Genomic DNA, 45,930 nt, shown 5'->3' on the forward strand with positions numbered 1-45,930 from the left:
TTTTTGCTGGGGGTTGGGGGGTCTTGTTTTGTTTATTAGCCGTAGTCCGTGGTGGTTTGTGGGGGGGGGGGTATTTTTGTCCCGGCCCCGTCTCCTCTAATAAAATGTCACACCTCACCAAGGAGCTCATCGTGTCCAACACCCCACACGACACCGCCCGGCCCTGGCGCGGCATCATGGTCGCCACCACGATCCCGCTGCGCCCGGACCTCTCCGTCGACTACGACGCGTACGCCGAGCACGTCCGCTGGCTGATCGAGTCCGGCTGCGACGGCGTCGTCCCCAACGGCTCGCTGGGCGAGTACCAGACGCTCACCGCCGAGGAGCGCGCCCGCGTCGTCGAGGTGGCCGTCGAGGCGGCCGGCGACGGCTCCCGGGTGATGCCCGGCGTGGCCGCCTACGGCAGCGCCGAGTCCCGCCGCTGGGCCGAGCAGGCCGCCGAGGCCGGCGCCGGCTCCGTGCTCCTGCTGCCGCCGAACGCCTTCCGGGCCGACCACGCGTCCGTCCGGGCGCACTACGCCGACGTGGCCAAGGCCGGACTGCCCGTCGTCGCGTACAACAACCCGATCGACACCAAGGTCGACCTCGTCCCCGCGCTGCTCGCCCAACTGCACGGCGAGGGCTCGATCGTCGCGGTCAAGGAGTTCAGCGGCGACGTCCGCCGGGCCTACGAGATCGCCGAGCTGGCCCCCGGGCTGGACCTGCTGATCGGCGCCGACGACGTGCTGCTGGAGCTGGCGCTGGCCGGCGCGGTCGGCTGGATCGCCGGCTACCCGAACGCCCTGCCGGAGGCCAGCGTCGCACTGTACCGGGCCGCCGTGGCGCACGAGCTGGACACCGCGCTGCCGCTGTACAAGTCGCTGCACTCGCTGCTGCGCTGGGACTCCAAGACCGAGTTCGTCCAGGCCATCAAGCTGTCCATGGACATCGCCGGGCGCCCCGGCGGCCCCGTCCGCCCGCCGCGCCAGCCGCTGACCCCGGACATCGAGGCGGCCGTTCGCGCGGCCACCGAGAAGGCGCTGGCCGAGGGCCTGGCCTAACCGGGAGACTTCGTCACCAGGGCCGGCTGAGGGGGCAGCCGGCCCGGCCCCACCCACCCGATCCGGCGTACGGTCACCACCTCCGTACGCCCACTCCGACGGGAGTCGTCAGAGCCATGCGCAGCCGTCACGTGTTCCACGCCGTCGACTCGCACACCGAGGGCATGCCGACCCGGGTCATCACCGGCGGCTTCGGCGTCATCCCCGGCGCCACCATGGCCGAGCGCCGGGTGCACTTCCAGCAGCACCTGGACCACTTCCGCACCCTGCTGATGTACGAGCCGCGCGGCCACGCCGCGATGAGCGGCGCCATCCTTCAGCCGCCGACCCGGCCCGACGCCGACTTCGGCGTGCTCTACATCGAGGTCTCCGGCCTGCTGCCGATGTGCGGCCACGGCACCATCGGCGTCGCCACCGTGCTGGTCGAGACCGGCATGGTGCCGGTGGTCGAGCCGGTCACCACGGTGCGGCTGGACACGCCCGCCGGACTGGTGATCGCCGAGGTGCGGGTCGAGGACGGCGCCGCCACCGCGGTGACCATCCGCAACGTGCCGTCCTACTCGGCCGCGCTGGACGCCAAGATCGAGGTGCCCGGGTACGGCACGATCGGCTACGACCTGGCGTACGGCGGCAACTTCTACGCCATCCTGCCGCTCGCCGAGTTCGGGCTGCCCTTCGAGCGCGAGCGCAAGCAGGACATCCTGGAGGCCGGACTGGCCCTGATGGCCGCCATCAACGCGAGCCCCGACCGCCCGGTGCACCCGGAGGACCCGTCCATCCACGGCTGCCACCACGTCCAGCTGCTCGCCCCCGGCTCCACCGCCGAACACTCCCGGCACGCGATGGCCATCCACCCCGGCTGGTTCGACCGCTCGCCCTGCGGCACTGGCACCTCGGCCCGGATGGCGCAGCTGCACGCGCGCGGCGAACTGCCGCTGGGGCGCGACTTCCGCAACGACTCCTTCATCGGGACGACCTTCATCGGGCGCCTGGTCGAGGAGACCGAGGTGGCCGGGCGGCCCGCCGTGGTGCCCACCGTCACCGGGCGGGCCTGGGTCACCGGCACCGCCCAGTACTTCCTCGACCCGCGGGACCCGTTCCCGGCCGGGTTCCTGCTGTAGAGCTGTCTGAAGCGGTTTGAAGCTGTCTGAAGCCGTTTGAAAGAGGAGCCGGCCTCGGGGGAGGGGCCCGCTCAGACGTCCGCTGAACCACCTTCGAAGGGCTGCTGGTCGTGACCATCACCTCGTACAACCCCGCCGACCCCGCGGACCTCGTCGTCGCCGTCGAGGAACCCGGCGCCGAAGCCGTCCGGGCCGCCGTCGCCCGGGCCCGGGCCGCCCAGCCCGGCTGGCTCGCGGCCGGCGCGGGCGCCCGGTCCGCGGCGCTCGGCCGGATCGCCGAAGCGGTCGAGGCACACGCGGACGAACTGGCCGGGCTGATCGTGCGCGAGGTCGGCAAGCCGCTCGCCGAGGCACGCGGCGAAGTCGCCCGCACCGCGGCGATCTGGCGCTACTACGCGCAGGCGCCGTTCGCGCCGTCCGGGGCGGTGCACGAGACCGCCGCCGGGCCCGGGCTGCTGCTCACCCGGCGCCGCCCGTACGGCGTCGCCGGGCTGATCGCGCCGTGGAACTTCCCGCTGGCGATCCCCACCTGGAAGGCCGCGCCGGCGCTGGCGGTCGGCAACACCGCAGTGCTCAAGCCGGCGCCCGAGGCGACCGCCTGCGCGCTGCGGCTGGCCGAACTGGCCGCCGGGGCCGGGCTGCCGGAGGACGTGTTCACCGTGCTGCCGGGCGGCGCCGAGGAGGGCGCGGCGCTGGTCGACACGGCCGACGTGGTCTCCTTCACCGGCTCGACCGGCGTCGGCCGGGCCGTGGTGCGGGCCGCCACCGAGCGTGGCGTGCCGGTGCAGGCCGAACTCGGCGGGCTGAACGCCGCGCTGGTGCTGCCGGATGCCGACCTCGCGCAGGCCGCCGCCCACCTCGCCGCCGCCATCGCCGGGTACGCGGGGCAGAAGTGCACCGCCACCAGCCGGGTGATCGCGGTCGGCGCCGCGTACGAGCCGCTGCGCGACGCCCTGGTCAAGGCGCTGGAACTGGTCGACGACACGGCCTGCGGGCCGGTCATCAACGCCGCCGCCCGGGACCGGCTGACGGTCGCCGTCGACTCGGCCGTCGCCGCCGGGGCCACCCTGCTCACCGGCGGCCGGGCACCCGAGCGGGACGGCTGGTACCTCGAACCGGCCCTGCTCACCGACGTGCCGGCCGAACACCCGCTGGCCCGCGAGGAGTTCTTCGGCCCGATCGCGCTGCTGCACGCCGCGGCCGACCTCGACGAGGCGATCGCGCTCGCCAACGACACCCCGCACAGCCTCTCCACCTCCGTGCACACCCGCAGCCTGGACGTGGCGCTCGCCGCCGCCGACCGGCTGGACGCGGGCATGATCCGGGTCAACGCGCCGTCCAGCGGCGTCGACTTCCACCTGCCGTTCGGCGGCGCCAAGGGCGCCGCCCACGGCGAGCGGGAACAGGGCCAGGCGGCGCTGGACTTCTACACCGTCAGCCGCACGGTCAGCCTGCTGCCGGGCGGGGGCGCGTGATGCTCGTCCGCACCGTCGACTACCACGCGGCCGGTGAGCCGTTCCGGATCGTGCTGGACGGCGTGCCCGCGATCCCCGGCGACAGCGTCGCCGAACGGCGGGCCATCGCACTCGGCGCCGGCGGCAGCGCGACCGCGCCCCGGCCGAGCGCGCTGGACGACGCCCGGCAGCTGCTCAGCCGCGAACCGCGCGGCCACGCCGGGATGTACGGCGGGTTCCTGGTGCCGCCGGACGACGACGAGGCGCACTTCGGGGTGCTGTTCTGGCACAAGGACGGCTACTCGACGGCCTGCGGGCACGGCACCATCGCGCTCGGCGCCTGGGCGGTGGACTCCGGGCGGGTCGCGGCCCCCGCCGACGGCGTGGCCCGGGTGCGGATCGACGTGCCGTCCGGCCGGGTCACCGCGCTGGTGCACCGGGCCGGCGGGCGGACCACCGGCGTCACCTTCCGCAACGTGCCCACCCGGGTCGCCGCCCTGAAGTTGCCGCTGGCCACTTCGCGGGGCACCGTGGAGGTCGCGGTGGCGCACGCGGGCGCCTGCTACGCCTCGGTGCCGGCGGCCGCCCTCGGCCTCGCGGTCGAGCCCGCGCAGCTGCCCGAACTCACCGCCGCCGGGCGGGAGATCAGGGAGCTGCTGGCCGGCGCGGCGGCGGTGGCGCACCCGAGCGACCCGCTGCTGTCGGGCGTGTACGGGGTCATCCTGTTCGACGAACTCGTCTCGGAGGACGGCGTGTTGAACCAACGGAACGTCACCGTCTTCGCGGACGGGCAGATCGACCGCTCGCCCTGCGGCTCCGGGACCTCCGCCCGGCTCGCCGTCCTCGCCGCCGAGGGCCGGCTCGCGCCGGGGGAGGAACTGCGGCACGAGTCCGTCATCGGGACGGTCTTCACCGGCCGCGTCCTGCCCGGCGGCGACCCGCTGGACGGCGGCGTCGTCACCGAGGTCACCGGCAGCGCCCACCGCACTGGCGAGCACGCGTTCGTCCTGGAACCGGACGACGACCTGGGGGCGGGGTTCCTGCTGTGACCGCTCCTGCGAACCCGCCTGCGGACCCTGCTGCGCCGCCTCATGCGTCGTCTCATGTGCCGCCTCTTGTGCCGCCCGGTACGGCGGCTGAGCCGCTCCAGTACGCCGTGCCGGGCGTTGGCGGGGTCGGGCCCGCGGCCGCGGTGGCGGCGATCGAGCGGGTGCTGCTCGACGGGTTCGACCCGGAGCCGGCACCGGCCCGCTCGGCCGTCCCCGTCCCGGCCGGCGAACTGCTGATGATGCCGGCCGCCGCCGGCCCGTACGCCGGGGTGAAGATCGCCGGGGTCGCGCCCGCCAACCCCGGCCGGGGCCTGCCCCGGATCACCGGCAGCTACCTGCTGCTCGACGGGCCCACCCTGCAGCCGCTCGCCCTGCTCGACGGCGCCGCGCTCACCGCGCTGCGCACACCCGCCGTCACCGCCGTCGCGCTGCGCCGGCTGGCCGCGCCGGACGCCGAACACCTGGTGCTGTTCGGCTCCGGGCCGCAGGCGTACGGGCACCTGGACGCGCTGCTGGCCGTCCGGCCGCTGACCAGGCTCACCGTGGTGGCGCGGGACGCCGGACGGGCCGGGGCCCTCGCCGCGTACGGGCGCGGCCTCGGGCTGGCGGCCGGGGTCGGCGGGCCGGAGGCCGTCGCCGAAGCGGACCTGGTGGTCTGCTGCACCACCGCGCGCACGCCGCTGTTCGACGGCGCCTTGGTGCCCGAGCACGCCGCCGTCGCGGCCGTCGGCTCGCACGAGCCCGACGCGCGGGAGGTGGACGAGGTGCTGGTCGGGCGGGCCGAACTATACGTGGAGGCGCGGACGGTGGCGGCGCGCGAGGCCGGCGACCTGATCATGGCGGGGGTGGCCGGCCGGCAGCTGTGGAACCTGGCCGAGCTGGTGCGCGGCGACGCGCTGGTGCCGGCGGGGCGGCCGCGGTTCTTCAAGAGCGTCGGCATGGCGTGGGAGGACCTGGCGGTCGCGGCGGAGGTGTACCGGCGGGGGTAGGTGCCGGGCGCTCCCGGCTGCCAGGGTCGGCGCGGCCGGAGGGCAGGTGTCCGAATCACGAAATGTTGCGCACTCAACGTAACGTGACATTGTACGCTGGTGTTCTGCACCCACCCGGAGGAACACCATGGCCGACCTCAAACCCCGCACCCTGATCTCCGTACAGGAGCGGCTTCGCGACCAGGTCGCCCACGCGCTCCGGGCGGCCCTGATCTCCGGCGAACTGCGCCCCGGCGTCGTCTACTCCGCACCCGCGCTCGCCGCCGACTTCGGCGTCTCCGCCACCCCCGTCCGCGAGGCCATGCTCGACCTCGCCCGCGAAGGCCTCGTCGAGGCCGTCCGCAACAAGGGCTTCCGGGTCACCGAGCTCACCGAGCGTGACCTCGACGACTACACCGAGATCCGCGCCCTGATCGAGGTCCCCACCGTCGGCCGGGTGACGCGCACGGCGACCAAGGAGCAACTGGAGCGGCTGCGCCCGCAGGCCGAGGAGATCGTCGCGGCCGCGCGCAAGCACGACCTCATCGGATACCTGGAGGCCGACCGGCAGTTCCACCTCGACCTGCTGGGGCTGGCCGGCAACGCCCGGCTGGTCGACGTCGTCAGCGACCTGCGGAAGCGCTCGCGGCTGTACGGCCTCAACCGGCTCGACGAGCGCGGCGAGCTGACCTCCTCGGCGGAGGAGCACCTGGAACTGCTCGACCTCATGCTGGCCGGCGACGCCGAGGCGGCCGAGGCCTGCATGACCCGCCACCTCAGCCACGTCCGCTCGCTGTGGGCGGGGCAGGACGAGGCGGCGGAGGAGGCCCGCCCGGCGCTGAAGCTGCGGGCGCGGTAGGGGCAGCCGGGGCTAAACCGCCCGTTCGGGTGAAGACTGGGGATCGGGCGGCGGAATGCGTTCGCGCCCTACGATGATGTTCTCGACATCGGCAGCCAGGAGGAAATCCATGTCCGCCGCAGCAGTGGAAGAGCCCATCGAGCAGCCGACGCTGCTCGAAGTCGCCGAGCTGATCTCCAACCAGTTCGCCGGGCACCGGGTCGAGATCGTCGGGAGCCAGATCACCGTGACGCCGCCTCCGAATGCTTCGCACGGCAAGTCGCTGAGTCGCCTCATGCGTGCGCTGTTCGCCGCCGGCCTCGACGGGGATGAGGTCGACGTCATTCAGGGCGTTGGCATCTGGCTGCCGGATGGGCCGTCGGACTACGCCGTTCCCGACCTGGCGATCGTCGATGCCGACATCGATGACCACTTGATCGAGTACAACTGTTACGACCCGGCGGTCTTCCGGCTCGTGTTGGAGGTCACGTCGTCCAACATCAGCGACGACCTGAAGCGGAAGCCCTTCGTCTATGCCGCCGCTGGAGTACCCGTCTACGTGATCGTGGACCGGACGAACCAGCGGGTCATGGTGCTCACTGACCCACAGGAGGGCGAGTACCGCGTGCACGCCGTCCACCATCCGGGGCAGTCGTTCACCCTGCCGGAGTCGATCGGGGCGTCGGTGACGCTGTCGGTGGACGACGTGCTGGCGGCGAAGAAGTAGCTCAGGCCGCTGCCGGCACTGTCAGGCGGCCGTCGTGGACTTCGGCGATCTGGTCGACGGCCGTCAGGTGGGTGCGGTCGTGGGTGACCAGGACGGTGGCGGTGGCGCGGCGGTGGGTGAGGTCGGTGATGAGGTCGAGGACGGCGGCGCCGCGTTCGTGGTCGAGGGCGCTGGTGGGTTCGTCGATCAGCAGGACGGTGGGGTCGTTCATCAGCGCGCGGGCGATGTTGACGCGCTGGCGCTGACCGCCGGAGAGCTGGTGCGGGCGGCGGGCGGCCTGGTCGCGCAGGCCGACGGCGGCCAGCAGGTCCAGGGCCCGGGGGAGGGCGGTGCGCGGGGAGCGGCCGTCCAGGTGGGCCATCACCTGGAGCTGTTCGACGGCGGTGAGCGAGGGCAGCAGGTTGGCCTGCTGGAAGACGATGCCGATCCGGGTGCGGCGCAGCGCGGTGAGTTCGGCGCGGCCGAGGCCGGTGGTGTCGGTGCCGTCCACCACGACCTGGCCGGTGTCCGGGGTGATCAGGGTGGCGGCGACCGCCAGCAGGCTGGACTTGCCGGAGCCGGACGGGCCGACGACGGCCGTGATCGAGCCCTTGGGGACGGTCAGCGACACGTCGTCCAGCGCCGTGAGCCGGCCGTCGCCGTCCGGGTAGGTGAGGGTGATGCGGTCGAGGGTCAGGCTCATCGGGCACTCCCCAGGGCGGTCAGCGGGTCGACGGAGGTGATCCGGCGGATGGACAGGGCGGCGCCGACCGCGCCGAGCGCGATCATGACGGCGGCGGGCAGCAGCAGGGTCGGGGCGTCGAGGACGAAGGGGACGGCGGAGCCGATCAGCGCGCCGGCGCCCAGGGCGAGCGCGGTGCCGGCGGCGGTGCCGAGCACCAGCAGCAGGACGGCCTGGCCGAGGGCGTCGCGCAGCAGGTAGCGGGTGGAGGCGCCGAGGGCCTTGAGCACCGCGACGTCGCCGCTGCGCTGGATCGTCCAGACGGTGAAGAAGGCGCCGATCACCAGGGCCGAGATGGCGAACAGGAAGCCGCGCATCAGCTGGAGCGAGCCGTTCTCGGAGGTGTAGGAGCCGATCGCGGCGAGGGCGTCGTCGCGGGTGCGGGTCTCGGTGCCGTGGCGGGCGTCGGCGCCGTGCAGGTCGGCGCCCTTGGCGGTGGTGAGCACGATGACGGTCGCGTGGCCGGCGCCGCCGGGGACGGCCTGCTGCCAGTCGGTGAGGCTGGTCCAGATCACCGGGGTGTGGCTGTACGCGGCGTCGCCGTCGACGGCCGCGACCCGGAGGCGGTGGCCGGCCAGGGTGAGGTCGGCGCCGGGGGCGAGGTCGCCCAGGTTCTTGGCGGCGGTCTTCGACAGGACGGCCTGGCCGGGGGCGATCCGGGCACCCTGCGGGGCCAGCGCGGAGCCGTCCGGGACGCCGAAGGCGGACAGCGCCGTGGTGCGGGTGCCGGCGGCGGCCTTGGTGGTGGTGATGCCCAGCGGCTGGGCGGAGGTGACGCCCGGCTCGGCCGCCCAGGCCTGCCACTGCTCGGGGGTGACCTGGGAGTCGGTGAAGGACAGCTTCTGCCCGTCGGCGGGCTCACCGAACACCAGGTGGTCGGCGGGCAGGCCGGTGATCGCGGAGATGTTCTGCCGGCCGAGTCCGGCGGTCAGTCCGGACAGCAGACCGACCAGTACGGTGATCAGCACGATGACGGTCCCCATCAGGGCGAACCGCCCCTTGGCGAACCCCAGATCCCTCCAGGCGACGAACACGGTGGGCCTTCCTGCTGAACGAGTGTTTCCGACGCTTCCACCGTCCCGGAGAAGGGGCCCCGCGGGCATCGCACCGCGGATTGCATCCTCGGCATCAAAGGGCAGAAGCGGAGTTCAACCTTTTGATTGATGCCGGGGCCCGATCCGGAACCTAGGCTGGACGGATGGCGACCGAACGATCCCGCACCACCCCCGTCGCCCGCGTCCTCCAGGTCTGCCTGCACCTGCTCGTGGCGGGCCTGCTCGCCCTGGCCGTCGCCCGCGCCGCCGTCGGCCGGGACGGCGACCCGCTGCCCGTCGCCGCCGCGGCCACCGCGATGGCCGCCGTGTACGCCGTGGGCCCCCGGCTGGCCGCCGTCCGCCGCTCGCGCCGGGCCGCCGCGCTGTGGCTGGCGCTGCTCGGGGTCACCTGGGTGGGCGTGCTGATCGCCACCCAGGACGGGGTGTGGCTGGCGTTCCCGCTGTACTTCCTGGAACTGCACCTGCTCGGGCGGCGCGGCGGCCTCACCGCCGTCGGGCTGACCGCCGCCACCGCCATCGCCGCCTGGTCCTGGCACCAGCACACCTTCAGCCTGCCCGCCGCGATCGGCCCCGCGCTCGGCGCGGCCGTCGCCACCGCCACCGTGCTCGGCTACCAGGCGCTGTACCGGGAGAGCGAGGAGCGCCGCCGGCTGATCGACGAACTCACCGCCGCCCGCGCCGACGCCGCGGCCGCCCACCACACCGCCGGGGTGCTCGCCGAACGCGAGCGCCTCGCCCGGGAGATCCACGACACCCTCGCGCAGAGCCTCAGCTCCATCCAGCTGCTGCTGCGGGCCGCCCAGCGGGCCCTGCCGGAACGCACCGAGGCCGCCTCCGGGTACGTCGAGCAGGCCCGGCAGGCCGCCCAGGACAACCTGGACGAGGCCCGGCGGTTCGTCCGCGCGCTCACCCCGCCCGCGCTCGACGGCGACCCGCTGCCGGTCGCGCTGGAACGGCTGTGCGCCACCACGGCGGCGCACAGCGGCCTGCCGGTGAAACTGCACGTCTCCGGGGACCCGGTACGGCTGCCGGTGCCGCAGGAGGTCGCGCTGCTGCGGATCGCGCAGTCCGCGCTCGGCAACACCGTCCGGCACGCGCACGCCTCGCACGCCGAGGTGACGCTCAGCTACATGGAGGGCGAGGTGGCGCTGGACGTGTTCGACGACGGGGCCGGATTCGACCCGGTGGCGGTCGCCGGGCGCAGCGGAGGGGACGGCGGGTTCGGGCTGCCGTCGATGCGGGCCCGGGCGCGGGCGCTCGGCGGCACCTTCACGGTGGAGTCGGCGCCCGGCGGGGGCACGGCGCTCGCGGTGCAGCTGCCGGTGACGGAGGGCGGGGCGTGAACGGGCGGAACGAGGGAGAGCGGACCGTGAACGAGCGCAGTGACGGCGGGCGCGGGAGCGGCACGGTGATCCGGCTGCTGCTGGCGGACGACCACCCGGTGGTGCGGGCCGGGCTGCGGGCCGTCCTGGAGGGCGAGCCGGACTTCACCATCGTTGCCGAGGCCGCGACCGCCGAACGGGCCGTCGAACTGGCCGCGGCGGGCGGGATCGACGTGGTGCTGATGGACCTCCAGTTCGGGCCCGGCTCGGCCATGAACGGCGCCCAGGGGACCGCCGCGATCACCGCCCGGCCGGGCGCGCCCCGGGTCCTCGTCGTCACCACCTACGAAACCGACGCCGACACCCTGCCCGCGCTGGAGGCCGGCGCCACCGGCTACCTGCTCAAGGACGCCCCGCCGGAGGAACTGGCCCAAGCCGTCCGGGCGGCCGCCGCGGGCCGCTCGGCGCTGGCGCCGAGCGTCGCCGACCGGTTGCTGGAACGGATGCGGACGCCGTCGGCGGCGCTCAGCGCGCGGGAGACCGAGGTGCTGGGGCTGGTCGCGGACGGGCTGACCAACCAGCAGATCAGCCAGCGGCTGCACCTGAGCCAGGCCACGGTGAAGTCCCATCTGGTGCACGTCTACACCAAGTTGGCGGTGGACTCGCGGACGGCGGCGGTGCGGGCGGCGCGCGGGCGGGGGCTGATCCGCTGAGCGTAGGGTGGGCCGGGTTCGAACCGTATCCCGGAGTGGAGGACCCCGATGGCCGTCCGTCTCGATGAACTTTCCGTGCCGGTGATCGGCGCGCCGATGGCGGGCGGGGCGTCCACCCCGGAGCTGGTGGCGGCGGTGAACCGGGCCGGCGGGCTGGGGTTCCTCGCCGCCGGGTACCGGAGCGCCGCCGCGATGGCCGAACAGGTCGCGCTGGTCAGGGAGTTGACCGGTGGGCCGTTCGGCGTGAACCTGTTCGTCCCGGCCCCGCCCGGCGATCCGGCGGCCGTCGCCGCCTACCGGGAGCGGCTGCGGCCCGAGGCCGAACGGTGGGGCGTGGCGCTGCCCGAGGAGATCGGGCCGGACCGGGACGACTGGGAGGCCAAGCTCGCCGTGCTGCTGGCGGACCCGGTCCCGGTGGTCTCGTACACCTTCGGCCTGCCGACGCCGCAGGAGGCGGCGGCGGTCCGCGCGGCCGGGTCGTTCCAGGTCGGCACCGTCACCACGCCCGCGGAGGCGCGGGCGGCGGAGGCGGTCGGGATGGACGCGCTGTGCGTGCAGGGCCCGGAGGCCGGCGGGCACCGCGCCACCCACCGGATCGGGGACGAGCCCGGCGACGTCCCGCTGCTGGAGCTGCTGCCCGCCGTCCGGGCGGTGACGGCGCTGCCGCTGATCGCGGCCGGCGGGCTGGGCGACGGACCGGCGGTGGCGGCGGCGCTGCGGGCCGGGGCGGCGGCGGTGCAGCTGGGGACGGCCCTGCTGCGCGCCGACGAGTCCGGGACCTCGGCCGCGCACCGGGCGGCGCTCACCGAACTCCCGGAGACGGCCGTCACCCGGGCCTTCACCGGCCGCCCGGCCCGCGGCCTGCGCAACGCCTTCATCGACCGCCACGGCCCGTACGCCCCGCCCGCCTACCCCGAGGTGCACCACCTCACCCAGCCGCTGCGCGCCGCCGCGACCCGCCGCGCCGACCTCCAGTCCATGCACCTCTGGGCCGGCACCGCCCACCACCTCGCCCGCACGGGCCCGGCGGCGGACCTGATCGCGGAGCTGTGGCGGTCCGCGCGGGGGTAGTGCGCCCGGCGCGCGCGAGGTCGGGGCGTGTTGTCCCTCGCAGGGGTGGATTAGGCCGGAAAGCGCGCGGTAACGTATAAGGGACAACTTAATTTTGCCCCATGTGGGAGATCACACTCGTTGGTCCAGTGAACGACTGGTTCCTGGACATCTGCGTCAAGGATCCGGACACCGCCAACCAGATTGCTGACGCGGTCACGCTGCTCGCCCGGAGAGGGCCGCTGCTCAGGCGCCCGATGGTCGACAGGATCCAGGGGAGCAAACTGCACAACCTCAAGGAACTCAGGCCTGGCTCGGCCGGGCAGTCCGAGATTCGGATGCTCTTCGTCTTCGACGCCGAGCGGGAGGCGATCATCCTGGTCGCCGGCGACAAGAACGGGGAGTGGTCCCGTTGGTACGACGTCAACATCCCGCTGGCAGAAGCCCGCTATGAGCAGTACGTCAACGAGAAGGACTAGGGAGCGCGCGCATGAAAGGCCGTAGTTGGACCGAGGTGTGGGCCGAGGCGCAGCGTCTCAACCCCGCGTTGGCGACGCCGGAGGCGGAGGCTGAGCGGGCGCGGATCCGGCAGGAGACGCTGGCGCGGATCCGTGGGTATGAGCTGGCCGAGCTGCGGAAGGCGGCCGGGCTGACGCAGAAGGAGGTGGCCGCGCTGATGGGGGTGAGTCAGGCGCGGGTGTCGCAGATCGAGCACGGGCAGGTGGACAGCCTGGACAACCTGAGGGCGTACGCCGCCGCGATCGGCGGGGAGGTCGAGGTGGCCGTCCGGCAGGGGGAGCGGACGATCAAGGTGGCTTGATCGTCCGCCCGGTTCGAACGGTTCAGTCCAGCAGGCTCGCCATCCAGGATTCGATGGCGGGGGCGGTGCGGGGGAGGGCGTGGGACATGAGGTGGGCGCCGTCGGGGGTGATGACGAGGTCGTCCTCGATGCGGATGCCGAGGCCGCGGAGTTCGAGGGGGAGGGTTTCGTCGTCGGGCTGGAGGTAGAGGCCGGGTTCGACGGTGAGGACCATGCCGGCTTCCAGGGTGCCGTCGAGGTAGCGGTCGGCGCGGGCCCTGGCGCAGTCGTGGTAGTCGAGGCCGAGCATGTGGCCGCTGCCGCAGAGGGTGTAGCGGCGGTGGAGGCCGTTGTCCTCGGCGAGGGACTGTTCGGCGGGGATGCGCAGGACGCCCCAGTCGGCGAGGCCTTCGGCGATGACCCGCATGGCGGCGTTGTGGAAGTCGCGGAAGCGGGCGCCGGGCCGTAGCGCGGCGATGCCGGCGCTCTGGGCGGCGAGGACGAGGTCGTAGGCCTGCCGTTGGACGGGGGTGAAGGTGCCGCTGAGCGGGAGGGTGCGGGTGATGTCGGCGGCGTAGAGGGTGTCGGTTTCGACGCCGGCGTCCAGCAGGAGCAGGGAGTTCGGGTCGAGGGCGCCGTCGTTGCGGATCCAGTGCAGGACGCAGGCGTGGGCGCCGGAGGCGGCGATGGTGGTGTAGCTGGTGCCGTTGCCTTCGGCGCGGGCGCGCAGGTCGAAGACGCCCTCGATCCAGCGTTCGCCGCGGGGGTGGCGCAGGGCGGTGGGCAGGGCGCGGACGACGTCCTGGAAGCCGGTGACGGTGTGGTCGACGGCGAGTTGTAGCTGGTCGATCTCCCAGGTGTCCTTGACCAGGCGCAACTCGGCGAGGACGGCGTCGAGTTCGCCGTCCCGTGCGGTGTGGGCGCCGGGGCGTCCGGTGCTTTCGTCGACGAGGGGGTCGGTGCCGGCGAGGACGCGGGTGGGCGGCTGGGGGCCGGTGAGGAGTTTGTCGAGGTCGTCGAGGTGTTCGGTGCGCAGTCCGGTGAGCGCGGCGGCTTCGGCGAGGTCGGGGCGGCGGCCGACCCAGAACTCGCCGTAGCGGCGGTCGCGGTAGAACTCGGCGCCGTTGGCGTGCCCCCCGCGGGGGGAGCGGGGGCGCAGGTACAGGACCGGCTCGTGGCCGTGGGGGCCGGTCGGTTCGAGGACGAGGACGTGGTCGGCCTGGTCCTCGCCGGTGAGGCCGGTGAGCCAGGCGTAGGCGCTGTGCGGGCGGAAGCGGTGGTCGAGGTCGTTGCAGCGGACCTTGAGCCGGCCGGCGGGGACGATCAGCCGTTCGCCGGGGAAGGCGGCGGAGAGGCGGGCGTGGCGGCCGGGGAGGCGGTCGTGGCCGGGGGCGCGCTGGTCGGCGGGGAGGGGGGTGGCGGCCCAGCGGGTGCCCATGAAGGCGTCGAGGGCGGGGGAGACGGGGAGGTCGTGGCTCCCGGTGTTGAGGCCGGTCTGGCGGTGGGTCACCGGTGAACTCCTAGGAGGGGCGGGGGTGGTGTGGCCCGGACACAGCTCGGTAACGGGAGGCGTCACCTCTTGTGCAGTGCAATTTCACATTACTATGTTACGGGTCACACCGCGGAGCGGCCAGACCTCGAAGGTCGCCTCCCGGTCGGGTCCCGGATCACCTCCCGGGGCGGACCACGGGCTTCACGGCAGGCCCCCCACAGCGGAGTTGCACATGACCAGGCGCACCCACGCCGCCCTCGCGGCGGCCCTCGCGGCGACCCTCACCCTCGGCCTCGGGGCCTGCAAGAACGACAAGAGCGACAGCGGCGCCGACGCGGCGGCGGGCAGCACCAAGGGCCCGGGGGCGGCGTCCGGTTCGATCGTCGGTGGCACCCCGGTCAAGGGCGGCACCCTCACCGTCCTGTCCAACCAGGACTTCGCCCACCTCGACCCGGCCCGCAACTGGACCATGCCGAACATGGACTTCGGCATCCGGCTGCTCTACCGCACCCTGGTCACCTTCAAGGCCGAGCCGGGCGCCGCCGGCAGCGAGCTCGTCCCCGACCTCGCCACCGACCTCGGCCGCTCCTCCGACGGCGGGAAGACCTGGACCTTCACCCTCAAGGACGGCGTCAAGTACGAGGACGGGACGCCGATCAAGTCCGCCGACGTCAAGTACAACGTCGAGCGCTCCTTCGCCCCGGACCTCACCGGCGGCCCCGACTACGCCCAGCAGTACCTGGCCGGCGGCGAGAACTACAAGGGCCCGCTGAACGGCGAGCACCTGGCCAGCATCGAGACCCCGGACGAGAAGACCGTCGTCTTCCACCTGAAGCGCCCGGTCGCCGAGTTCTCCTCCACCGCGACGCTGCCGACCTTCGCCCCGGTGCCGCAAGCCCAGGACAAGGGCACCCAGTACGACCTGCGCCCGTTCTCCTCCGGCCCGTACAAGATCGAGACCTACGACCGCGGCAAGCAGCTGACGCTGGTCCGCAACACCAACTGGGACCAGTCCACCGACCCCGTCCGCAAGGCCTACCCGGACAAGATCGTCGTCGTCGAGGGGCTCAAGGCCGGTCAGATCGACGACCGGATCATCGCGAGCGAGGGCGAGGACGCCTCCACGATCGAGTGGGCGACGCTGCGCCCGGAGTCCATCTCCAAGGTGCTGCCGAAGCCGGACGTGAAAAGCCGGCTGATCGCCGAGCAGCAGGGCTGCACCGACATGCTCTACCCCAACACCTCCAAGGCGCCGTTCGACGACCCCAAGGTGCGCGAGGCCCTGATGTACGCGGTGGACCGGGACGCCCAGGTCACGGCGTTCGGCGGCCCGGCGACGGCCGACGTGGCCACCTCCTACCTGCCGCCCGCGCTGACCGGCGGCACCAAGCAGGACACCCTGAAGATCGCCCCGACCGGCGACCCGGAGAAGGCCAAGCAACTGCTCAAGGACGCCGGCAAGACCGACCTCAAGGTCTCGCTGACCGTCTCCTCCGGTGACAAGACCCGGGCCGAGGCGCTCCAGCAGTCGCTGGCCAAGGTCGGCATCCAGGTCACCATCACCACCGCCGACCCGTCGGTCTACTACGACACCATCGGCGACACCAAGAACGCGCCCGACCTCGCCATCCTCGGCTGGTGCCCGGACTACCCGTCGGGTGCCACCTTCCTGCCCCAGGTCTTCGACGGCCGCACCATCAAGGAGAAGGGCAACCAGGGCAACGTCGAGCAGTTCCGCGACCAGGCCACCTCGGACCGGATCGACCAGATCAACGCGATGAGCGACGTCACCGAGGCCAACAAGGCCTGGATGCAGCTCAGCGACGACCTGCTGAAGAAGGCGCCCACCGTGCCGCTGCTCTGGCTGCGCCGCCCGCTGCTGGCCGGCACCAACGTGGCCGGCGCCTTCGGCCACCCGGTCTGGACCGGCCAGTGGGACTTCGCCACCATCGGCCTCAAGGACCCCTCGAAGAGCAAGGGCTGAGGGGCCGTCCGCGATGAGCACACGCACTGAGCCCGCCGCCGCGCCGGTTGCGGCGGCGGGCCCCGCGAAGGCCGCCGGCCGCGGGCCGTGGCGGCTGGTCTGGGACCAGCTGTGGGCCAGGGGCTCGGCCCGCTTCGGCCTGATCACGGTCGCCCTCCTGGTCCTGCTGACCGCCCTGGCCGGACCGCTGAGCGCGCTCGGCGGCTGGACCCCCGACGAGTTCGACAAACGCGCGATCGACCCCTACCTCGGCGGCCTGCCGATCGGCGACTTCGGCGGGATCGGCACCCGGCACTGGCTGGGCGTCGAACCCGCGACCGGGCGCGACCTGTTCGCCCGGGTCCTGCACGGCGGCCAGACCTCGCTGCTGATCGCGTTCACCGCCACCGTGCTGGTCGTGGTCGCCGGCACCCTGACCGGCATCGCCGCCGGCTACTTCGGCGGCCGCACCGACGCCGTGCTCTCCCGGCTGATGGACCTCACCATGTCCTTCCCGTCCCTGATCTTCATGATCTCGATGATGTCGGTGGCCAAGGACGTCAACCGGATCCTGCTGATGACCCTGGTGATCGGCCTGTTCGGCTGGCCCGGCATCGCCCGCGTGGTCCGCGGCCAGACCCTCTCGCTCAAGCACCGCGAGTACGTCGACGCGGCCAAGGTCGGCGGCGCCCGCTCCTGGCGGATCCTCACCCGGGAGATCCTGCCGAACGTCTCCGGGCCGATCATCGCCTACACCACGCTGCTCGTCCCCGGCATGATCGCCACCGAGGCCGCGCTCAGCTACCTCGGCGTGGGCGTGCGCCCGCCGACCCCGTCCTGGGGCCAGATGATCGCCGAGAGCATCGTCCACTACGAGACCGACCCGACGTACTTCCTGATCCCGACGGTCTTCCTGTTCCTCGCCGTGCTCGCCTTCACCCTGCTCGGCGACGCGCTGCGCGACATCCTCGACCCCCGAGGAGGCCGGTCGTGATCCTCTCCCCCGACCCCCGAGGAGGCCGGCCGTGATCCTCTACCTCGGGCGCCGACTGCTCGCCGCGGCCGGCATCCTGCTGGCCGTCTGCGCGATCACCTTCACCATCTTCTACCTGCTGCCCTCCGACCCGGCAGTGGCCGCCTGCGGCAAGACCTGCAGCCCCGACCGGGTCGCCGAGGTCAAGGCGGCGATGGGCCTGGACAAGCCGGTCTGGGAGCAGTTCGCCACCTACCTCACCGGCATCTTCGCCGGGCGCGACTACGGCAGCGGCGCCAGCGCCACCCACTGCGGCTTCCCCTGCCTCGGCTACTCCTACGAGTACTCGCTGCCGGTCTGGGACCTGCTCACCGACCGCCTGCCGGTCTCCGTCTCGCTCGCCATCGGCGCGGCCGTGCTCTGGCTGGTCCTCGGCCTGGGCGCCGGCGTCACCTCGGCGCTGCGCAAGGGCGGGCTCACCGACCGGACGCTGATGGTGGCGTCGGTCGGCGCCGCGTCGCTGCCGGTCTACTTCACCTCGATCATGCTGATCTGGGGCGTCGTCCGGACGGCCGGCCTGCTGCCGTACCCCGCGTACCACGCGTTCACCGACGACCCGGTCGCCTGGGCCTCCAACCTGCTGCTGCCGTGGATCGCCCTGGCCCTGCTGTACGCGGCCATGTACGCCCGGCAGAGCCGCAACTCGATGATCGAGGCGATGGCCGAGCCGTACATCCGCACCGCCCGGGCCAAGGGCCTGCCGCCCGGCACCGTCGCCGTCAAGCACGGGCTGCGCTCCGGGATGACGCCGATCCTCACCATCTTCGGCATGGACCTCGGCGGCCTGCTGGCCGGCGCCGTCATCACCGAGTCCATCTTCGGCCTGCCCGGCGTCGGGCGGCTGTTCTACGACGCGCTGGTCCGCTCCGACCAGCCCGTCATCCTCGGCGTCACCCTGCTCGCGGCCTCCTTCATCGTCGCCGCGAACCTGCTGGTCGACCTGCTCTACGCGTACGTCGACCCGAGAGTGAGGTACTGATGACTCTGTTGGAGGTCGACGACCTCAGGGTCTCCTTCGACACGCCCCGGGGCGTCGTCCGGGCGGTGGACGGCATCTCCTTCGCCGTCGAGGCCGGGCGGACCCTCGGCCTGGTCGGCGAGTCCGGCAGCGGCAAGTCCGTCACCTCGCTCGCCGTCATGGGCCTGCACCGCGGCGCCGCCGTCACCGGCTCGATCCGGCTCGACGGGATGGAGCTCAACGGGCTCGGTGAACGGGCGTTGGGCGCCGTCCGGGGCCGCCGGATCGCGATGATCTTCCAGGACCCGCTGTCCAGCCTGCACCCCTTCTACACCGTCGGCGAGCAGATCGCCGAGCACTACCGGGTGCACTTCAAGGCCAACCGCAGGGCGGGCCGCGCGCGGGCGCTCGAAATGCTGGCCGAGGTCGGCATCCCGGAGCCGGCCCGGCGGGTCGACGAGTACCCGCACCAGTTCTCCGGCGGCATGCGCCAGCGCGTCATGATCGCCATGGCCCTGGCCTGCGAGCCCGAACTGCTGATCGCCGACGAGCCCACCACGGCCCTCGACGTCACCGTCCAGGCGCAGATCCTCGACCTGATCGCCCGCATCCAGCAGGAGCGCGGCCTCGGCGTCGTCATGATCACCCACGACCTCGGCGTGGTCGCCCGGGTCGCCCACGAGGTGCTGGTCATGTACGGCGGCCGGGCCGCCGAACAGGCATCGGTGGACCGGCTGTTCGCCACCCCCGGGCACCCGTACACCCGCGGCCTGCTGGACTCGCTGCCGCGCCTGGACGACACCGACGACGCCCCGCTGCGGGCCATCCCCGGCAGCCCGCCGTCGCTGATCGCCCCCGCCCCCGGCTGCTCCTTCGCCCCGCGCTGCGCCCGCACCGACGCCGCCACCGCCGAGGAACACGCCCGCTGCCTGGCCGAACGACCCGAGCTCGGCCCGCTCGCCCCCGGCCACCAGGCCGCCTGCCACCTGCCGCTGGTGTCGGAAGGAGCCCGGCCATGACCGAAACCCTGTTGTCCGTAAGGGACTTGGTGAAGACCTTCCCCGGTCGACGCGGGCGCACCGGCCGCCCCGGCGCCCCGGTCCGCGCCGTCGACGGCGTCAGCTTCGACGTCGGCAAGGGCGAGACGCTCGGCCTGGTCGGCGAATCCGGCTGCGGCAAGTCCACCACCGGGCGGATGATCGTCCGCCTGCTCGACCCGACCTCCGGCACCGTCACCTTCGACGGCACCGAGATCGGCGGGCTCTCCCAGGCCCGGCTGCGACCGCACCGGCGGCACCTGCAGATGGTCTTCCAGGACCCGTACTCCTCGCTCAACCCCCGGCAGACGGTGGCCCGGATCATCTCCGAGCCGCTGCTGCTCCAGGGGTTCGGCGCGGCCGACGCGCGCCGGCGGGCCGGCGAGCTGATGGAACTGGTCGGGCTGATCCCCGAGCAGATCGACCGCTACCCGCACGAGTTCTCCGGCGGCCAGGCGCAGCGCATCGGCATCGCCCGCTCGCTCGCCACCTCGCCGAAGCTGGTCATCGCCGACGAGCCGGTCTCCGCGCTCGACGTCTCCATCCAGGCCCAGGTGGTCAACCTGATGGAGCGGCTCCAGCAGGAGCTCGGCCTGGCGTACGTGTTCATCGCGCACGACCTCTCGGTGGTCAAGCGGGTCTGCGACCGGGTGGCGGTGATGTACCTCGGGCGGATCGTCGAGATCGGCGACAAGGCCGAGGTGTACGGCAGCCCGGCGCACCCGTACACCAGGGCGCTGCTGTCCGCCGTCCCGCTGCCCGACCCGGCGGCGGAGCGCGCGCGGGAGCGGATCGTGCTGTTCGGTGACCCGCCGAGTCCGGCGAACCCGCCGTCCGGCTGTTCCTTCCACCCGCGCTGCCCCAAGGCGCAGGAGATCTGCCGCACGGACCGTCCGCTGCTGCGGATCGCCGGGCCGGGCGGCCGGGAGGCGGCCTGCCACTTCCCGGAGGCCTGATTCCCGGAGGTCTTCGCGGGTCTTCGCGGGCCTTCATGAGCTGGCTGAGGCCGGCTGACCAGAGCCGCCGTACCGCCCAGTTGCCCCCACGCCGGGCGGTACGGCACCCAAGGCGCGCGCCGCGCTCCCCCGCCCCCCCCCCCCGGGGGGGGGGGGGGGGGTCAACCACCCGGGGCCCGCCCCCCCCGGGGTTCCACCGTGTTCACGGTCAGGCCGTTCTCATGGTCCGACCGTGTTCACGGTTCGGTCGTTCTCAGGGCCCGGCCGTTTTCATGGCCCGGCCGTCTTCACGGTCCGGACGGCCCGCCCGCCTCGCCCGCCGTGCCCGGCAGCAGCCGGCGCGGGCCGGGCCCCTCGGCGGCCAGTTTGTCCCCGGGGTTGAGCACCCGGCAGCGGCGCAGTGATACGCAGCCGCAGCCGATGCAGCCGGTCAGCTCCTCCTCCAGCCGCTCCAACTCGGCCCGCCGGGCACGCAGTTGTTCGGCCCAGCGCCGCGAGATGCGGTCCCAGTCGTGCTTGCCCGGCATCCGGTCCTCGGGGAGCCCGGTGAACACCTCGGCCACCTCGGAGAGCGGGATGCCGAGCCGTTTGGCGACCAGGATGAGCGAGATCCGGCGCAGCACGTGCCGCCGGTAGCGGCGCTGGTTGCCCGGCGACCGCTCGGAGGAGATCAGCCCCTGGTCCTCGTAGAAGCGCACCGCCGAGGTGGCGATCCCGGCCCGCCGGGCCACCTCGCCGACGCTCAGCAGGTCGACCGGTGCGGTGTCCATGCCTGCTCCTCGACTCCTGGACTCCTTGACTCCTTGACTCCTTGACTTCAAGTCCTGTTGAAGATCAAGCGTACCGGACGTGGTCGGATCATTCGCTGCGCGGAGCGGTACCACCCCTGCCGAGCAGGACAGTTACCCCCTGGAGTCGGCGCCGAACGGCCTCGTCGGAGGTCGGCGTGAACCGCCCTCCGGGCGCGGTGAGGCCCATGAGCTGGCCCCGGGCCCCTTTTCGTCGGGGGCCCGGGGCCTTCGCTGGGGGTTCCTACGAGGCCGGGCCGACCCGGACGGTGGTGATCCGCCCGCCCTGGGACTCCCGGACGACCTCGATCCTGGTGTTGGTGTCCGGCACCTTCACCGCGAGCTGCGGGAGGGCCGGGTCGGTGTACGTGCCGGTGTGGTCGTTGAAGACCGGGACGGCCGGCTCGGACGGGATCCGCACCGCGACGCCGCCCTTGTGCAGCGTGAACGCCGTGGTCGGCTTGAGCGAGAACGGCGCGTCGTAGGTCTGCGCCCGCCCGTTGACCAGGGTGCCGTCGGCGAAGCGGACCGCCGCCGGGTGGGCGTCGATCGGCAGGATCAGCCCGCCGCCGGGGTGGTCCTTGGTGTTGTTGTCGCCGTACGCGGTGTCCCACAGCCAGAGCAGGACGCCCTCCTGGTACGGGTAGGTGTCGACGACGTCGGCCTTGCCCGCGACGCCGCTGTACCCGAAGTTGTACGGGCCGGTCTTCAGGAACGCGCCGTAGCCGGTGTAGCGGCGGTTCTCGGCGAGGTAGGCGCGCGGGTGCTGCTTGACGGCGGTGCGGCCGGTGATGACGGTGAAGCCGGTGGCGGTCCAGCCGTTGGCGCCGTTCTCGGCGCCGTCGGCGAAGAGCTCGGTGCCGCCGGCGGTGATCTTCACGGCGTCGACGAGCACGCCCCGGCCGTGGGTGTTGCCGTCCGAGGTAGCGTGGAAGCGCAGCCGGACCTGCTGGCCGAGGTAGCCGTCCAGCGGGAGGTGCAGCTTCCGGTAGGTGCCCGAACTGCCGCTGAGACCGGGGGTGTTTGCGCTGGTGTTGCCGATCGGCGCGCCGTCGACGGTGCCGCCCAGGGTCGTCCAGTGCTTGCCCTGGTCGGTGGAGGCCTCGACGGTGAGGAAGTCGTAGTCCTGCTCGGTGTCGTACCAGGCGGCGGCGTCCAGGGCGGCCGGGCCGGTGGCGGTGCGCAGGTCGACGTCCCGGCTGAGCGAGTTGTCTAGGTTGTCGCCGGTGTCGCTCCACCACTGCCTGGCGCCCTCGTACGGGTCGGCGAGGTCGGTGCTGGTGGTGCTGTCCGGCAGGTGGACGAGCAGCGCCTGGGCCTGGTCGGTGTTGTAGCCGCTCACCCCGAGGGCGTGGCTGGACCGGGTGGCGGCCTGTGCCTCGTCGTAGTCGAGCCAGCCGAACTGGAGCTTGCTCCAGGCGTCGAGGTCGCCCGGGTAGCCGCCGGTGGTGTTCGGCCCCTTGCCCAGGTAGGAGCCGGAGGACATCAGCGACCAGAAGTTGACGCTGTTGTCGCCGCCGCTGGTGCTGTACAGGTCGGGCAGGCCGAGGTTGTGGCCGTACTCGTGGGCGAACAGGCCGACGCCGCTGTTCTCGCCGGCCTGGACGTAGTCGTAGACGTAGAGGCCGGTGTCGCCGACCGGCGCGCCGCCGATCTTGTTGCCCTCCGGGCCGGTCCGGCCGGTCGCGTCGGGGAAGGTCCAACTGCGGTGCGCCCACAGCGCGTCGGCCCCCTGGGCGCCGCCGCCCCAGGTCTCGTCGACGCCGGCGTGCACCACGATGACGTTGTCGAGGTAGCCGTCGGGCTGGTTGAACTCGCCGGTCTTGGTGTGGTCGTAGCGGTCGTAGACGTCGTACTGGGCGAGCTGCGCCTTGATGTCGGCCACGCTGCGGCCCTTGGCGATCTCGCCGTCGTACCAGGCCTTGACGGCGTCCCGGATGAACTCCTGGCCCTGGGTCCAGGCGCCGGAGCCCTGCGGGCCCTTGTTGCTGCCGTAGCGGGCCTCGTTGTACGGGACGGTGACCCAGTCGCTGACGGTGCCCTGGACGTCGTAGCGGCCGGAGGACTGGGTGCGGTAGTAGTTGCGCATGGACACGGTGCCGGGCGTGTCGTCGAAGAACATCTTCTGGTAGTAGTCGCGGCTGAAGTCCGGCTCCCACAGCGTGTGGTTGTCGCCCTTGCCCGGCTTGGGGATCTGGTCGTGGCGCGGGCCGGGGGTGCCGCCGTAGCGGGGCTGGCCGTTGTACTGGGTGGTGTTGTCGACCTCGTCGCCGAACTGGGCGAGGATCACGAAGACCTTGTCCGTGCGCTGGTGCGCCAGTTGGACGTAGTCGTTGCCGACCTTCACCTTGGCGGGGGCCCGCTTGCCGGCGGTCTTGGCGACGGCGCCCTGGTTGAGCTGTTCCAGGGCCTTGGTGCGGAGCGCCTGGCGCTCGCGCTCCTGGGGGGCGAGCGGTGCGGGCGGGGCTTCGGCACCCTGCTCCGCCGGGGCGGCGGCGATCGTGGCGGGGGCGGGGGAGGCGGCCTGGGCGGGGGTGCCCAGCAGGGTGGCGGCTATCGCGCTCGTGGTGAGCGCGGCTGCGAGAGCGGCGGACAGTCTGCGCAACTGACCGGTCCTTTCCGGGGGATGGGGTTTGGGGGTGGAGTAATCGTTCAGTGAAGCGCAGGTAATATTTCACATGTCACGGGTCACGTGGAAGAGGCGAGGGCAAGGCGAAGGGCGCCGCACCACCGGTGCGACGCCCTTGTCCGGAATCCGGCGAATCAGCCCAAGGATGCCCGCAGGAAGGCGAGTTCGGCCTGGGTGACCTGCTCGTTCACCCCGCCCGGGGTCATGTGGGTGACGCCCGGCAGCGGCAGCACGCTGTGCGGGCGGCCGGCCTTGGTGAGCGCCTCGGAGAGCAGCAGGGTGTGCGAGGGGTGGACGTTGTCGTCGGCCAGCCCGTGGATCAGCAGCAGCGGCCTGGTCAGCCCGGGCGCGTCGGTGACCAGGCAGTCGTCGGCGTAGCCCTCCGGGTTGTCCTGCGGCAGCGCGAGGTAGCGCTCGGTGTACGCGGTGTCGTAGTGCCGGAAGTCGGTGGGCGGGGCGCCCGCGCAGGCGGCGTGGAAGACGTCCGGGCGGCGCAGCACGGCGAGCGCCGCGAAGTACCCGCCGTACGACCAGCCGCGCACGCCGACCCGGCCGAGGTCGAGGTCGGGGTGCTGTCCGGCGAGCGCCCGCAGGGCGTTCACCTGGTCGTCCAGCGCCACCTGGGAGAAGCGGCGGAAGATCGCCCGGGTGAACTCCGGCGAGACGAACGGGGTGCCGCGGTTGTCGGTGGTGACGACGGCGTAGCCCTGGTCGGCCCACCACTGGCGGAGCTGCCAGCGGCGCGGCTCGGCCGCCACGGCCTGGAAGCCGGGCCCGCCGTAGACGTCCAGCAGCACCGGCAGCCGGCGGCCGGGGACGTGGTTGCGCGGGTACACCACGGCGGTGGGCAGGCCGAGTTCGGTGACTCGGGCGAGCCGTGGCCGCACCTGGTAGGGCAGGGCGGCGCTCAGGTCGGTGAGCGGCAGCGCGGGGCCGTCGGGCGAGGCGTCGAACGAGCCGTCGCGCAGCAGTCGGCGCCGGATGCCGTCGGCGTCGGCGGTGGTGAGCAGCAGGGTGCGGCCGGCGGCGAGTGCGGAGTGCACGCCGGGGCCGGTGGTGACGGGTTCGGGTGCGCCGCCGTCCGGGTCGACCAGGTGGACGTACTGGTCGGCCGGGTCGCCCTGGCCGGTCTCGCAGAGCAGCCGACCGTCCAGGTGCCCGACCACCCGGCGGATCTGGAGCCCGGTGGTGTCCAGCGGCTTGCCGTCCAGGGCGAGGCCGCGGGCCTGCGGGGTGTCGTGGGCGGTGAGCAGTCGGCCGTCGGCCAGCCGGGCGGGGGTGCCGGGCAGGTCGTCGACCCAGAACTCGTCGGTGGTGCGGGAGAGTTCGCGGGTCTCGCCGGTGGCCGGGTCGGCGGTCAGCAGCAGGACGTGCTGCTGGAGCCGGTCGGCGACGGTGAGCAGCAGCTCCTGGTCGGAGGCCCAGGCGGCGGCGCAGAGGTACGGGAACGCGGCGGCGTCCCAGCGGAGCCGTACCCGGCTGCGGTCGAGGCCGAGCACCCAGAGCTGGACGTCCGCGTTGGGGCCGCCGGCCTGCGGGTAGGCGAAGTCCTCGGCGGGCTCGCCGGGGTGGGCGGGGTCGGCGAAGTAGCGCCGGGGGAGGGCGGATTCGTCCACCCGGGCGGCCAGCAGCGCGCCGCCGTCGGGGCGCCACCAGTGGCCGCGGGAGCGGCCGAGCTCCTCGGCGGCGGCGAACTCGGCGACGCCCCAGCGGGCGCCGTCGGCGGGGGAGAGCGGTTCGAGGTCGGGGGTGGCGTACAGGGCGTCGTCGGCGACGTAGGCGACGCGTTCGCCGCCAGTGTCCGGCCGGGGGTCGAACGCGGGCCCGGCGACGGGCAGTTCGGTGCCGGCGCCGGTGGCGGTGTCGATCCGGAACAGCCGGCCGTCGAGGGCGAGGACGGCGGTCGCGAGGTCGGCGGTGGCCGCGTATGTGCCGATGCCGGCGGCGACCAGGCGGGTGCGTTCGCGCAGCCGTCGTTCGACGGCGGGCAGGTCGTCGCGGCGGCCGGTGCGCCCGGGGGCGAGGACGGCCGGGTCGGCGACCAGTCGTTCCTCGCCGGTGGCGGTGTCGAGCAGGTGCAGGCGGTCGACCGGATCCTCGGAACCGGTCGAGCGGAGCAGCAGCAGCCGGGTACCGTCCTCGGCGAGGGTGAACGCGCGCGGCGCACCGAAGGTGAACCGGCCGGTGCGGGCGCTGAGGGACAGGAAGGGGTCGGTGATGGTCACGGCCCGATCGTCGTATCGGAGCACGCCACCCGACCAGTACCCTGTCATGTGAAATGTCACACACCACAATGGGGAGGATGCCGTGATCGAGGACCTGTGGACCGTCGAACCCCCGGCCCCGCTGCCCGCGGCCGACGGGCTGTTCGGCATCTCGCCGGACGCGGCGCACCTGAACCACGGTTCGTACGGCGCGGTGCCCGTCCCCGTGCAGCGGGCGCAGCAGCGGCTGCACGCCGAACACGAGCTGGACCCGGACGGCTTCTTCGCCGACCTGCCGGCCCGGGTCGGCGCGGCGCGCACCAGGATCGCCGCCGACCTGGCCGTCGACCCGGACCGGCTCGCCCTGGTCTCCAACGTCACCGAGGCGGTCGCGATCGCCCTGGACACCATCCCGTTCGCGCCCGGCGACCGGATCCTGGTCACCGACCACGGTTACGGCGTGGTCACCCGGGCCGCCGAGCGCCGGGCCGCCGAGACCGGCGCCGAGGTGGTCGAGGTCGAACTGCCGCTGGACACCCCCGACGAGCAGGCCGTCCGGGAGGCGGTGCTCGCCGCCGTCGACGAGCGCGTCACCGTCGCGGTGCTGGACCAGATCACCTCGCCCACCGCCCGCCTGATCGCCGGCCCGGGCCTGCTCGCCGACCTGCGCGAGCGCGGCGTGACCACCGTCGTGGACGGCGCCCACGCCCCCGGCATGCTGCCCGCCCCGGTCGACCCGAACGCCGACTTCTGGTTCGGCAACCTGCACAAGTGGGCCTTCGCCCCGCGCGGCACCGGCGTGCTCGCCGTCCGCCCGGAGTGGGTGGACCGGGTACGCCCGCTCACCTTCTCCTGGGAGCACGACCGGGGCTTCCCGTGGAACGTCGAATGGCGCGGCACCTGCGACTACACGGGCTGGCTCGCCGCCCCGGCCGGCTTCGAGCTGCTGCGCGAGCTCGGCCCCGAGGCGGTGGCCGCGCACAACGCCGCACTCGCCGGGTACGGCCAGCGGGTGCTCGCCGAGCGGGCCGGCCTGGCGCCGCTGCCCGCGACGCCCGGGGTCTGGATGCGCTCCGTCCGGCTGCCGGCCGGGTGCGTCGAGGCGGAGCAGGACGTGAAACCGCTGCGGGACGAGGTCTGGCAGCGGCTCGGCACCCGGATCGCGATCCGCCCGTGGGCCGGCGGCGGGGTGCTGCGGGTCAGCGCGCAGCTGTACAACCGGCCGCGGGAGTACGAGCGGCTGGCGGACGGGCTGGCCGACCTGCTGAAGGGCTGACCGGCGCGCGGGGGCCGGCCTGCACGCGCGGCTACCCCAGGCCGGCCCGCACGTGGCTACTCTGGGCTGGCTCGCTCGGAGCTGCCTCGCTCGGAGCTGGCCCGCAGCTCGGCGAGCAGCAGGTTCTGGTCGGCGAGCAGCCCGGTGAGGATCCGCCGGGCTGCTCGCAGCAGGTCGGCGACGTCGCCGCCGGCCAGCGCGTACACCACCGTGCTGCCCTCCCGGGTGGCGGTGACGATGCCGGACCGGCGCAGCACCGCGAGCTGCTGGGAGAGGCTGGAGGGTTCGACCTCCAGCTCGGCGAGCAGCCCGCGGACGGGCGTCGGTCCGGCCTGCAGCAGTTCCAGCACCCGGATCCGGACGGGATGGCCGAGCATCCGGAAGAACTCGGCCTTGGCCTGGTAGAGCGCTACCGCCACGAGTCCCCCCTTCCCTGGGGTCGGTCCGCTCAGATCTCCAGCGAGAGTTCGATCCGCTTGAGCTGGTGGCGGGCCATCGCGAGGTTGGAGCGGCCGCGGTTGAGCGCCAGGAAGAGGAAGAGGCCGCGCCCGGTGGGCGTGGTGATCGGTCGGACCAGGTGGTACTGGTTGGTGAGGCTGATCAGGATGTCCTCGATCTCGTTGTCGTGCAGGTTGAGCATCTCCATCGCCCGCATCTTGGCGCGGACCACGTCGGTGTTCCCGGCGGCGGCGACGTTGAGGTCCAGTTCGCCGCCGTCGCCGAGGCTGCCGAGCGCCATGCCGCTGCCGTAGTCGACCAGGGCGACGCCGATCGCGCCGTCGATCCCCATGGCCTCTTTGAGGGACGTCTCCAGGTTCGCCATCGTCGGTGTCCTCCCGTGAGTTGGTGGCGGTGGCTCCGCCGTGGCAACGACGGTAGGGAGACCGGCGGCCGTCCACCGGGGATGACCGGAGACGTCCGAAGCTGGTCGGACTCTGATCACTTGAAGATGTTTGCAACTATGGATGTGAGAGGGAAGCGATCCCGGAATGATCCCGCGGCCGATCCCGCGGCCGATCCCGACGCAGGGAAGCCGCGGGGAAAGCCGTACGGAAGCCCTACGGAAGCCGTACGGAAAGTCGCACGGAAAAACGGTGCTATCGATGTCAGTGCCGCCGGGTAACCTCTCGCTGAGATGCGAGATCACACCAACCACACCCGGACGGCGATGAACACCCCTGAGCCCCAGCCCCACGACGACCAGGAGCTCAGCCCCGCCGAGGCGTACGCGGCCAGCCGCCGCCGGGCCAAGGAGCAGGCGACCGCGCTCCACGGCTTCCAGCAGCTGTACGACTTCCCGCTGGACGACTTCCAGCTGGAGGCCTGCGAGGCGCTGGAGGCCGGCTCGGGCGTCCTGGTCGCCGCGCCCACCGGCTCGGGCAAGACCATCGTCGGCGAGTTCGCCGTGCACCTGGCCCTCCTGGGCGGCCGCAAGTGCTTCTACACCACGCCCATCAAGGCGCTGTCCAACCAGAAGTACGGCGACCTGGTCAAGCGCTACGGCGCCGCCAAGGTCGGCCTGCTCACCGGCGACAACACCGTCAACGGCGACGCCCCCGTGGTGGTCATGACCACCGAGGTGCTGCGCAACATGCTCTACGCGGGCTCCAGCACCCTCGACGGCCTCGGCTACGTCGTCATGGACGAGGTGCACTACCTCGCCGACCGCGTCCGCGGCGCCGTCTGGGAGGAGGTCATCATCCACCTCCCCGAGTCGGTCACCCTCGTCTCGCTCTCCGCGACCGTCTCCAACGCCGAGGAGTTCGGCGACTGGCTGGACACCGTGCGCGGCGGCACCCGGGTGATCGTCTCCGAGACCAGGCCCGTGCCGCTGTGGCAGCACGTGATGGCCGGCAACCGGATGTACGACCTGTTCGCCAACCCCGACCGGGACGGCCGCCCCAAGGACGGCCCGCGCAACCCCGGCAAGGCCGTCAACCCCGAGCTGGTCCGGCTCGCCCGCTCCGAGCTGGACCGCAACCCGCGCGACCGGTTCGGCCGCGGCCGGGGCCGCAGCATGCCCAACGGGCGCCCCGGCCGGGTCTGGACGCCGGGCCGGGTGGACGTCATCGACCGGCTCGACGCCGAGGGCCTGCTGCCCGCGATCACCTTCATCTTCAGCCGGGCCGGCTGCGAGGCCGCCGTCCAGCAGTGCCTCAGCTCCGGCCTGCGGCTCAACAAGGACGCCGACCGCGCGGTCGTCCGGGCCTTCGTCGAGGAGCGCTGCGCCGACATCCCCGACGAGGACCTGCACGTCCTCGGCTACTTCGAGTGGCTGGACGGGCTGGAGCGCGGCATCGCCGCCCACCACGCCGGGATGCTGCCGCGGTTCAAGGAGGTGGTCGAGGAGCTGTTCGTGAAGGGCCTGGTCAAGGCCGTCTTCGCGACCGAGACCCTGGCGCTCGGCATCAACATGCCCGCCCGCTCGGTGGTCATGGAGAAGCTGGTCAAGTGGAACGGCGAGACCCACGCCGACATCACCCCCGGCGAGTACACCCAGCTCACCGGCCGGGCCGGGCGCCGAGGCATCGACGTCGAGGGCCACGCCGTGGTGCTCTGGCAGCGCGGCCTCGACCCGGAGGCGCTGGCCGGCCTGGCCGGCACCCGCACCTACCCGCTCAAGTCCTCGTTCCGGCCGTCCTACAACATGGCCGTCAACCTGGTCTCCCAGTTCGGCCGGCACCGCTCGCGCGAACTGCTGGAAACCTCCTTCGCCCAGTTCCAGGCCGACCGCTCGGTGGTCGGCATCGCCCGCCAGGTCCAGCGCAACGAAGAGGGGCTGGAGGGCTACCGCGAGTCGATGACCTGCCACCTCGGCGACTTCGACGCGTACATGGACCTGCGCCGCCGGCTCAAGGACCGGGAGAACGAACTCGCCCGCGAGGGCAGCGGCCAGCGCCGCGCGGCCGCCGTCGAGTCGATCGAGCAGCTCAAGCCGGGCGACGTCATCCACGTCCCCACCGGCAAGTTCGCCGGCCTCGCACTGGTCCTCGACCCGGGCCTGCCGCCGGTCAGCCGCAACGGCCGGGTCGGCCGCCACCCCGACTTCCAGGACGGGCCCCGCCCGGTGGTGCTCACCGCCGAGCGGCAGGTCAAGCGGCTCGCCATGATCGACTTCCCGTACCCGGTCGCCGCCGTCGAGCGGGTGCGCATCCCCAAGTCCTTCAACCCGCGCAGCCCGCAGTCCCGCCGGGACCTCGCCTCCGCGCTGCGCACCAAGGCCGGCCACCTCGAACCCGAGCGGTTCCGCCGGGGCCGCGCGGCCGCCGCCGACGACCAGGAGATCACTCGGCTGCGCACCGAACTGCGCCAGCACCCCTGCCACGGCTGCGACGAGCGCGAGGACCACGCCCGCTGGGCCGAGCGCTACCACCGCCTGCACCGCGACACCGAGGCGCTGGAACGCCGGATGCGCTCCCGCACCCACACCATCGCCCGCACCTTCGACCGCGTCTGCGGGCTGCTCACCGACCTCGGCTACCTGAGCGGCGACACCGTCACCGACGACGGCAAGCGCCTCGGCCGGCTCTACGGCGAACTCGACCTGCTCGCCTCCGAGTGCATCCGCGAAGGCGTCTGGAGCGGCCTGGACGCCGCCGAACTCGCCGCCTGCGCCTCGGCGCTGGTCTACGAGGCGCGCCAGTCCGACGACGCCACCGCCCCCCGGGTGCCGGAGGGCGGGGCCAAGGAGGCGCTCGGCCAGATGGTCCGCATCTGGGGCCACCTGGACGCCCTGGAGGAGCAGCACCGGATCAACACCGCCGAGGGCGTCGGCCAGCGCGAGCCCGACCTCGGCTTCGCCTGGGCCGCCCACCGCTGGGCCCTCGGCCACAGCCTGGACCAGGTGCTGCGCGACGCCGACATGCCGGCCGGCGACTTCGTCCGCTGGACCAAGCAACTGATCGACGTCCTCGGCCAGATCCAGGACGCGGCCGGCGAGGACGCCGAACTGCGCCGGACGGCCCGCAAGGCCGTCGACGGCCTGCGCCGCGGCATCATCGCCTACTCCTCGGTGGGCTGACCGCCGAACGCCAGGGGCCCGCCCGTTCACCCTCGAACGCGCGGGCTCCTGGCGTATCCGGTGGCTTCCTACCCCCACCCCCGTGCGGCTTCGGCGGGCCGGAGCGGCACCGGAATTGTGAGCGGCTGCACGAGAAGTCGATCAGGTCGACTTCTCGTGGAGAAGGGGCAGCCGAAACGGGCGAGGCGATGCCGATGGTCAGGGCGCGGGAGGCGCCGGGGCGAAGTAGTCGCGGAGCATCTCCGTGGTCCATGCGGGCTGGCGCACTTCTCCGCGTGGTCCGAACTCCTCGAACCAGGGCTTCACTTCGAGGACCGGGGTGCCGTCGATGGCGTCCAGGTCCTCGACGTGCAGGTCCAGGCCGTCGACCTTGAGGAGGCGGCAGCGGGAGGACCCGAGCCAGTTGATGCGTCGCATGTTCCGGTGGCCGAACACGCCGACCTCGGGCCAGTCCGGGTTGTCCCGGGGGCGGCGGGCACCGAAGTTCAGATCGGTCGGGTCGGTCCTGTGGAACCGGAAGATCACGTCGAGGTGGGAGAACTCCTTCAGCCCCTTCGTCGCATCGAGCGGAAACCTGTCGCCGTCCAGCCGGATGATCGCGCGGGTCCCTCCCCAGTGGTCGTCGGTCGGTTCCTTACGGCCTCCCACAACATGACCGAGTGCTTCCACGCTGAAGACGTCACCCACGTGTTTCCCCTCCTGTGAACGGACCGCGCCAGAACGGCGGGTCAGATGGTGGCTGCCAGATAGTCGGCGGCGCGCCTGTCGACGGCGTCGATGTGCTGCACCTTCCGTCCGCGATAGGGCGAAAGCGCACTGCGAATTTGTAGAGCGACCTCGCGGGTGCGGGCGGAGCGGACGGTCTGCATGGCGTCGAGCGACTGGGACCAGATGGTGCAGGCCTCCTCGATGGAGTGCTGCCCGGCCTTCACGAGGCCCAGGTGGCCGAGGGTGACCGCGTGGGTCCTGGTGAACGTGGAAGCCTTACGGGTCGCGACGCTGCGCTCGAACTCCCTTGCTGCACCTTCCAGGTCGCCGAGGTCGCGGAGCGCCGACGCGGTCTCGTGTGCCAAGGAAGCCTCGCCGAAGAAGAACACCCGGGGTGGTTCGTCGTCACCGGGCGAGGCTGCCGACAGATCGCGTTCGGCCTGGAGCAGCGCGGCGTTCGCCTCAGCAGTGCGCCCCGCAGATGCCAGGGTACGTGCATGGACGACGCCGAGCAGGGACCGTTCGCGAGGGCCGGCGAGCCGGTACCGGTCGCCGGCCATCGATGCCTCGGCGACCCTGACGGCATGGTGCGGTTTCCGGAGGTCGACCGCTTGGTGAGCCAGGGCGCGCAGAATGTGCCCGGCCATCGCGGGGTCGTCGGCCTCGGCCGCCAGTTTCACAGCGACGGTGTAGTAGTGCTGGGCGGTGGGGTGCTCGCCGTTGTCGAACGCCGTCCACCCGGCCAGGTAGGCGAGTTCGGATGCTGCGGAGAACATGTCCCGCCGAATCGGGTCGGAGGAGAAGGTGCCTTGGAGGAACTCTCCGACGTCCGTGAGGAGGTACTGCGCGACCGCCGTACGCCCGTGCCCGCCGCCACGGCGCTGGTCGACCTGGGAGAACAGCCTTGCCATCTCCCGGACGGCGTCCACATCGGCCTGACCGGCCCGGCGTTGTGTGATGCCGCGACTCTCCGTTCGGGCCATCTGCTCCCACCAGTTGTCGGGCGGGATGCTCAGCGTCCCGAGCGAGTACGTGAGGGTGCGGAGGAGCTGTCTGCGTTCCACGTCAACGTCGATCCGTCCGAGAGCCGCCAGGGCCTTCAGCGTATCCAAACCCCAGTCGCGTAGATCCGGTTGCTCGTCTCCGAACCCCATCGCAGACAGGGTGATGTCACGGTTCAGCCAGGTGGTGAGTACCTGCGCGAGGTGCTGTGGGATGTTCCCGGAGGGAATGACGCCTTGGCGGACCCACTGCGTGACGGATGCCCGACTCGGTCGTGCCGGATCGTTGTGACTGGCCGCGACGGCGCACAAGGCCCGGGCGAGGGCTTCGTTTGGTCTGCCCGTTTCCCGGATGAGCTGGCCCAGCCGCGAGTTGGGCTGGCGGGTACGCCCCATGGGGTCTCCTGGCGATGCCGTTTAACCGGTTTAACAGCGGAAGGTAGCCGACACCTTACTCCCAGCCACCTTCGACGGTTTGCTGTTCGTGCAAGGCAGTCACATGCCGCACTTCGAATGTTCCGTCATGTTCGGGCACCAGTAGGGATGTTCTCCCGACGGTCCCAGACCCCGAGTGAGTGAGGCGCCCTGATGGAGCCTGGATCACGCATCATCACCACGAGGTTCCCCGCTCAACGGGAACGCATCGGCGATCTCCGCCGCTGGGCCCGTACGGCCGTGCCACTGCTGGGTCTCGGCTTGGACGACCGGCAGCGCGGTGACCTGCTGGGCGACGTGGAACTCGTGCTGTCCGAACTCGGCGCCAACGCCGTGCTGCACGGCTGCGGTGGTGATCGGCCGGATCTGAAGCTGACCGCCTCGCTGGCGTACACCATGGGTGTGCTGCGAGTGTCCGTGTCCGACCCGGGCAGCGGCAGGCCCGAGCGCCGGTCGCTGGGCGACGAAGCGACCTGTGGGCGCGGCCTGGGGCTGGTCATGGGGGTCGTGTCCCGGTTCGGTGTCGAGAGCCTCCCCGAGGGCGGCAAGGAGATCTGGTCTGAGATCGAGCTGCCCGATCCGGTGCGGCCGGCGGCCGCGGTGGTCGAACGGACCGGCCAACGGGGCGGGACGCTGCGCTCGGACACCGTCGCGCGGGAGTTCCGGTCTCGGCCGCCCAGAGTGGGGAGGGGCGGCCCGTTGGTCCTGGCGCGGACCGGGCCGACCTGCGGTCCCGTCCATTCGCTCATTCCGCACCCAAGGGCCACGCCGTGAGCGTCGGACCGCGCACCAGGACGCTGCTCAAGACCACAACCCCGGCCCGCAGACTGGACATTGCGGCGTCCTTCGAGGCCCTGACGCAGGCGGGCGTGGCCACCGGCGACGACGTCGCAAAGGCCGAGCTGGTCAGCGACAGCCCGAACCACCTGTGGTCGCTGCCCACTTCACGCGCGCTCGCCATCGTCCACCCCGACCTGGACGAGGCCGGGGCGCTCATCAAGGGCGCGCAGTTCCTGCGACAGCATCAGGTCCCCGTGACCTCCCCCCGGTACACCGACGTCCGCATGTCTGCCGAGGGCCGGGCCGTGACCTTCTGGCAGGCCCCCGGGAAGCCGAGCGCCGACGCGTCCCTGTCCGCATGGGTGACCGCCCTCACGCACCGGACCGACCCCAGGACGGCCCCGTGGCTCAGGGAGCACGATCCGTTCGCCGGGCTGCTGGACGGCCTGGACGACGCTCCGCTGAACACGGCCTCCAGGAGTTTCCTACGCGACCACGCGGCCCAACTGCGTGAGGAGTGGGACTACCTCGACTGGCCGACACCGGACACCGTCATCCTCGGAGCCCTCGGGATGGCCCCCTGCCACGACGACGGAGTCCACGTCGGGCTCCTGCTACGCCGCCCGCTGACGCGCGGCCACCGCGAGTGGGACCTGGTCGCCGCCCGCTGGCGCTCCGAACTGCTCATCGGCCCCCGCGAAGACCACCGGACCTACGCCGACACCTACCTCTCGTACGAACGGGAGGGCCAGCCCCTGGACCACCCCTACATCGGCGCCTGGTCCGGCTACCAGGTCGTACGCGACGTCGTCGTCCTCGCCACGGTGATGGACACGGTGCGCCGCGCCCACCTCGACGCCAACATCCGCCAGGAGGCGGCCCACCGGGTCACATGCCTGCGCGGTGCCCACCCGGCCCCGTGGAACTGGGGGCTGCGATGACAAGCCCGAACAGGGATATGGAGTTCACATGGACGTGACCCGAGGGCTCTTCATCACCATCGACCGATTTTGCTGGAGGTGGACGAACGCGTCCGCCAGGAGCGGCTTCGTCGGCGGGCCGAGCTGGGAACGCTGAGCTCCTGGCACCGGCGGGAGGAGTCGAACGTGGCCGAAAGCTCCCGTGTGTACCGGGCGTTCGGACTGCTGCGGGTCGACGGCACCGACCGCACGCCTGATGAGGTGGCTCACAGCATCGCCGATACCGTGCGCTCATCTGCCCGTACCGCGCTGAGGAAGGCAATTCCCCATGACCGCAACTGAGTTCGAAGCGAAGATCCTCAACGTCGATCCGGAGAAGATCCGCGTGCTCCTGACCGAGGCCGGGGCTGAGCACGTGGTCGACCGCTTCCAGCGCCGCTATGTCTACGACATCCCCGGCCGGCCGGGTGCGTGGGTCCGGCTGCGTGACACCGGCACCGACGTCACGTTGTGCGTCAAGGAGATCCACTCCGATGCGATCGACGGCGTGACCGAAACGGAGGCGACCGTCGGTGGCTTCGACGCCACGAACACGCTCCTCGGCAAGCTCGGCTACCAGCCGAAGGCGTACCAGGAGAACCGCCGGTCCTCCTGGACGCTTGGCGGCGCGGCCGTCGAGATCGACCACTGGCCGTTGATCCCCCCGTACCTGGAGATCGAGGGCGACAGCGCCGAACACGTCCATGCGACCGCCCTCGCGCTCAGGCTTCCTCTGGAGGAGCTGACGAGCGAGAACACGACCAAGGTCTACCGCCGGTACGGGATCGACATCGACGCGATTCCCCGGCTCACGTTCGAATGACAGGAGACGAGCCTCGTGGCCGATCTGTCGAAGAGCGGGATCGTGGAAGAGGTGCAGGCCTTCAAGGACGCCGAAGTCCGGCAGCTGACGAGCGAGTACGGTGCCGCCGCTGCTGGTCGGTATCGACGCTCACGCCGAGGTGTGGACCAGCCGCCAACCGCTGCGAGTTCGTGATCATCGCTCAACTCCCGTGCCGATCGGAGCCATCGGCAGGACGTTAAGCGGACGAGATTCGCCGGCGGGAGCATGATTCTCGAATATTCCAGCCCCGGCAGCTGGGGTGCGTGGGAATTCTCAGGCAGAACCGAGTGCCCTGCGGCACCGCGTGATGATGCGGTGGGCGTCCGGTCCGTAGACGGCCGCGCCGGCCAGCGTCTCCCACACACGCAGGTACAGCGTCACGTTGTCGGGCTGGTCCAACCACAGCTCCGCGTGCCAGTCCTCGACGATGACGAGCCGTTCGTCGTGAATCCAAAATCCGTTGGCAGGAGGCAACCCGAGTGAGGCTTCGAACGGCACGATGCCCAAGGAGACGGTATCCAGTCCGACCACACCGCTGAGTCGGTCAAGTTGCGCGGCTAGCACGGCCGGTGGGCACACCAGGGCGCGTAGTGCGGATTCCCACATGACGATGTGGTATCGCTTGCCTGGCCGGTACAGGCTTTCCTGTCGCTGGACGCGGGCTCGAACGGCGTCCTCTACATCGCGCGGCGACTGGTGGAGGCTGACGTACGCGCTGAAGACGTGCCGCGCGTAGTCGGCCGTCTGGAGCATGCCGACGATCAGGGAACTCTCCCACGCGCGCATGACGGTCGAGCGTTCGTACTCGATGGTCAGCGTGTCCTGTACCGGTTTGTGTCCGGCGGCCAACTGCCGTCGCCAGGTGCGGGTCCCCGACTCGAAGGCCCGTAGCCTGGCCGACAGCTCGGGCGCTGTGTGGGGTTGTCCGACGCCCTCGGCCCAGGCCTTGAGGTCGTCGTGAGTGGCCGTCTGTCGGCCGGTCTCCAGCTTGCTGACCTTGGATTGCGTCCAGCCCAGACGGTCGGCCAGTTGCCTGCCTGTGAGACCGCCCTCGGTGCGCAGCTCACGGAGCCGCAGACCGAGGGCGATTCTTGCTTGTTGGAAGTCGGTGCTCACATGGCGGACGGTACCTCAGCGCCGAATTCGCGGCTCGGCGTGGCGAAGTGCCAGGCAGCGTCCCGTACCTGGCAGGCGCGGGCCACCTGCACCGGGTCGGTGATCAGTTCGATGTCGGTCAGGTCGTCGTCGGCGTCGAAGTGCAGCAAGGCGATGACGCGCGAGTCGAACAGCCAGGCGTCCTCCTGCGGAAGACCCAGGCGTTCGGCGTCGGCCCGCCAGAGGTACCGGGTGTCCTCGCCGACGGCGTTGTTCCGTTCGGCGTTGTCGAGCAGGTACCGCTGCCCCAGGGTGGGCGGGTTGTCCATGATCCGCACCCGCTCGAACCGTTTGCCCAGGGCCGCCTGTTCGCGGCGCGAGCGGCACCAGGGGTCGTCCAGGTCCCATCCGGGCGCCATCCCGGCAGCGAACCGGCGGTAGGTTTCGGTCTGCTCGTCGGAGCGGTACCGGCGGCGGGTCTCCAGCCGGAAGGCCGTGTGCTGGAAGCTCTTGAACATGTTCTCGAACTCTTCGTAGCCGATCAGCACGCGTTCCCGGTCCACGTCGCGCGGCGCGAAGTCCGCGAGCAGCGCGCGGGGCACGATCACGAACCCTTCGCCGGGCTTGATGTTGCGGAGTTGGGCGATCTCGTCGGGGTCGGTCACGACATCGCCCTGCACCAACACCTCCCCGGTGTCGACGTCCTCGTAGAGCGTCGGGCATCCGCTGTTTCCGGAGTTGCTTCCGATGTACCGCAGTCGTCGGCTCACAGCCGCTCCCCTCGCTGTCGGTCAGGCGGAATCAGGATGCCCGGGGACCGGCCCGAGGGGAGTGCCGATTCGCGAATATTCTCCTGGCGCGGCGGAAAGGCCCCGCGTGGTGGTCAGCGGGTGGCGAGGGACTCCAGGAGGCGTTCGAGGGAGGTGCCGAGGCCCCAGCGGGTGGCGAGGTCTTCGAGGGTCATCGGGTCGAGCGGCTCGTGGGGGAGGGCCGGGTCGAAGGTGGGGAGGGGGGCGTCGGGGGCGACGCGGACGACGGTGGGGGCGACGTCGAGGTAGGCGGCGCCTTCGACGAGGTTGCGGCGGCGGGCCGGGGTGAGCTTGGAGGAGAGGTCGAGGGCGGCGGCGCGGATGGTGGTGAGGTCGCCGTACTCGTTGATGAGCTGGGCGGCGGTCTTCTCGCCGATGCCCTTGACGCCGGGCAGGCCGTCGCTCGGGTCCCCGCGCAGGGCGGCCATGTCGGCGTACTGGGCGCCGCGCACGCCGTACTTCTCCAGGAGCAGCGCGTCGTCGGTGATCTGCAGGTTGCCCATGCCCTTGACCGGGTAGAGCACGGTGATCTCGCGGGCGTCGTCGACCAGTTGGAACAGGTCGCGGTCGCCGGTGACGATCTGTACGGGCCCCTGGGCGCGGGCGGTGAGGGTGCCGATCACGTCGTCGGCCTCGTAGCCGGGGGAGCCGACGCGGGCGATGCCGAGCGCGTCCAGCACCTGTTCGATCACCGGGACCTGCGGGGCGAGCGTGTCCGGCACCTCCTCCTCGCCGTCCTGGGCCGCCTCGGCGACCCGGTGGGTCTTGTACGAGGGGAGGAGGTCGACCCGCCACTGCGGGCGCCAGTCGGCGTCCATGCAGGCGACGAGCTGGTCGGGGTGGTGGTCGTGGACCAGCCGGGCGATGAAGTCCAGCAGGCCGCGGACGGCGTTGACCGGTTCGCCCTGGGGGGAGCGCAGGGTGTCCGGCACGCCGTAGTAGGCCCGGAAGTACAGGCTGGCGGAGTCGAGGAGCATCAGTCGCGGTGCGGTCACGTGTCAGATCATGCCGCACCGCGACGACAGGAGGGCGGCTTCAGTGTTCGTGCGGGCCGGCGCGGTGGACCGGGCCGTGCGCGTCGGCGCAGTGTTCGGCGGGCTGTTCGCCGGGGGCGGCGATCTGGAGCAGGGCGCCGGCCGCGTCTTCGCCGACGTGGTCGACCTGGAGCGTGCTGTGGGTGATGCCGTACTCGTCGGCCAGTCCGCGCTGGAGCTCGCGCCGGACGGCGTGGCAGTCGCCGCCGGGGGTGACGAGGATGTGTGCGGACAGGGCGGGCTGGTTGGAGGTGATCTCCCAGATGTGCAGGTCGTGGATCTCCTCGACCAGCGGCTGGGCGACCATCCGGTCGGCCACCGCGTCCGGGTCGATGCCGGCCGGGGCGGCCTCCAGGAAGATCCGCCCGGAGTCGCGGACCAGGCCGATGCCGGCCTTGAGCATCAGCGCGACGACGACCAGCGAGGCGATCGCGTCGGCCCGGACGAAGCCGGTGGTCAGCATGACGGCGCCGGCGACGGCGGTGGCGATGAACGCGTACAGGTCGGTGAGCACGTGCTGGAAGGCGCCCTCGACGTTGAGCGAGCTGCGGTTGGCCTTCGACATGCACCAGGCGGCGGCCAGGTTGACGACGATCCCGATCAGTGCGGTGACCAGCACCAGTGAGCCGGCGACCTCCGGCGGTTCGAACAGCCGGGTGACGGCCTCGTAGCCCAGCCAGGCGGACAGCACCAGCAGGGTGACGCCGTTGGCCTGGGCGGACAGGATCTCGGCGCGCTTGAGGCCGTACGTGTAGCCGCCGCGGGCCGGGCGGGCGGCGAGGCGCATCGCGACCAGCGCGAGGACGATCGAGGCGGCGTCGGTGAGCATGTGCGCCGCGTCGGAGATCAGGGCCAGGGACTTCGCGGCGAAGCCGACGACGACCTCGCCGGCCATGAAGATGACGATGAGCGTGAGGGCGCTGAGCAGCCAGCGGCGGTCGGCGTCGGCGGCGACACCGTGCGAGTGGCCGCCGTGGCCGCCGAGTCCGCCGTGCCGGTGTCCGCCGTGGTCGTGCGCGTGCTTATGGTCATGCGCATGATCAGTGTGGGAATGCTCGTGCCCGGCCATCGAAGTCCTCTCTGGACGCACGGGTGGGGAGGGGAGGGGCGCGATCGCCCTGCACCCGAAGTGAACCGCAGAACGGACAAAGATCCAAAGGCTGTACTGGTGACCGTTGTCGTTGCCGTTGAGCGGTCCGTTCCGCCCGGGCGGGCGGGCCCCGGCTACCCGATCAGCGCGGTGTCCAACTGCGCCGCGGTGGCCGCCCGGACCAGGGCCCGCATCACCCGCAGGTCCTCCCCCTGCTCCGGGTGCCACTGCACGCCCAGGGTGAACCCCGGGCCCTCGACCGCCTCGACCGTCCCGTCCGGCGCGTGGGCCGAGACCCGCAGGCCCGCCCCGACCCGGTCGACGGCCTGGTGGTGGAAGGTCGGCACCTCCACCTCGCTCTCCGGCAGCAGCCCGCCGAGCAGCGTCCCCGGCACCGGCCGCACCAGGTGTGTCCCGTAGCCGCCGTCCGCGCCGCCGTGGACGTCCACCGGCACGACGTCCGGCAGGTGCTGGACGAGCGTCCCGCCGCAGACGACGTTGAGCACCTGCATGCCCCGGCAGATCCCCAGCAGCGGCATCCCGGCCGCCAGGGCCGCCCGCAGCAGGGCCGACTCCCACCGGTCCCGTTCGGGGGAGTCGACCTCGGTGCGGGGGTGGGCGGGCTGACCGTAGTAGGCGGGGTCGATGTCGGGCCCGCCCGCGATGACGAGGGCGTCGAGCCGGGCGAGCACCTCGGGTGCGCGGTCGGGGGAGTCGGGCGGGAGCAGCACCGCGATCCCGCCGGACTCCTGGACGTATGCGGTGTACCGCTCGGGCACCAGGGCCACCCGGCGGCCCTGCCAGTTGCTCCAACTCGCGTCGACCAGGTAGGTGCTGACGCCGATGAAAGGCCTGCGATCCATGGCGGGCATTCTCCCCCCGCACCGCCTGATCCCCCGTCAACCACGCATGTCGGCGCGCCACACCTGTCCGCCCTCTTCCGCGCCGTCCGCCGCAGGCCGTACGGTTCGCTGTGACCGCTTGAACTCGAAGAGTGATCGTGGAGGGTTCCGTCATGCCCGAGAACGCCGCCGCGGGCGTGCCGCCCCGGGCGCCGCTGACCCTGGACGAACTGCGCACGCTGGTGGACACCGGCGAGGTCCACACCGTGGCGCTGGCGTTCACGGACATGCAGGGGCGCCTGCAGGGCAAGCGCTTCGCTGCCCGCTTCTTCCTGGACGAGGTGGTCGAGCACGGCGCCGAGGCCTGCGACTACCTGCTCGCCGTGGACGTCGACCTGAACACCGTCGACGGCTACGCCTTCTCCTCCTGGGCCACCGGCTACGGCGACTTCGCGATGCGCCCCGACCTCGGCACCCTGCGGCTGACCCCCTGGCAGCCGGGCACCGCGCAGGTGACCGCGGACCTGGCCCGGCACGGCGGCCACCCGGTGGACGCGGCCCCCCGCCAGCTGTTGCGCCGCCAGATCGCGCGCCTGGCGGAGTACGGGCTGGCGGCCGACATCGGGACCGAGTTGGAGTTCCTGGTGTTCCGGGACACCTACGAGCAGGCCTGGCTGGGCGGTTACCGCGGCCTGACGCCGGCGAACCTGTACAACGTGGACTACTCGATGCTGGGCACCGCCCGGGTCGAGCCGCTGCTGTCCCGGATCCGCAACGAGATGGCGGGCGCCGGGCTGGTGGTGGAGTCGGCCAAGGGCGAGTGCAACCTCGGCCAGCACGAGATCGCCTTCCGCTACGCGGACGCGCTGACCACCTGCGACCAGCACAGCGTCTACAAGACGGGCGCGAAGGAGATCGCCGCGCAGCAGGGGTGCGCGCTGACCTTCATGGCCAAGTACAACGAGCGCGAGGGCAACAGCTGCCACATCCACCTGTCGCTGCGGGACGCGGTGGGCGCGCCGGCCTTCGCCGACCGGGACGGCCGGATGACCGACACCATGCGGCACTTCCTGGCCGGCCAGCTGACGGCGCTGCGCGAGTTCAGCCTGCTGTACGCGCCGAACATCAACTCCTACAAGCGCTACCGCCAGGGCTCGTTCGCCCCGACGGCGGTGGCCTGGGGCCGGGACAACCGGACCTGCGCCTACCGGGTGGTCGGCCACGGCCAGGGCCTGCGGATGGAGAACCGGGTGCCGGGCGGGGACGTCAACCCGTACCTGGCGGTGGCCGGGATGATCGCGGCCGGCCTGCACGGGCTGCAGCGGAAACTGGAGCTGCCGGCGCCGTGCCTGGGCAACGCCTACGCCGTCGAGGAGTACGCCCGGGTGCCCGGTTCGCTGCGCGAGGCCGCGGAGTTGTGGGGCGACAGCGAGCTGGCCCGGGTGGCCTTCGGCGACGACGTGGTCGAGCACTACCTGAACATGGCCCGGGTGGAGCAGTGCGCCTTCGACGGCACCGTCACCGACTGGGAGCGCTACCGATCCTTCGAACGGATGTGAGGCCGATGACCGACCCCACCGACCCCACCGACCCCACCGTCAGCACCGTCCGCAATCCCGCCACCGGCGAGGTGCTAGCCACCGTCCCGGACACCACCGCGGGGCAGGTGGACGCGGCGGTCCAGCGCGCGTCGAAGGCCCAGCCGGCCTGGGCGGCGCTGGCACCGGGCGAACGGGCCCGACTGCTGCGCCGGTTCGCCGACCAGGTCGAGGTGCACGTGCCGGAACTGGCCGCACTGGAGGTGCGCGAGGCCGGCCACACCGTGGGCAACGCCCGCTGGGAGGCCGGCAACGTCCGGGACCTGCTGGAGTACGCGGCCGGGGGAGTGGAACGCCTGACCGGCCGCCAGATCCCGGTGGCCGGCGGCCTGGACGTGACCTTCCACGAGCCGGTCGGCGTGGTCGGGGTGATCGCGCCGTGGAACTTCCCGATGCCGATCGCCGCCTGGGGCTTCGCGCCGGCCCTGGCGGCGGGCAACGCCGTCCTGCTCAAGCCCGCCGAGGCGACCCCGCTCACCGCGCTGCGGCTGGCCGAACTCGCCCTGGCGGCAGGGCTGCCGGAGGGCCTGTTCCAGGTGCTGCCGGGCCCGGGCGCGACGACCGGCCGGGCCCTGGTGGACCACCCGGCGGTCCGCAAGATCGTCTTCACCGGCTCGACCGTGGTCGGCAAGGAGGTGGCCGCCCGCTGCGCGGCCCGGGCCAAGCGGGTCACCCTGGAGCTGGGCGGCAAGAGCCCCAGCATCGTCTTCGCCGACGCCGACCTGGCCCGCGCCGCGGACCCGATGTCCTTCGCCGACAACAGCGGCCAGGACTGCTGCGCCCGCAGCCGGATCCTGGTCCAACGCGAGGCGTACGACGACTTCCTGGCGCTGCTGCTGCCCGCCGTCGAGGCGCTGCGCACCGGCGACCCGGCGGACCCCGAGACCCGGCTGGGCCCGCTGATCTCGGCCGCCCAGGTGCGCCGGGTCGCCTCCTACGTCACCCCGGACCTGCCGGTGCTGGCCCGCGGCGCGGTGCCGGACGGGCCCGGCTACTGGTACCCGCCGACGGTGATCGCGCCGGCCGACCCGGAGGTGCCGGCCGTCACCGAGGAGATCTTCGGCCCGGTCGCCGCCGTCCTGCCGTTCACCGACGAGGCGGACGCGCTGCGGCTGGCCAACGCCACCCGCTACGGCCTGTCCGGCTCGATCTGGACCAGGGACCTCGGCCGGGCGCTGCGGCTGGCCCGCGGCGTCGCGGCGGGCAACCTGTCGGTCAACTCGCACTCCTCGGTGCGGTACTGGACGCCGTTCGGCGGCTACGGCGAGTCCGGGGTCGGCCGGGAGCTGGGGCCGGACGCGCTGCGCCACTTCACCGAGACCAAGAACGTCTTCATCCACAGCGAGGAGTAGCAGCCGATGACGGAGAACGACGCCCCGGTGTGCCGCCGCCTGGTCGGCCGCACCGCCGTGATCACCGGCGCCGGCAGCGGGATCGGCCTGGCGGCCGCCCGCCGGCTCGCCTCGGAGGGCGCGAAGGTGGTCTGCGCGGACCTGGACGAGCAGTCCGGGCGGGCGGCCGCCAAGGAGGTCGGCGGCCTGTTCGTGCACACCGACGTCACCGACCCGTACATGGTCGAGGCGCTGTTCGACGAGGCGTACGAGACGTACGGGAGCGTGGACGTCGCGTTCAACAACGCGGGCATCTCGCCGCCGGAGGACGACTCGATCCTGACCACCGGCCTGGACGCCTGGCGCAAGGTCCAGGAGGTCAACCTGACCTCGGTGTACCTGTGCTGCAAGGCCGCGCTGCCGTACATGCGGCGGCACGGGCGGGGCTCGATCATCAACACGGCCAGCTTCGTGGCCCGGATGGGTGCGGCCACCTCGCAGATCTCGTACACCGCCTCCAAGGGCGGGGTGCTGGCGATGTCCCGGGAACTGGGCGTGCAGTTCGCCCGGGAGGGGATCCGGGTGAACGCGCTGTCGCCGGGGCCGGTGGACACCCCGCTGCTGCGGGAGCTGTTCGCCACGGACCCGGAGCGGGCGGCCCGCCGGCTGGTGCACATCCCGCTGGGCCGGTTCGCCCGGGCCGAGGAGATCGCCGCCGCGGTGGCCTTCCTGGCGAGCGACGACTCGTCCTTCATCACGGCGAGCGAGTTCCTGGTGGACGGCGGCATCTCGGGCGCCTACGTGACCCCGCTGTAGCCCCGGGCGGGCCCGACGGTCCTGAGCGTGCCCGTCGCGCCCCTTCTCACCGTAATCTCATCGAAAACCACCGGAATTCGAGGCCGCGCTGATTTCGCGCTTATCCGCGTGCCTTTAGATTCTCTGTTGTGAGCGAGCAGATTCCCGCCGGGTGGTACCCGGACCCGAAGGACACCGGCGGCGACCCGAGGCCGCAGCGCTGGTGGGACGGCAGGGGTTGGACGGCCAGCACCCGGCCCGCACCCTCGGACGCCCCGGAGCCGGTGCCCCCGGCGACCGGGGCTCCGGGGCCGGGGCCGGCCGGCGACCCCACGGTGCTGCAGGGCGAGGTGCTGGACAGCGGGCCGACCGTCCGCTACCCGGAGCCGCCGCCCTTCGGCACCGCCTACGGCTCCGAGGCACCGCCGCCGCGCAAGCCCCGGCGCCGGCCGTCCCCGATGATGATCGCCGCCACCGTCGCGGCGCTGCTCGGTCTGGGCACCGGCTCCGGGATCACCTTCCTGGCGATGGACGGCCAGAGCGACAACCGCCCGCAGCGCAGCGCCCGGCAGGCCGTGCCGAACGGCGAGAACGGCCCCTGGAACGGCTTCCCGGGCCTCGGCGGCAACGGGAACGGCGGCAGCGGGAACGGCAACAACGGCAACGGTGGCAACAACAACGGCGGTAGCGGCGACGGCAGCAACGGGACCGGTGGAAACGGCGGGAACGGCGGGAGCGGCGGGAACGGGAACGGCGGCAGCGGCAAGGCCAGGCCCGGCGCCGGCAACGCGATCGACCTGGTGAACGGGCTCACCCTGCCCGTCCCCTCCGGCTGGCAGGGCGGCTACACCAACGACGGCTACGCCTCGGTCGTCGTCGGCTCGTACCAGTGTCCGGACGGCAACGGCTTGTGCAGCCTCGGCGGGGTGACCACCGGCCGGATCGACGGCGGCGGTACCGACGCCCAGGCGGCCGCCAAGGCCGACATCGACAAGGCGGCCAAGGACTCGTACGGCGCCATCACCGGGCACCAGGAGCTGAAGTCCGAGGCGGTCAAGGTCAACGGCCAGGACGGCTACCTGGTCCGCTGGAAGGTCGACGCGCCCAAGGGCAACAACGGCTACGTGCAGACGGTGGTCTTCCCGTCCACCGACGGCAAGTCGCTGATCTCCGTGCACTTCGGCTTCGACATCGCCGACAAGGCGCCGGACCTCGGCCTGATGGACACCATCGTCAACGGCATCGCCGACTTCAAGGGCAAGCTGCCGTCCATCCCGGGCGGCGGGCTCCCCGGCGGCGCCACCGGTGGCACCGGCGGCACCAGCACCTGAGCGGCACCAGCACCTGAGCCACCCGCTCCTCACACGGCGGCGGCCCACCCGGAGAGCACTCTCC

At 72.4% G+C, this 45,930-nt stretch carries 43 protein-coding genes; 28 read left to right on the forward strand and 15 right to left on the reverse strand.

Features of this window, described 5'->3' with window-relative positions; genetic code table 11:
- Window positions 1-176: 176 nt before the first annotated feature.
- The 7 genes from ACFV61_RS13390 (at window position 177) to ACFV61_RS13420 (ending at window position 7,197) form a co-directional block, all read left to right on the forward strand.
- Entirely contained in the window at window positions 177-1,040 is an 864-nt protein-coding gene (locus ACFV61_RS13390; RefSeq protein WP_380345070.1) for a dihydrodipicolinate synthase family protein, read from the forward strand.
- Window positions 1,041-1,156: 116 nt separating this feature from the next.
- Window positions 1,157-2,161 (forward strand): proline racemase family protein, encoded by a 1,005-nt coding sequence (locus ACFV61_RS13395; protein WP_063346900.1) that lies wholly within the window; start codon window positions 1,157-1,159, stop codon window positions 2,159-2,161.
- Between the two features lie 104 nt (window positions 2,162-2,265).
- Entirely contained in the window at window positions 2,266-3,636 is a 1,371-nt protein-coding gene (locus tag ACFV61_RS13400; protein WP_380491722.1) for an aldehyde dehydrogenase family protein, read from the forward strand.
- Entirely contained in the window at window positions 3,636-4,664 is a 1,029-nt protein-coding gene (locus tag ACFV61_RS13405) for a proline racemase family protein (protein WP_363377959.1), read from the forward strand. Before ACFV61_RS13400 ends, ACFV61_RS13405 begins: the two co-directional genes overlap by 1 nt.
- 107 nt (window positions 4,665-4,771) lie before the next feature.
- Complete coding sequence (locus ACFV61_RS13410; RefSeq protein WP_380376182.1) at window positions 4,772-5,653, forward strand: ornithine cyclodeaminase family protein; 882 nt, start codon at window positions 4,772-4,774, stop codon at window positions 5,651-5,653.
- 127 nt (window positions 5,654-5,780) lie between these two features.
- Complete coding sequence (locus ACFV61_RS13415; RefSeq protein ID WP_063346897.1) at window positions 5,781-6,491, forward strand: GntR family transcriptional regulator; 711 nt, start codon at window positions 5,781-5,783, stop codon at window positions 6,489-6,491.
- 109 nt (window positions 6,492-6,600) lie between these two features.
- Complete coding sequence (locus tag ACFV61_RS13420; protein ID WP_380345042.1) at window positions 6,601-7,197, forward strand: Uma2 family endonuclease; 597 nt, start codon at window positions 6,601-6,603, stop codon at window positions 7,195-7,197.
- Between the two features lies 1 nt (window position 7,198).
- Here ACFV61_RS13420 and ACFV61_RS13425 read toward each other — a convergent pair whose 3' ends face one another.
- Both ACFV61_RS13425 and ACFV61_RS13430 read right to left on the reverse strand, forming a co-directional pair.
- A complete protein-coding gene (locus ACFV61_RS13425) occupies window positions 7,199-7,879 on the reverse strand; it encodes an ABC transporter ATP-binding protein (protein ID WP_380482201.1) in 681 nt (226 codons plus the stop codon).
- Complete coding sequence (locus ACFV61_RS13430) at window positions 7,876-8,952, reverse strand: ABC transporter permease (protein WP_380491674.1); 1,077 nt, start codon at window positions 8,950-8,952, stop codon at window positions 7,876-7,878. Before ACFV61_RS13430 ends, ACFV61_RS13425 begins: the two co-directional genes overlap by 4 nt.
- Before the next feature lie 164 nt (window positions 8,953-9,116).
- Between ACFV61_RS13430 and ACFV61_RS13435 the strand changes: the two genes are divergently transcribed.
- From ACFV61_RS13435 to ACFV61_RS13455, 5 genes are all read left to right on the forward strand, one after another.
- Window positions 9,117-10,316, forward strand: coding sequence for a sensor histidine kinase (locus ACFV61_RS13435; protein WP_063346893.1), 1,200 nt, complete (start codon window positions 9,117-9,119; stop codon window positions 10,314-10,316).
- 26 nt (window positions 10,317-10,342) lie between these two features.
- Window positions 10,343-11,008, forward strand: coding sequence for a response regulator (locus ACFV61_RS13440; protein ID WP_380491676.1), 666 nt, complete (start codon window positions 10,343-10,345; stop codon window positions 11,006-11,008).
- 48 nt (window positions 11,009-11,056) lie between these two features.
- Window positions 11,057-12,079: a nitronate monooxygenase gene (locus ACFV61_RS13445; protein ID WP_380491678.1), complete on the forward strand. Its 1,023-nt coding sequence runs from the start codon at window positions 11,057-11,059 to the stop codon at window positions 12,077-12,079.
- A gap of 101 nt (window positions 12,080-12,180) precedes the next feature.
- Entirely contained in the window at window positions 12,181-12,537 is a 357-nt protein-coding gene (locus ACFV61_RS13450) for a type II toxin-antitoxin system RelE/ParE family toxin (RefSeq protein ID WP_380491680.1), read from the forward strand.
- An 11-nt stretch (window positions 12,538-12,548) separates the two neighbouring features.
- Window positions 12,549-12,878: a helix-turn-helix domain-containing protein gene (locus ACFV61_RS13455; protein WP_363377942.1), complete on the forward strand. Its 330-nt coding sequence runs from the start codon at window positions 12,549-12,551 to the stop codon at window positions 12,876-12,878.
- Between the two features lie 22 nt (window positions 12,879-12,900).
- Here the strand turns inward: ACFV61_RS13455 and ACFV61_RS13460 are convergent, their stop codons facing one another.
- Window positions 12,901-14,367, reverse strand: coding sequence for an aminopeptidase P family protein (locus ACFV61_RS13460; protein WP_380491683.1), 1,467 nt, complete (start codon window positions 14,365-14,367; stop codon window positions 12,901-12,903).
- 214 nt (window positions 14,368-14,581) lie between these two features.
- On the opposite strand from ACFV61_RS13460, the gene ACFV61_RS13465 reads away from it, so the two are divergent.
- The 5 genes from ACFV61_RS13465 to ACFV61_RS13485 are packed head-to-tail and all read left to right on the forward strand — an operon-like array spanning window position 14,582 to window position 20,296.
- Window positions 14,582-16,333 (forward strand): ABC transporter substrate-binding protein, encoded by a 1,752-nt coding sequence (locus ACFV61_RS13465; RefSeq protein ID WP_380491685.1) that lies wholly within the window; start codon window positions 14,582-14,584, stop codon window positions 16,331-16,333.
- 13 nt (window positions 16,334-16,346) lie between these two features.
- Window positions 16,347-17,306 (forward strand): ABC transporter permease, encoded by a 960-nt coding sequence (locus ACFV61_RS13470; protein WP_380426863.1) that lies wholly within the window; start codon window positions 16,347-16,349, stop codon window positions 17,304-17,306.
- A 31-nt stretch (window positions 17,307-17,337) separates the two neighbouring features.
- Window positions 17,338-18,324, forward strand: a complete 987-nt coding sequence (locus ACFV61_RS13475; protein WP_063346888.1) for an ABC transporter permease — start codon at window positions 17,338-17,340, stop codon at window positions 18,322-18,324.
- The gene (locus tag ACFV61_RS13480) at window positions 18,324-19,322 is read left to right on the forward strand and encodes an ABC transporter ATP-binding protein (RefSeq protein ID WP_063346887.1); all 999 of its coding nucleotides are present in this window, start codon (window positions 18,324-18,326) and stop codon (window positions 19,320-19,322) included. Before ACFV61_RS13475 ends, ACFV61_RS13480 begins: the two co-directional genes overlap by 1 nt.
- On the forward strand, window positions 19,319-20,296 hold the full coding sequence (locus ACFV61_RS13485) for an ABC transporter ATP-binding protein (RefSeq protein ID WP_380491687.1): 978 nt from the start codon (window positions 19,319-19,321) through the stop codon (window positions 20,294-20,296). The genes ACFV61_RS13480 and ACFV61_RS13485 overlap by 4 nt, the downstream gene beginning before the upstream one ends.
- 287 nt (window positions 20,297-20,583) lie before the next feature.
- Here ACFV61_RS13485 and soxR read toward each other — a convergent pair whose 3' ends face one another.
- The 3 genes from soxR to ACFV61_RS13500 form a co-directional block, all read right to left on the reverse strand.
- Window positions 20,584-21,066: a redox-sensitive transcriptional activator SoxR gene (gene soxR, locus ACFV61_RS13490; RefSeq protein ID WP_380491689.1), complete on the reverse strand. Its 483-nt coding sequence runs from the start codon at window positions 21,064-21,066 to the stop codon at window positions 20,584-20,586.
- 262 nt (window positions 21,067-21,328) lie between these two features.
- Window positions 21,329-23,689, reverse strand: coding sequence for an immune inhibitor A domain-containing protein (locus ACFV61_RS13495; protein WP_380491691.1), 2,361 nt, complete (start codon window positions 23,687-23,689; stop codon window positions 21,329-21,331).
- Between the two features lie 158 nt (window positions 23,690-23,847).
- Window positions 23,848-25,938, reverse strand: a complete 2,091-nt coding sequence (locus ACFV61_RS13500) for a prolyl oligopeptidase family serine peptidase (protein WP_380491693.1) — start codon at window positions 25,936-25,938, stop codon at window positions 23,848-23,850.
- Window positions 25,939-26,020: 82 nt separating this feature from the next.
- Here ACFV61_RS13500 and ACFV61_RS13505 point away from each other — a divergent pair, with 82 nt between their 5' ends.
- A complete protein-coding gene (locus tag ACFV61_RS13505; protein ID WP_380491695.1) occupies window positions 26,021-27,193 on the forward strand; it encodes an aminotransferase class V-fold PLP-dependent enzyme in 1,173 nt (390 codons plus the stop codon).
- A gap of 56 nt (window positions 27,194-27,249) precedes the next feature.
- Here the strand turns inward: ACFV61_RS13505 and ACFV61_RS13510 are convergent, their stop codons facing one another.
- Window positions 27,250-27,612: an ArsR/SmtB family transcription factor gene (locus ACFV61_RS13510; protein ID WP_380491697.1), complete on the reverse strand. Its 363-nt coding sequence runs from the start codon at window positions 27,610-27,612 to the stop codon at window positions 27,250-27,252.
- 29 nt (window positions 27,613-27,641) lie between these two features.
- Window positions 27,642-28,016, reverse strand: coding sequence for a hypothetical protein (locus ACFV61_RS13515; protein WP_063346882.1), 375 nt, complete (start codon window positions 28,014-28,016; stop codon window positions 27,642-27,644).
- 345 nt (window positions 28,017-28,361) lie between these two features.
- Here ACFV61_RS13515 and ACFV61_RS13520 point away from each other — a divergent pair, with 345 nt between their 5' ends.
- Window positions 28,362-31,214, forward strand: coding sequence for a DEAD/DEAH box helicase (locus ACFV61_RS13520; protein WP_380491724.1), 2,853 nt, complete (start codon window positions 28,362-28,364; stop codon window positions 31,212-31,214).
- Window positions 31,215-31,412: 198 nt separating this feature from the next.
- Here ACFV61_RS13520 and ACFV61_RS13525 read toward each other — a convergent pair whose 3' ends face one another.
- Together ACFV61_RS13525 and ACFV61_RS13530 are read right to left on the reverse strand one after the other, a co-directional pair.
- Window positions 31,413-31,862, reverse strand: coding sequence for a TrmO family methyltransferase (locus ACFV61_RS13525; protein WP_380491699.1), 450 nt, complete (start codon window positions 31,860-31,862; stop codon window positions 31,413-31,415).
- Between the two features lie 80 nt (window positions 31,863-31,942).
- Window positions 31,943-33,319 carry a Tat pathway signal protein gene (locus tag ACFV61_RS13530; protein WP_380491701.1) on the reverse strand — a complete coding sequence of 459 codons (1,377 nt, stop codon included), beginning with the start codon at window positions 33,317-33,319 and terminating at the stop codon, window positions 31,943-31,945.
- A gap of 192 nt (window positions 33,320-33,511) precedes the next feature.
- On the opposite strand from ACFV61_RS13530, the gene ACFV61_RS13535 reads away from it, so the two are divergent.
- The 5 genes from ACFV61_RS13535 to ACFV61_RS13555 all read left to right on the forward strand — a co-directional run bounded on the left by ACFV61_RS13535 (window position 33,512) and on the right by ACFV61_RS13555 (window position 36,094).
- Complete coding sequence (locus tag ACFV61_RS13535) at window positions 33,512-34,132, forward strand: ATP-binding protein (RefSeq protein WP_380491703.1); 621 nt, start codon at window positions 33,512-33,514, stop codon at window positions 34,130-34,132.
- The gene (locus ACFV61_RS13540) at window positions 34,129-35,079 is read left to right on the forward strand and encodes a hypothetical protein (RefSeq protein WP_380491705.1); all 951 of its coding nucleotides are present in this window, start codon (window positions 34,129-34,131) and stop codon (window positions 35,077-35,079) included. The genes ACFV61_RS13535 and ACFV61_RS13540 overlap by 4 nt, the downstream gene beginning before the upstream one ends.
- Before the next feature lie 78 nt (window positions 35,080-35,157).
- Window positions 35,158-35,400 (forward strand): hypothetical protein, encoded by a 243-nt coding sequence (locus tag ACFV61_RS13545; RefSeq protein WP_380491707.1) that lies wholly within the window; start codon window positions 35,158-35,160, stop codon window positions 35,398-35,400.
- Entirely contained in the window at window positions 35,387-35,920 is a 534-nt protein-coding gene (locus ACFV61_RS13550) for a class IV adenylate cyclase (protein WP_380491709.1), read from the forward strand. Before ACFV61_RS13545 ends, ACFV61_RS13550 begins: the two co-directional genes overlap by 14 nt.
- Window positions 35,921-35,935: 15 nt before the next feature.
- Window positions 35,936-36,094 carry a hypothetical protein gene (locus tag ACFV61_RS13555; RefSeq protein ID WP_380491711.1) on the forward strand — a complete coding sequence of 53 codons (159 nt, stop codon included), beginning with the start codon at window positions 35,936-35,938 and terminating at the stop codon, window positions 36,092-36,094.
- Between the two features lie 120 nt (window positions 36,095-36,214).
- Here the strand turns inward: ACFV61_RS13555 and ACFV61_RS13560 are convergent, their stop codons facing one another.
- The 5 genes from ACFV61_RS13560 to ACFV61_RS13580 all read right to left on the reverse strand — a co-directional run bounded on the left by ACFV61_RS13560 (window position 36,215) and on the right by ACFV61_RS13580 (window position 40,832).
- Window positions 36,215-37,057: a helix-turn-helix domain-containing protein gene (locus ACFV61_RS13560; protein WP_380491713.1), complete on the reverse strand. Its 843-nt coding sequence runs from the start codon at window positions 37,055-37,057 to the stop codon at window positions 36,215-36,217.
- Complete coding sequence (locus ACFV61_RS13565; protein ID WP_380491714.1) at window positions 37,054-37,806, reverse strand: DUF6879 family protein; 753 nt, start codon at window positions 37,804-37,806, stop codon at window positions 37,054-37,056. The genes ACFV61_RS13560 and ACFV61_RS13565 overlap by 4 nt, the downstream gene beginning before the upstream one ends.
- Before the next feature lie 113 nt (window positions 37,807-37,919).
- Window positions 37,920-38,822, reverse strand: coding sequence for a 5'-3' exonuclease H3TH domain-containing protein (locus ACFV61_RS13570; protein ID WP_380491726.1), 903 nt, complete (start codon window positions 38,820-38,822; stop codon window positions 37,920-37,922).
- A gap of 58 nt (window positions 38,823-38,880) precedes the next feature.
- Window positions 38,881-39,948: a cation diffusion facilitator family transporter gene (locus ACFV61_RS13575; protein WP_380491716.1), complete on the reverse strand. Its 1,068-nt coding sequence runs from the start codon at window positions 39,946-39,948 to the stop codon at window positions 38,881-38,883.
- A 155-nt stretch (window positions 39,949-40,103) separates the two neighbouring features.
- A complete protein-coding gene (locus ACFV61_RS13580; RefSeq protein WP_063346868.1) occupies window positions 40,104-40,832 on the reverse strand; it encodes a gamma-glutamyl-gamma-aminobutyrate hydrolase family protein in 729 nt (242 codons plus the stop codon).
- Between the two features lie 152 nt (window positions 40,833-40,984).
- On the opposite strand from ACFV61_RS13580, the gene ACFV61_RS13585 reads away from it, so the two are divergent.
- From ACFV61_RS13585 to ACFV61_RS13600, 4 genes are all read left to right on the forward strand, one after another.
- Complete coding sequence (locus tag ACFV61_RS13585; RefSeq protein ID WP_363378760.1) at window positions 40,985-42,370, forward strand: glutamine synthetase family protein; 1,386 nt, start codon at window positions 40,985-40,987, stop codon at window positions 42,368-42,370.
- Window positions 42,371-42,375: 5 nt separating this feature from the next.
- Window positions 42,376-43,761 (forward strand): aldehyde dehydrogenase family protein, encoded by a 1,386-nt coding sequence (locus ACFV61_RS13590; RefSeq protein ID WP_380491718.1) that lies wholly within the window; start codon window positions 42,376-42,378, stop codon window positions 43,759-43,761.
- 6 nt (window positions 43,762-43,767) lie between these two features.
- Window positions 43,768-44,556 (forward strand): 3-oxoacyl-ACP reductase, encoded by a 789-nt coding sequence (locus tag ACFV61_RS13595; protein ID WP_063346866.1) that lies wholly within the window; start codon window positions 43,768-43,770, stop codon window positions 44,554-44,556.
- A gap of 128 nt (window positions 44,557-44,684) precedes the next feature.
- On the forward strand, window positions 44,685-45,866 hold the full coding sequence (locus ACFV61_RS13600) for a DUF2510 domain-containing protein (RefSeq protein WP_380491720.1): 1,182 nt from the start codon (window positions 44,685-44,687) through the stop codon (window positions 45,864-45,866).
- Window positions 45,867-45,930 lie beyond the last annotated feature (64 nt).

It is taken from the genome of Kitasatospora sp. NPDC059817, from assembly GCF_042731835.1.
Classification (GTDB): Bacteria; Actinomycetota; Actinomycetes; order Streptomycetales; family Streptomycetaceae; genus Kitasatospora.

Coding starts and splice junctions, on each gene's coding strand:
- ACFV61_RS13395 (WP_063346900.1), top strand. CDS start 1,157: ATGCGCAGCCGTCACGTGTTCCACGCCGTCGACTCGCACACCGAGGGC.
- ACFV61_RS13575 (WP_380491716.1), bottom strand. CDS start 39,948: ATGGCCGGGCACGAGCATTCCCACACTGATCATGCGCATGACCATAAG.
- ACFV61_RS13515 (WP_063346882.1), bottom strand. CDS start 28,016: ATGGCGAACCTGGAGACGTCCCTCAAAGAGGCCATGGGGATCGACGGC.
- ACFV61_RS13470 (WP_380426863.1), top strand. CDS start 16,347: ATGAGCACACGCACTGAGCCCGCCGCCGCGCCGGTTGCGGCGGCGGGC.
- ACFV61_RS13450 (WP_380491680.1), top strand. CDS start 12,181: ATGTGGGAGATCACACTCGTTGGTCCAGTGAACGACTGGTTCCTGGAC.
- ACFV61_RS13530 (WP_380491701.1), bottom strand. CDS start 33,319: ATGGGGCGTACCCGCCAGCCCAACTCGCGGCTGGGCCAGCTCATCCGG.
- ACFV61_RS13465 (WP_380491685.1), top strand. CDS start 14,582: ATGACCAGGCGCACCCACGCCGCCCTCGCGGCGGCCCTCGCGGCGACC.
- ACFV61_RS13405 (WP_363377959.1), top strand. CDS start 3,636: ATGCTCGTCCGCACCGTCGACTACCACGCGGCCGGTGAGCCGTTCCGG.
- ACFV61_RS13415 (WP_063346897.1), top strand. CDS start 5,781: ATGGCCGACCTCAAACCCCGCACCCTGATCTCCGTACAGGAGCGGCTT.
- ACFV61_RS13390 (WP_380345070.1), top strand. CDS start 177: ATGGTCGCCACCACGATCCCGCTGCGCCCGGACCTCTCCGTCGACTAC.
- ACFV61_RS13485 (WP_380491687.1), top strand. CDS start 19,319: ATGACCGAAACCCTGTTGTCCGTAAGGGACTTGGTGAAGACCTTCCCC.
- ACFV61_RS13425 (WP_380482201.1), bottom strand. CDS start 7,879: ATGAGCCTGACCCTCGACCGCATCACCCTCACCTACCCGGACGGCGAC.
- ACFV61_RS13520 (WP_380491724.1), top strand. CDS start 28,362: ATGAACACCCCTGAGCCCCAGCCCCACGACGACCAGGAGCTCAGCCCC.
- ACFV61_RS13550 (WP_380491709.1), top strand. CDS start 35,387: ATGACCGCAACTGAGTTCGAAGCGAAGATCCTCAACGTCGATCCGGAG.
- ACFV61_RS13535 (WP_380491703.1), top strand. CDS start 33,512: ATGGAGCCTGGATCACGCATCATCACCACGAGGTTCCCCGCTCAACGG.
- ACFV61_RS13590 (WP_380491718.1), top strand. CDS start 42,376: ATGACCGACCCCACCGACCCCACCGACCCCACCGTCAGCACCGTCCGC.
- soxR (WP_380491689.1), bottom strand. CDS start 21,066: ATGGACACCGCACCGGTCGACCTGCTGAGCGTCGGCGAGGTGGCCCGG.
- ACFV61_RS13570 (WP_380491726.1), bottom strand. CDS start 38,822: ATGCTCCTCGACTCCGCCAGCCTGTACTTCCGGGCCTACTACGGCGTG.
- ACFV61_RS13435 (WP_063346893.1), top strand. CDS start 9,117: ATGGCGACCGAACGATCCCGCACCACCCCCGTCGCCCGCGTCCTCCAG.
- ACFV61_RS13445 (WP_380491678.1), top strand. CDS start 11,057: ATGGCCGTCCGTCTCGATGAACTTTCCGTGCCGGTGATCGGCGCGCCG.
- ACFV61_RS13420 (WP_380345042.1), top strand. CDS start 6,601: ATGTCCGCCGCAGCAGTGGAAGAGCCCATCGAGCAGCCGACGCTGCTC.
- ACFV61_RS13455 (WP_363377942.1), top strand. CDS start 12,549: ATGAAAGGCCGTAGTTGGACCGAGGTGTGGGCCGAGGCGCAGCGTCTC.
- ACFV61_RS13580 (WP_063346868.1), bottom strand. CDS start 40,832: ATGGATCGCAGGCCTTTCATCGGCGTCAGCACCTACCTGGTCGACGCG.
- ACFV61_RS13480 (WP_063346887.1), top strand. CDS start 18,324: ATGACTCTGTTGGAGGTCGACGACCTCAGGGTCTCCTTCGACACGCCC.
- ACFV61_RS13585 (WP_363378760.1), top strand. CDS start 40,985: ATGCCCGAGAACGCCGCCGCGGGCGTGCCGCCCCGGGCGCCGCTGACC.
- ACFV61_RS13595 (WP_063346866.1), top strand. CDS start 43,768: ATGACGGAGAACGACGCCCCGGTGTGCCGCCGCCTGGTCGGCCGCACC.